We start from the raw sequence: 57,671 nt of genomic DNA, 5'->3' as shown, positions 1-57,671 counted from the left end.
AAAAACGCTCTGTCCGACTTGCGAAGGTTTGCGTCTGCGCGAAGAAACCAAATGGGTGAAAATCGACGGGCATAATATACAATCGGTGATTGAGTTGCCTTTGGATGAATTCTTACCTTTAATAAAATCCTTAAAACTCAATAAACACGATGCTGAAATTGCCAAACGTTTGTTGTACGAAATTACCACGCGTTTAGAATTTTTGGATAAAGTTGGTTTGGGCTATCTGACCATTAACAGAACTTCGAATACACTTTCCGGTGGCGAAAGTCAGCGGATTAATCTGGCGACTTCGCTCGGAAGTTCTTTGGTGGGATCGATTTATATTTTAGATGAACCGTCGATTGGATTACATTCCCGGGATACCGAAAATTTAATTGAAGTCTTAAAAAGTCTTCGTGATTTGGGAAATACCGTAATCGTCGTAGAACATGACGAAGATGTAATGAAAGCCGCGGATTACATCATCGATATTGGTCCGGAAGCCGGATATTTGGGAGGTGAACTGGTTTTCGCCGGCCACTTTGATGATCTGGAAAATGCGGATACTTTAACTTCTAAATACCTGACCGGAAGATTAGAAATAAAAGTTCCCGAAACCCGCAGAAAACCAAAAGAATGGATTCACATCAAAGGAGCCCGCCAGAATAATTTGAAAAATATCGACGTGGATATTCCATTAGAATGTCTGGTTGTGATTTCGGGAGTTTCGGGAAGTGGAAAATCTACTTTAATGAAAGAAATTCTGACCAATGATATTCAGATTCAATTGGGAATGGGCGGCAAAAAAGGCGATTACGATTCTGTAGATTTCCCGGCAAAACTGATTAAAAATATTGAACTCATCGATCAAAATCCGATTGGTAAATCTTCGCGTTCAAATCCTGTTACGTATTTAAAAGCCTACGACGATATTCGGGATTTGTTCTCAAAACAGAAATTAGCGAAAATGCAGGGTTTAATGCCGAAACACTTCTCCTTTAATGTAGATGGCGGACGATGTGACGATTGCAAAGGTGAAGGCGTAATTACCGTCTCCATGCAGTTTATGGCCGATATTGAACTGGAATGTGAAACCTGCCACGGCGCGCGTTTTAAAAATGAAATCCTCGAAATTAAATATGACGAGAAAAACATTTCAGACATTCTTCACATGACGGTGGATGAAGCTTTGGAATTCTTTCAAGATAACGAACAGCCTAAAATCGTGACCAAGTTAAAACCTTTGCAGGAAGTTGGTTTAGGCTATCTGCAGTTGGGACAGAGCTCCTCTACCCTTTCCGGCGGCGAAGCGCAAAGAGTGAAGTTAGCATCGTTTTTAGTAAAAGGAGCAACGACCGATAAATCGCTGTTTATTTTTGATGAACCTTCAACAGGTTTGCACTTTCACGATATCAATAAATTGCTGAAATCGCTTCAGGCTTTAATAGAATTAGGACATTCGGTGATTGTCATTGAACATCAACCCGACATTATTAAAACCGCAGATTATATTATCGACATCGGTCCGGAAGCCGGAAAATACGGGGGCGAAGTTGTTTTCGCCGGAACGCCCGAAGAGTTGGTGAAGAATAAAAAATCACATACCGGGAAATATTTGAAGGAGAAATTGACGTAATTTGATGTAATTTAAAAAAGCAAAAGCCAACTTTCCGGAGTTGGCTTTTTGGTGAGCGCCGTTAGAACTTCGAGCTCTAACAGCGCTTTGCAATAAATTTATAAACAGGCGATATTCTAAAGAAGAAATCCTAAATTTGAATTCATTTTCAGCTTCATAGTTCAACGGATAGAACAAAAGTTTCCTAAACTTTAGATCCGGGTTCGATTCCCGGTGAAGCTACTTTTTTGAATGAGTAATGAATAATTCACTTAATACTTTGTGCCTTATATTTACTTCTTATCCACCACAATCCTGTCCTTTCTGTTCGCCAGTTCCCACGCCGTCGCGAATACCAGCTGCGTACGTTTTTTCAAAGCAACATAATCAATTTTATCAGGTGTATCGGTGGGTTTGTGATAATCTTCGTGGATTCCGTCAAAGTAGAAAGCCACCGGAATTCCGTTTTTGGCAAAATTGTAATGATCCGAACGGTAGTACAACCGGTCTTTATCATTAGGATCATCATATTTGTAATTCAGTTCTAAATTGACGGTTTCCTTATTTGCTGCTTCGTTGATTTTCTTTAATTCGGTGCTGAGCATTTCAGACCCGATCACATACACATAATCTTTGCCGCAATTACCCGGATCACATCTTCCAATCATATCGATATTCAAATCTACAACGGTATTTGCCAGAGGAAAAACCGGATGATCTGCATAATATTTTGAACCCAAAAGCCCATGTTCTTCGCCGGTCACATGCAAAAACAAAATCGACCGTTTAGGACCTTTTCCAGATTTTTTTGCCTTTTGAAAAGCTTCGGCAATTTCCAGAAGTGCCACAGTTCCGCTGCCGTCATCATCAGCACCGTTATAAATTTCCCCTTTCGACATTCCGACATGATCGTAATGCGCCGAAATCACAATAACTTCTTCGGGCTTTTCTGTTCCTTCGATAAAAGCCAATATATTTTCAGATTCAGGCAAATTTCCTCTTCTTCCATTTAAGGCTTCTTTCGGAATAACCTGATAATAAGAAGACATCGATTTCGGATGAAAAACACCCATTTTCTGATATTGTTCGATCAAATAGCGACCCGCTTTTTTCTGACCTTCACTTCCCGTATCGCGGCCTTCCATTTCATCGGAAGCAACGATATACAGGTGTGTTTTCAGTTCATCAGAAGTAATAGATTCATAAGATTTCTTAAAAGGCGACCCCGAATAAGAAAGATTGGCGGCACAACTTTGCAACAGCACAAAAGCCAACGGAAGTAGTAAATACTTGGTTTTTTTCATGTTTAATTTTTTGGAAAGTTAAATATAAGTTTAATTTTTAAATCAACCGTTTTCTTTACTGAAAAGGAATTTGAAAAAGTAAATACACAAATCATATTTTGATTATTGTTTTTAGAGCCTGTTTAAAAATTAAATAAAGAAAAAAATTTTGGCATATATTGAAAAACAACTCATAATAGACTGACCACTGTATCCAATGTACATGATAGCAAAGCTACATAATTATTAATGAGAACTTTGGCTTATTTTTTAACTCCAATAAAGGTGATCCTTGCAGACGAAGGCTACAGAAGAGAAGTTATAGAACAAGTGAAAAACTGCTTTGGTTATCTGATTAATGTTATGATGAAAAGTGATGAAAAGAAAACTGGATTTCAGCCAATCTCCAGAAGATGTATTATTGAACATCCATTTTCATGGTTTGATAATGACAGAAGATTGTGAATAAAATTTAAACACGGATTATGCAAATAATAATAATAATAATAATAATAAGCCTTTTGTGTGCAAGACAAGAAATCGAAGATTTACCGAAGGTAAATGAAAGCCGGTTGAATGGAAGTTCCGGTAATTTCTCCAATGTTGGTTCTTTCATGGAGTTGCCGTTTAAAATTAAGGCAGTTTTTCAGAGGAATTCTTTTCTTGCAGCGTTTGGTAGCGAATCTCGGATATAATTTTCAGTGGCTTTAGGACTTGTTCAGGATGGAAATATTTTACGAACTTTGTTAAGTAAAACATTTTTGCAAACTTAAAAAAGAGTGGAAATGGTGTGTTTATAAATAAAACATTTGCAAACCTTTACGCTAAAAAAAATTAGACTATGATTAAAAAAACGAACTCCATTAAACAAATTTAATAAAACAGCGAATGAGCAAAAGCTTCCGGAAGTTAAGTTCAGCAGCAGTTTTGCAACGGTGCGAAGAAATGGCAAGTTTAATAAGAGATCGTCGGTATTTTAAAACTGCGCCATCCACAAACTGATATCCTTACCAGTCGTCGCGGGACGAGTCCAGCTGTCAACTAAAAGATGCGTAAAAAACACAATATGAGAAAAGTAATTGCAGCAATCAATATGACCATTGACGGGATTTGCGACCACACAGCAGGTATCCCCGATGAAGATTTGCATCAACATTATACTAAACTTTTAGACAATTCCGGAGTGATCCTGTATGGACGGATCACTTATCAGCTTATGCAGTTCTGGCAAACGCTGATAATGAACCCCTCAGGTCAAAAATCACTGGACGGCTTTGCGGTGGCCATTGACAAAATACCAAAAATTATATTTTCACATTCCTTAAAAAATACCGAATGGGAAAGTGCTACACTTGCAACTAAGGATATTGAAAAGGAAGTTTTTGAACTCAAACAACAATCCGGCAAAGATATTTTAGTTGGCAGCCGGAGTCTAATAATCCAGCTCATTAACCTTAATTTGATTGATGAATTTCAGATTTGTATTCATCCAATGATCGAAGGAAAAGGTTTGCCGTTGTTTGACAAAATAAAAGACCGGACAGTTTTCCGGCTTTTAAAAACAAAAACATTCGGTTCAGGAGCAATTGTACTTTATTACGAGCCAATACGGTCATAACAATAAAAGGGATGACGTCACAGCATCACCACTGCGGATAACTCAAAACTTACAAAAACAAACAAAACTAAAACCACCAATCATGGCAAAAAGTACATTAATCGAAATGCATAATGTTGGGATCGTTGTAGAATCTCTGGATAATGCTGTTGCTTTTTTTACGGAAATCGGGTTGGTCTTAGAAGGACGAATGATGGTTGAAGGCGAATGGGCCGGGCATGTAACCGGACTTGGCAATCAGTCTGTTGAGGTTGCGATGATGGTTACTCCCGACGGGCATTCCCGACTTGAACTTTCACAATTTTTTGCACCACCAATCATCGCGGATCACAGAAATAATCCCGTAAACTCACTGGGATATCTGCGGGTAATGTTCAGGGTTGACCATCTCGACGAACTTTTAATCCGACTTGAAAAATTTGGCGCTAAAGTAGTAGATGAAGTTGTTCAGTTTGGAGAAACATATCGGCTCTGTTATATACGCGGCGTAGAAGGACTGCTCATCGGTCTAGCAGAACAGCTTGGCAGCGAAACCGCAACAGATATTTTGGAAAATAAATAATAAAGCAAGGAAAAAGCTAAGAGCCTGTTTAAAAATTAATAAAGAAAAAGTTTATGGGCATATTCGTTTAGAAGAATAACCAATAAAAAACTGATCGTCAGTTTTTTATATTGATTATTTTTCATGGTTTTCTGGTTGCGTCCATGTACACGATAGCAAGCTGTAGAATTATTAATGAGAACTTTGGATTATTTTTTAACTCCGATAAAGGTGATCCTTGCAGACGGAGGCCACAGGGGAGAAGTTATAGAACAGGTAAAAAACCGCTTTGGCTACCTGATCAATGCTGTAATGAGAAGTGATGAGAAGAAAACCGGTTTTCAGCCCATCTCAAAAAGATGGATTATGGAACGTACATTTTCAAGGTTTAATAATGACAGAAGATGATGTAGAAATTATGAACTCATTATGGAAACCTTTGAAAATAGGATTAAATTATCCGCCATAAAATTTTTATTGAACAGATTTTAGACAGGCTCCGGTTGTCCCCTTTATTTTTTACTGTTACTTTCGAAAAATCACCGCGGTGAAAATCATAAATCACCGCGGTGAAATTTGGAAAAGACCGCGGTGTTTCTTAATTTTAGGTTTTAAAAAATAAATGGATATGCCTGCAAAATTTATTACCACCAAGAAGACGGTTCCTTTCGGACCGGAAATGAAGGAACTGTATTGTGCCACCCTGGTGAAAAACCGTGAAGTAGATCTGCACGAAATCGCCGAGGCCCTGTCCGAAAGCAGCACCCTGAACCCGGTGGACTGCTACGGGGTGATGGTAGGCATGGCCGCGCAGATCGCAAAACACCTGCAGGAGGGAAATGTCGTGAACATTGAATTTCTCGGTACTTTCAGGATCAGGGCCAAATCCACCGCGGTGGAATCTCCGGAACTGGTCACCGAAAAAACGATTGGTAAACCCTCGGTCAACTTCCGGCCCTCTGTCCTGATGAAACAGCGGATTTCCAAAACACAGTTCGTCCCTAAAAAATAGATTATTTCCCAATAACTGTCTGTTTGATATTCCCCAGTTTTACAGGAAAAGAGAAATGCTGCCGCTAATTCCGTTAAAAAGTTTTGCAGCGGGCTGACGCATTGTACAAAAGAAGTGGCAGCCGCAAAAACAGACATTAAATGAACTCATCATGGAAACCTCTGAAAATAGGGTCCAATTATCCGTCATAAAATTTTTATTGAATAAAATTTAGAGCGTGTTTAAAATTCATCAAAATTAATTCCCCTAATCCCTAAATTATGAATTTTTTAGAAATTTTCCACCTTTTAGGGTAGGGGGAAAAAGAAAATTTCTTTTTTTAAGCAAATTTAAACAGGCTCTAAGGAAAGTGTAGTTCATCAAGATATATCTACAACAGGCTATGAAATCTTATTGATGATTTTTGCTAACTACCAAATTCCTGCAAGTAAAAATTTTCTAGAACGCTATAATCAAAATTTATATTTCCTGAAAAGCGCCGGCTAAGAATACGTGATATTGAATTTTTCTAAAAAGCATCTTCTTCAAAATGCTTTTCTCCAAAATAGGTTTCGATGGTGGAATGTTTAATCTGAAGATGCTCCAACTCGTGTTTCACGGTTGCTTTCAGATTTTCAATTTCGGGAATACTTAGGTTTTCAGAAATCTGAAGGTGAGCTGTTAAGGCATTTTCAGTGGTACTTAAAGCCCAAATATGAACGTGCTGAAAATCGATCACTCCCTCTATTTTGAGAATTTCTTGTTTTACTTTTTCTGGATTTATATTTTCGGGAACGCCATCTAAGGACAATTTTAAACTTTGAGTCAGCAAACTCCAGGTGCCGGCCAAAATTACGATGCCGATTAAAATACTCAACAGCGCATCCAGCCAAAACCAATTGGTGTAGATAATGATAATTCCGCCAATGACCACTGCCAGGGAAACCAAAGCATCAGCAACCATGTGCAGATAAGCGCCTTTCACATTGAGGTCTTTTTCTTTATCTTTCAGAAAGAGCCACGCCGTAATTCCATTCACAAAAATCCCGACAAATGCGACGACAGAAACTACTCCACCTTCCAGTGGCTGAGGATTCATGAATCGGCCAACCGCTTCGTAAATGATAAATCCGACCGCAAAGATGAGTAAAACAGCATTGATCAACGAGGCTAAAATCGTGGCCCGGCGAAAACCATAAGTATAGGTTGACGTAGGTTTTCTTTTTACTAATTCAAAAGCAATTAAAGATAAAACCAGGCTCATTACATCGCTTAAATTGTGCCCTGCATCAGAAAGCAGAGAAAGCGAATTGTACATCCAACCATAACCTGCTTCCACGATCACAAAAACCAAATTCAATCCAATGCCGATATAGAAAGCACGGTTTAAATTGGTTACATTCATCTGGTGCGAATGGTCATGGGAATGATTGTGAGCCATAAATCCTCTGATTATCTGTTGTTGTTTTTGGGTTTTCTGAAATTAAAGAAACAAATGCTACATATCATCTTCGGAGATTTCATCATTTTCCTGAAGGACTTTTTCTGCGGCCTCAAAGTCTCTTTCGCTCACCAATAAATAATAATTTTGGGAAATAGGAAACACCGCAATATTATTTACAAATTCATTTTTTATATAACTTGGAATATCCCGGGAAGCGAGTTTTGTTTTGGCAACTTCAATTTCGTACAGGTAAGAAGATTGAAAAACAGGCACTAATTCTGACATATTTTCTTTTTCGAAAGTTACTTATTTTTTTCGGAAATGATAAGAATGTGCTGAAATTTTAAGCAGGCCTTTTCTCTTTTAATCACTAAAGTCAGAACAGTTTTTAAAGTGGTTCGTAAAGTGTAAATAAGTTTTTATCAGCTCCTGTTCAAACAATACCTGCGCTTATGATTATTTCTTCATAACAGTTCTTCCATTTTCAATAAACTTATCCGTGCTGAACTTTCGTAAAGAAACCTGAAATACGTTTTTAGCCCCGATCGCAGCGGCATCCTCTGGCTTTTTGGCAAAAAAGCCAGAGATATAGCGGAGAGCGGGACTGAATTTGTAAGAAGTAAAAATCTTGTTGCTCCTGAAAATGAATTGACCTAAAGATTACTAATTTGATTTTCTCCTGTTGATGAACCAATACACGGGAACTCCGATTAATATAAGGATGAATCCCGGCCAGGTATATTGTGGTTTGAAGATGATTAAAAGGACGCAAAATGCGCTTCCTATCAGTAAATAAATAATAGGCGTGATTGGGTAAAGCCAGGTTTTATAGGGTCTGTCGATATTTGGCTGTTTAATCCTCATCCAGATTACGCCGAAAACGGTGACCATATAAAACAGTACAATGATGAATGAAATCATATCGAGCAAATCACCGTATTGTCCGGAAAGTGCGAGTAAACATGCCCAACTTCCCTGCATCCAAAGGGATTTACCGGGAACCTCGTTTTGATTATTTTCTGCAGCTGATTTGAAAAACAAACCATCTTTTGCCATGGTCTGAAAAACTCTGGCACCGGCTAAAACCAATCCGTTAATACATCCGAAAGTGGAAACCATGACTAAAAGCGCCATAATGACGGTACCTGTGCTTCCGAAAATAACTTCGGAGGCCGCCACCGCAGGGCGATTATTATCTGCAAATGCGATCCCGTTTCGATCGAGCGCATGCAGGTAAACAAAGTTTACAAAAAGGTACAAAACCATTACAACAGAGGTCCCGAGGACCATGGCTTTCACCACGTTTTTCTTTGGATTTTCGATTTCGCCCGACATAAACGTCACGTTTTCCCAGGCCACTGAACTAAATACGGAACCAACCATTGCCGCGGCAATTCCGCCTAAAAGGGTGATTCCTCCGATTGATTTCCAAGTCGTAGGTTCCAATGTATTACCTGTATCTGTACCAAAATCCTGGAAAGCATTCCAGCCGAAACTCATGTTTTCTGCCCATTGGGAATTTTTCACCAAAATAACTCCGAAAATAATAATCCCTAAAAGCGCTATAATTTTCGATGAGGTAAAAACATCCTGCAAAATTTTTCCGTTTTTTAAACCTCTTGAATTAATATAGGTGAGCAGTAAAATAATCCCGATGGCGAGAATTTGAATCCAGGTAATTTTGAATCCTCCACTTTGAAAAATAGGTTGGGAATTAAGTGCCGGGACGAGATAGGCGGTAAATTTCCCGAAAGCCATTGCTACCGCTGCGATCGTTCCGGTTTGGATAACGGTGAATAACCCCCAGCCATAAAGAAACCCGGGCATTTTCCCAAATATTTCGGTAATGTAAGTATACTGTCCGCCAGCTTTTGGAAACATTGCCGAGAGTTCGCCATATGAAATAGCGGCGGCAATAGTCATGATTCCGGTAATCATCCAGACGGCAATCAGCCAGTATCCGGAGCCTAGATTCCGCATCATGTCTGAACTGACGATAAAAATTCCGCTTCCAATCATAGAGCCCATTACGAGCATGGTTGCATCCCAAAGTTTAAGTTTTTTATTCATAGATGATCGAGATTAAAGAGAAAACTGGATTTATTTCTCTCTGCTAAAATTATATTAATTATTATTTCAATGTAAATTTTTCGTTAAATAAAAAAGCGGTCTTATTTCGAATTCAATTTTGAAAGGGATAAATATATAAATTTTATATAAGGAATTTAACATTTTGATTGCAAGTATATTGGAAATATCACAAATAGCTGATTCTTAAATAATTCTGATTAAAAAATATTTTATACTTTTGTAAAAATTAAATCAATGAAAAAGTTTGTTCTTTTATTATCCCTGATGCTTTCCACCATTGCTTTTGCACAGGGAACGGAAGCAAAAAAAGCCGGTCCACCCAAAGGTAAAGCCTTGGTGGGAGACGTGTACGGGGCGGGTGTTTCTGCAAAAGCAGAAAAATCTGCGTTAACAACTAAGAAATTAGATCAGAAATTAAAAAAATATGCAAAAGTAGAAAACGTAGCAGTTAAAGGAAAAGTAACGAAAGTTTGCGATAAAAAAGGATGCTGGTTAACGGTTGAAACCGATAATAACGAGAAATTTTTCGTAAAGATGAAAGATTACGGCTTCTTCGTTCCGACTGCTTTGGAAGGAAAAACCGTTGTATTGGAAGGAAACGCAGAGATGAAAGTTACTTCTGTGGCCGAACAAAAGCATTATGCAGAAGATGCAAAAAAACCACAGTCAGAAATTGATGCGATCACGAAACCTGAAGAAGAAATCAGATTTATGGCGAGCGGAATCAAAGTCGTCAATTAAATCTTATCAATAATTCAACATAAAAGCGAAGTCTGCAGACTTCGCTTTTTTTTGTTATACTATTTTGAAATCGACTTCTTCATCTAATTTCGGGAATTTCCTGTCGGAAACAAAGGTTTTCCCTGTGCAGTCAATTTCTTTCCAGCCTTTCTTTTTGCCGATATCACCGACTTCGACAACGATGGGAATGAAATAAATTTCGTCAGCGCCGGGTTTTATTTCTTCCTTATACTGAACGGCGACATCTAAAATACATTCAAAATCGGTATTCAGTTTTACATTTCTGTAAATCAGATCATAATGAGATTCTTTATTTTCCGGAATCTCCTGATAGATTTCCCAACCATCTGTGGCACCGTTTAATTCAGAAGTTGCCACCAGCGCTTCATATAAAGCAAGTGTGTAATATTTACGGGTTCCCGTTCTTTTATAATCATTTTGAAAATGACCGCCTTCAAACAATATGGTTGGAATCCCGAATTTTGTAAAATTATCTCCCGTAGAAGTCGGATAAAATTCATCTGAATACCTCGCGATCTGATGCGGAATCTGAGTCTTCAGTTTTTGGTAAATTTTAGAAATTACTGCCATTGCTTTTTTCCTCGTTTCAGAAACGGTTCTTTCATGATCCTGAGAAGGCGCTAAAAAAGACAGGGTTGCGGGATGAATTCCATCTGTACTGAAGATCGTTCTTTGTTCATGGAGGTTCAGGGCATACTTATAAGATCCATTCTGAGCCAGTTCTTTGAGCATAGGAAACTCTTTGCTGGAAAGTTTCAGAAAATCTCTGTTAAGATCGATATCGAGTCCATTTCTTCTGGACCATTTTTCTGAACCGTCAGGATTAAGCATGAAAATAAAATCAAGTGAAATCTTTGAGAACAATTCCTCGCCTATTTCCGGCTGATGTTTAAATATTTCCAATAAATCAAGCATTGCATGGGTGGCATTCGATTCATTTCCATGCATTTGGGACCATGCGAGGATTTTAACTGTACCAGTTCCCAGACTCATTTTAAAGATAGGTTTCTCTAAATAAGAATAACCGATCTCTTTAATTTGATCGCTGTAATTCGCCTGCAGGAAATTAAATAATTTTTCCGGGGAAATATAACGGTTTGGGAAATCAGGGTTTTGCAGGTATTTTAAGTTTGACATGATCTGTTTCAATTTTACAATTTCCAAATTTAGATTTTTCTTTTCTAAAAATAAAATTAACTTTTGTAAATTAATTAAACAGTTCAAAATGTCACAATGTCTGTTGATAAAATTGTGGATTACATTAATTTTAATTTAAATATGTAAATTACTTAAATTCAATTATTTATAAGCTTCACTTAAATTAAATATTCATATTTGCTTTAAGTACAAAACAGTGTGGAAAACCCTATTTGACGGTAACTAACATAAACAGGATTTTTATTGTATTCCGATCTATCACACCATGGTTTACATTTGTAACAGAGTCGAAAATTCTTTAATTTGACTATATTTGTTCTTTATAATTATATGACAAACGAGAGTATTTTCCTATTAGGTTTTATTGCCTTTATCTTAATTATTCTGGCCCTCGATTTAGGGTTGCTGAATAAGAAATCAGATACCGTTTCTATGAAACAAGCCGGCTTGATGAGTTTTTTCGTAGTAGCACTTTCAATGTGTTTTTATTTTGTTCTTACACACTACGGTCACCTACTCCATGGCATCGACAGTATCGAAAAACTGCAGGAGGTCATTTCCAGGCATCATCATCCCGTTAAAATCATTCCCGGGGATCTGGGAAGCAGTATCTATTTATACAATCAAAATCTCGGTCTCGAATATTTAACCGGTTATGTAGTAGAATACGCCCTTTCCGTAGATAATATCTTCGTAATAGTTCTGGTATTCACGGCTTTTGGCGTGGCTCCAAGGAATTACCACCGGGTGCTTTTCTGGGGAATTCTGGGGGCTATTGTGATGAGATTTCTCTTTATCTTTTTAGGTGCGGCACTTATCCACAAGTTCGAATGGATCATGTATGTATTCGGCGCTTTCCTGGTATTTACCGGCATCAAGATGTTTTTTGATAAAGACAATGATGACAAGATCGATACCCAAAAACACCCTGTCGTTAAGTTTGCCAACAGGTATTTTAAGGTTCATAATCACTTTGTCGGAAATAAGTTTTTTGTAAAAATTAATGGTATTACAAAAATGACCCCGTTGTTCCTGGTTCTTATCATCATAGAATTTACCGATCTGATCTTTGCCGTTGACAGTATTCCCGCTATATTCTCGGTCACCAAAGATCCTTATATCGTTTTCTTCTCAAATATTTTCGCGATTATCGGACTGCGTTCTATGTTCTTTTTATTAGCCGGAGTCATCGATAAATTCAGATTCCTTAAAATAGGATTAGCTCTCTTATTAACTTTCATCGGTTTGAAAATGTTATTCCATGAATATCTTGACCGTTTAGGTTTTTCAACCACTGATTCTTTATTTATTATTGTAGGAATATTAGGTGGAAGCATCTTCCTTTCGCTTGTTTTACCGGAACATAAAAAGGCGCGAAAACTGAAATATAATCCTAAAAATGATGATCATCTGCGCAAATAATTTAATATTGTAAATAGGTATATATAATGTAAATCAACTGTTTATATCTTTGATTTACATTTGTAATGTGCATCATTTTTTATTGATTAACATTTGTAATTTATTATTGTAAAATAATTTTTACATTTGTAATATGGATTTAAAGGAAAGAATTTCAAAAGTTATCGCGTATTCTGAATTTTCACTGTCAGAATTCGCGGATGAAATCGAAGTACAGCGCTCGAGTATTTCTCATATCACTTCCGGACGAAATAAACCCTCACTGGATTTTCTGATGAAGATTAAAAACCGTTTTCCTGAATTAGAATGGGAATGGCTGATTGAAGGTGCAGGTGAAATGGTGAAGAAACCCGACACCGCTTCTGAAATTAAGTCAACTGCCGAAAAGCAAAAGCCGACTTCTCTCCCCGATTTGTTTTCTTTAATTAATGATGAAGCTTTTGGTATCACAGAATCCGACGACCGCATCGAAACTGAAGTTCCACGAGAATCGAAAATTCGCGTACCAATAATCGAAAAGGAAAAAATATCCGATTCTCAGCGATTAGAGATTCCAAAATCAGAATCCTCAACTGAATTAACTGTTAATCAAGAAGTTAAAATCAAAAAGATTGTTTTCTTTTATGAAAATGGAAAATTCGAAACTTTTGAACCCTAATTTCCGATTCGGGTTTAATTTCTAAAAGAAATTCTACAATTTAATTTGTACATTTGATTGTACTCTTAAAAATGTGATATGAAATTGGCTGCACTTGCAAAAGAACTTAAAATCCCTACCGAAAGTTTTATCAAATTTATTCAGGATTTTGATCTGGAACTTTCAGAATGTATAACTACCAACTTTGAAGTCAAAGACGATTTTGTAAAATTCGCACGGGAAAATATTATTTTCCTAAGGAAGTATTCCGAAGACTTAAACCAAAACAAATCCATCGAAGATATTGCAGAGAATATCAATAAACCGACCGAAAAAATTGCGGAAATCATCAAGAAAGATCAACCGAGATTATTTGACAATGGTAAATATAAATCATCGGTTTCAAGTTTCGGAATTGATCATAAATTGGGAGGCCATTACGAATTCGTTTACAATTATTTTGGAAAAGCTACCCGATTAGCCGAAAGAGATTTCATAGGTTATCGAGATCTGTTTTTCTTTATTTCCCAAAACTTAGAACCTTATTTAAGTAATCTTTCAGTGGAAGACTGGGGAATTCATAAACCTGCGGGAATTGTTCTTTATGGTCCGCCGGGAAGCGGGAAAATATTTTGGGCAAAGAAAATCGCAGAGATTATCGAGTACGAATTTAAAGAAATCAAAAAACATTTCCTGGGAACTTCTTTTGTGGATAACCAGAAAATAACCTTTAATGATTTTCTGATTCAGGCGATGAAATCGGAAAAAGTGCTTCTTTTCTTAGAAGATTTTGATCAGTTGATGGTTGAACGAAGTGAAGAACAACCTGTAAAAAGTTGTGATGAAGAAACCAAAGAAATTATTCTGCACTACATCAGTCATTTTGAACAGGAGAAAATTCTAATGGTTGGCGCAGCAAATTCCCTTGAGAAAATTGATAAAGAACTTCTTGCTCCAGGTAGGTTTGATATGTTCATTCCCATATTTCCACCTAACACAAAAGAGCGTTCAGAAATGCTTTTTTATCACATAACACACGGTCTTGGTGAGAATGCTTTGCTGATGAAAATTTTAGAATACAACAAAGCACATCAACTTCCATTTTGGTTAGAAATCGCCAAAAAAATGCAGGTATTTTCAAATACCATGTTGATTGATTTTACCCAGAGTCTGAAAAAACGGATAAGAAACATCTACTTAAAAGACCATTCAACAACGATTGAAATTACCCAAAAAATGCTGAATGCTTCTTTGCGGGACGCTTCTTCAAAATTAACCGGAGATTATCTGAATCAGATTCAACAATTTATTTTTGATGTTACTCAGAATAATTACGAAGATTTTACCCAAAGAATCGAAGCATTAAAAAAAGAATTAGAACACTATAAAGTCATTGATGAACCTAAAAAACCAATAGGTTTCAACCATAATGATTAGGAACATGACATACTGTAAATCAGGTCTTATTTAAAAGCAATTATCAAATTCATTGTTTATATATAACAGTAAAATTACGCGTTATTTCTTCTTTTTGGCTACTTTTAATCCGGCTTCTTTTGCTTCAGAGATTCCAATTGCAACGGCTTGTTTTCTGTCTGTTACTTTGTCACCGGAGGATGATTTCAGTTTTCCTTCTTTAAATTCGTGCATCACTTCACCAATTTTTTCCTGTGCTTTTTTAGAATATTTTTTGGTCGCCATTTTTCTATAAATTTAAGCTTCAATTGTTTTTAGAACTCCTATTTCATAAACGTGGGCATGCTTTAAATATTTCGAACGTTCTCTGGAAGTTACCGATTCGAATTCACCATTTTTTAGAACAATAATAGGGTCTTCTGAAATTTCTATTTCTGCATTTGCGATATATTTCTCTTCGGGACTTTCTTCATCCAGATGTGATTTTCTTTCCTGAAGCCGTTCAGCAAAATCCCTGAATTCTGGATCTGACGAATGAATAAACCGATATTCCGGTCCGGCTTCTACAACATAATGAAGTTTTCTATCGACCAGTTCTGCCTCATTTGTTAATTGGGGATTATCATTCCCGTCTTTAAAACCGACTTCTACTAAAGTGCCTTTATTTTGAGCGGCGTAGTTCTCAGCATCCTCATAGGTAGCAAATCCGACTACAATTTCCTGATCATTTATTTGATATTTTACTAATTTTTCTGAGTGATAGGTTTCCATAATGATTATTTTTTATTAATTATGTAAATAATATCAATTATATTGCCATAAAAAGTGATTACCAGAAAGTTTAACGGTATTTTAAGAAATTTGCTATCTTTGAAAATCTTACTAAATTTATTATGAAAAAAATCCTCTTCTCAATTTCTATTTTAACATCTGTTGCCTATTTCTCTCAGGAGATTACCTTGGATAAAATCTACTCTGGCTATTACAGAGGCAAAGGAATCTCCGGAATCTCATCACTCAAAAACGGTGAAAATTACGCGGTAATCGAACCGGGCGGAATTGCAAAATACTCCTATAAAACAACAAAAAAAGAAGGAAACATCGTCGATGGAAAATTCCAGTCTTATATTTTCAACGATGAAGAATCAAAAATCCTTCTACTAAAAGAAAGTGAACCGATTTACAGACATTCTTTCTTAGGTAAATTCGATGTTAAAGATTTAAAATCCGGAAAAATTCTCCCTCTTAATAATGGTAATTTTGTGCAGGAACCTACTTTTTCGCCAGACGGAACCAAAGTGGCTTTTATTGCTGACAATAATTTATTTTATCAGGATTTAGATTCCGGCAAGATTACCCAGATTACGACGGATGGAAAGAAAAACTCTGTCATCAACGGACTTGCAGACTGGGTGTACGAAGAAGAATTTGGACATGCGAAACTGTATGAATGGACCAAAAATTCTGACGCCATTATTTTTGTTAAATCGAACGAATCGGAAGTGCCGGAAATGTCTATAACCATTTATGGCAAGCAACTCTACCCTTCTGAAATGAAATTTAAATATCCAAAAGCCGGAGCGAATAATTCGGTGGTATCTGCGCAGCTTTACCGTTTGGATTCTGCAAAAATCATGGCTTTGGATCTCAGCAATTTCAAAAACTATTATATTCCGGATGTTTACAGAACGGCAAAAGCCGATGAGATTATTTTGATAACCTCGGAGAGACTGCAGAATGCCTCAGATATTTTAAAAGTAAACACCAAAACCGGCGCTATCACCAAATTGTTTACCGAATCTGATAAAAGATGGATTGATACAGATAATGTAACCCTGGAATTTCTGGATGACAATTCTTTCATCTGGGGAGCCGAACGGGATGGGAACAGACATCTTTACTGGTACGATCAAAACGGAAAATTAAAAAAACAGATCACAAAAGGAAACTGGGAAGTAACTAATTACTACGGATTTAATCCTAAAAGCAAAGAAGTTTTCATTCAGACCACGCAGGAAGGGAGCATTAATAAAGTCGTTTCCAAAGTAAATATCGAAACAGGAAAAACAACGCTCCTTTCGAATGCAAGCGGAACAAACAGTGCGAACTTCAGCCATAATTATAAGTATTTCATCGAAACTTCTTCATCTGCGGCAAAACCTTATACTTATGTTTTAAAAGATGGAAACGGAAAAACATTAAAAGAGTTACAGAATAATGAAGAGCAGCTGAAAAAACTTCAGGCAGATAATATGGTGACCAAAGAATTTTTCACCATTCCAAATGAAGCGGGTGACCAGATGAACGCGTGGATTATGAAACCAAAGGACTTCGATCCTAATAAAAAATATCCGTTATTTATGTTCCAGTATTCCGGTCCGGGTTCCCAGCAGGTGAGTAATTCCTGGGATCAGGGAAATGGATTGTGGTTCAATCATCTGGTTCAGAAAGGATATATCGTTGCCTGTGTTGATGGCCGTGGAACCGGTTACAAAGGAACTGAATACAAAAAGACAACCTATTTAAACTTAGGAAAATACGAAATCGAAGACCAAATCGCAGCTGCTAAATGGTTCGGAACACAATCTTACATCAATAAAGACAGAATAGGAATTTTCGGCTGGAGTTTCGGTGGTTATATGGCTAGTTTGGCCTTAACCAAAGGAGCGGATGTTTTCAAAGCGGGAATTGCGGTGGCACCGGTAACCAACTGGAGATATTACGACTCCATTTACACTGAAAGATTCATGAGAACACCTCAGGAAAACCCTGGCGGATATGACGATAATTCCCCAACAACGTACGCCAATTTATTAAAAGGAAAGTACCTGTTGATCCACGGAACAGCTGACGATAACGTTCATTTTCAGAATGCTATGGAATTTTCTGAAGCTTTAATTCAAAACAATAAACAATTTGAATTCATGGCTTATCCTGATAAAAACCACGGTATTTATGGTGGACAAACCCGCCCGCAACTCTATCAGAAAATGACGAATTTTCTTTTAGAAAATCTTTAAAAAAAATGTTTTAAACAAACTAAGAAAGCTCTCATAAGAGGGCTTTTTTTATTTAAACTTAATTAATATATATTTGCTAAAATTTAATTTGAAAATGGAACAAAAAACAACCAGCAAACACCCTAAAGGTTTACCCTATCTGTTTTTTACGGAAATGTGGGAACGCTTCGGATACTATTTAATCTTAGGAATCTTCGTTCTTTACATGATCGACAGTGAAAAAGGAGGTCTCGCTTTCAATGATAAAAGTGCAGATGATATCTTCGGGACTTTTATCGCATTAACTTATCTTACTCCCTTTTTAGGCGGTTTTTTAGCCGACAAAGTGTTGGGATATATCAAAGCTATTTATATTGGTGGTGCTTTGATGGGACTTGGATATCTGGGAATTGGTTTATTCAAGGAACTCCCTCTTTTTTATGCTTCCCTGGGACTTGTGATCTTAGGAAACGGATTTTTTAAACCGAGCATTTCTACCCTTTTAGGCAACCTTTATAACGAGGAACCCTACAAGAATAATAAAGACGCAGGGTATAATATTTTCTACATGGGAATCAATATCGGTGCATTTATCTGCAATATTATTGCGGCCTTTATGAGAAATAAATACGGATGGGGACCAGCTTTTATGACCGCAGGAGTTGGAATGTTTATCGGCTTATTTGTCTTCACGTTAGGAAGAAAACATATTTTACAGGCTAATATTTTGAAACCTTCTCAGGACGGAGATACCAAAATTTCAGATGTTTTGTTGAAGGTTTTCCTGCCGGCCATCATTGCAGGATTTATCGGATGGATGATCCCTAATAATATCTTTGGCAGCGATTCTACAGACGCATTTATATTTGCCTGTATTCCGGTCATCTACTTCTATATCATGCTTTATGTAAAAGCAAATTCGGAGGATAAAAGACCTATCGGCGCTTTGCTTGCTATTTTTGCAGTAAGTGTAATGTTTTGGGCTGTATTTAAACAAAATGGCACAGCCTTAACCCGTTGGGCAAATAACTATACGGACCGGTCGATTCCCGCACCTTTAGTTGAACCATTGCGTGCGATCAATTTAATTGACGGTAAAGATGGTGTTAAAGGAAAAAACTTTGAAAAAAAGGAAGTTTCAGTTTATGATGATCAATACAGAACGGTAAAAGATGCTGACGGAAATCCCGTAAAGGAGATGAACCAGGATATCTATTTCCGAAATATTTCTGAAAATGAACGCGCAAAACTGGAAGCCAATCCCAGCCAGGAAGTTGCCCTTTATAACACCGAATTATTCCAGTCGATCAATCCGGCTTGGGTCATTCTTTTAACACCGGTCGTCGTTGGATTCTTTATGTTGCTCCGAAGAAAGGGTAAGGAACCCACTACTCCTTCAAAAATTGTTCTGGGTTTATTTATCTCCGCTTTATCCTGTTTGGTAATGGTTGGCGCTGTGTATGCCGGAAACAACGGATTGGTAAAAGTTTCTGCAATATGGCTGATCGCTTCCTACGGAGTTATTACTTTGGGAGAATTATGCCTCTCGCCAATGGGATTATCTTTGGTTTCAAAACTTTCTCCACCGAGAATTACCGCATTAATGATGGGAGGATTCTTCCTGTCAACATCTATTGGAAATAAACTCTCTGGAGTTTTAGCAAGTTTCTGGTATGAATATGATAATAAAGCGTATTTCTTTATTGTGAACTTTGGTCTTTTATTAATTGCCACCTTATTGGGGCTGTCTATTTTGAAGAGACTTAATAAAATTATGAAAGAAAAGGGCGTTAACTAATCGCTTTAATAATAAAAGAAGAGAAAAGTGCTGTATAATTCAGCACTTTTCTCATTTAATTACCATTCATACTTCTTCACAAATAGAAAAAAAACTATATTTGCTAATCTTAACAAAATTTAACGCTAAAAATATGGATGAGCTGGAAGCTGTAAACTCAAGTAACGAACTTATAAATGAACCAAAATCAAAACATCCGAAAGGGTTGTGGGTACTTTTTGGCACAGAAATGTGGGAGCGTTTCAACTTTTATGGAATGCGCGCCTTGCTGACGCTTTTTATGGTAAACTCCCTGCTGATGAAAGAAGGCGAAGTTACCATCATATATGGTGGGTTTCTGGCCCTTTGTTATCTTACCCCAATGCTTGGTGGTTTTATTGCAGACCGGTTTTTGGGAAACAGATATTGTATTATTGTCGGAGGATCTTTGATGGCAATTGGCCAATTTCTAATGTTTATGAGCGCCTCCACATTCGATACCAATTTGAGTTCGGCGCAAATGCTGATGTGGATCGCTTTAGGGGTTATTATTTTCGGAAATGGTTTCTTTAAACCAAATATTTCGTCAATGGTCGGAAGTCTTTACCCAAAACAGGAAAAATCGAAACTGGATTCAGCTTTTACCATTTTCTATATGGGAATTAACTTAGGAGCATTTTTAGGTCAGTTTATTTGTCCTTTTTTAGGAGATGTGAAAGATGCAGGCGGGATTAGAGATATTCATGCTTTCAAGTGGGGCTTTCTAGCTGCTTCCGGTGCGATGGTACTTGGAACACTTACTTTCGTTTTACTAAAAAATAAATATGTTGTAACACCGGAAGGAAGACCAATTGGCGGGTTACCAAGTCAGAATACTTCAGATGATTTTGAAGAAGGTGAATCGCAAAAGGCTAATTTTTCCGGAAAATCAATGGGTATTGCAGTTGCAATTTTTGTATTAACATTCTTTGGATTTCAATATTTATTTGTAGATAAGATTGGTTTTGGTTCTGTGGGAATGGGCGAATTCGTGAAAGCCGTTATTTATCCGTTCATTTATTCTATGGGACTTGCTTTGGCTTATTTAATCATGTCTGCAACCGAAAGCAAAGTAGAAAGAGATAGAATTTGGGTAATTTATATTGTATCCTTTTTCATTATTTTCTTCTGGGCAGCTTTTGAGCAGGCCGGTTCATCATTAACATTCATTGCAGACAACCAAACCGACAGACATATTTTTGGCTGGAATATGCCTCCATCGATGGTGCAGATTTTTAATGGCTTATTTATCGTGATTTTAGCCGTTCCATTCAGTATGCTTTGGGACAAATTAAGAGCCAATAAGAAAGAACCGGTTTCGCCTTTAAAACAAGCAATAGGCCTTGGTTTAATCGCTTTAAGTTATTTAATTATTGCTTACAATGTAAAAGATTTAGGGAATTCAGGACTTTTAGCCGTAAAATGGTTAATCTTACTTTATCTGATCCAAACAATGGGCGAACTTTGCTTATCCCCAATCGGTTTATCGCTGGTAGGAAAATTGGCACCGAAAAGATTTGCATCACTTCTGTTTGGCGTATTTTTCATCGCAAATGCAGCAGGTTATGCTTTATCAGGAACTCTAGGCTCCATATTACCTGCAACAGGAGATAAGTACCAAAAGGCTACAGAGCTAGGATTTAATCTTCAGGACGTCTTAGATAAAAAAGTTACTTTGAGTGCAGACCAGTTGGCGCTTCTTAATAAAGAACAAATTCCAACAGTCTACAACAGTTTTGTTGGATTTGAAATTCATAATTTATTTGAGTTTTTCATGGTATTCGTAATTCTTTGTGGAATTGCAGGTGCAATTTTAGCATTGATTTCTCCTATTTTGAAAAGGATGATGCACGGTGTGAACTAAACATTTTTGAAAAGAAAATATAAACCTCCGATTTATCGGAGGTTTTTTTATAAATTCGTGTGGCGGAAGTTGAAGAGCTTCCTTACAATTTATTAATTACTACTCTACTTATGAACCTAACCCTCGATCAAATCCAAGATTTTAAAGGCAAATACCCGAAACAAATCTGGTCACTTTTCTTTTCGGAAATGTGGGAACGCTTTTGTTTCTATGGAATGCGCGGAATGCTCGTCTTTTTTATGATTTCCCAGCTGAACCTGGGTGAAAAAGAAGCTAATCTGCAATACGGCGCGACTCAAGCTTTTGTGTACGCCTTTACGTTCGTAGGAGGTTTGTTCGCTGATAAAATTTTAGGTTTCAGGAAATCGTTGTTTTGGGGCGGAATTTTAATGATTATCGGCAGTTTGATTTTAGCCCTGGATCCGCACCAGTTTTTCTTTTTAGGAATTTCATTTACTGTAGTTGGAACAGGATTTTTCAAACCGAACATCTCCACCATGGTAGGAAAACTATACAAGAAAGGTGATAACCGTACAGATGCGGGGTTTTCACTTTTTTATGCCGGAATTAATTTAGGAGCTTTGCTAGGTGGTTATTTATGTATCGCCATTGGAAAAGGTGAATTGCTTTCCCATTTAATTCCTGAAGGATTGCACTGGAATGTGGCTTTCGGTTTAGCAGCGGTTGTAATGGTGATCAGCTTAGTCAATTTTATTTTTACACAGAGAAGATTGGGACCCATCGGACTTCAACCTTTAAAAGTACTTAAAAACGGAGAGCTGGTTTCCATGGAAAAATGGAAAGAATATGGAGTTTATGCCCTGTCTTTACTTTTCATTCCGATGATTATGGTGATGGTGGCGAAAACTCAGTACACCGATTATTTCATGTACGCTGTAGGTCCACTGACATTACTTTATTTATTCTATGAAATGTCGAAAGTCTCTAAATCAGAACGCAGTAAGCTTATGGCTGCTCTCATTTTCATTCTGTTCTCCATCATATTTTGGGGTATTTATGAGCAAAGTGGCGGTTCTCTAAGTATTTTTGCTGCCCATAATCTGAATAACGATTTACTCGGTTTAGATCCAAACGGCGTGAACAATTCTGGCGGCGCATTCTTCATTTTGTTAGTTGCAATCCCAATTGGTTTACTTTGGATTTGGCTCAGCAAAAAGAAATTAGAACCCAACACCATTATTAAATTTGGTTTAGGATTTATATTTTTAGGTTTAGGATTTTATGCAATTTTCGCTACTCAATTTTTTGCAAATGCCGCGGGAGTTACTTCTTTAAGCTTATTTACCATTGCTTTGTTTATTATTACTTTGGGTGAAATGTGCCTCTCGCCGATTGGTCTGTCGATTATGACGAAACTTTCTACACAAAAACTACAGGGAATGATGATGGGAATGTGGTTTTTAGCTTCAGCTTACGGACAGTACGTTGCGGGACTTATCGGAGCAAATATGGCAACAGCACGCGAGGACGCGTCCAATATTGAAAAGCTGCATGCCTACACCTCAGGCTATAAAGAATTAGGTTTATATGCCGTAATTGCGGGCGTTATTTTAATATTAATTTCGCCACTGGTCAAAAAATTGATGCAGGAAGTAAGATAAAAGCCCAATTTGGTACGACTTTAGCCATTAAATTAAAATGAAAAAAACGGTCCTCTTACTTTCGATATTGATAACGTTCTTCGCCTCTTCCCAAGTCAGATGGATGACTTTGGAAGAAGCGGTCAACGCTCAGAAAACAGTTCCCAAGAAAATACTGATTAATTTCTATACCGATTGGTGTGCTCCGTGCAAAATCATGGAGAAAAACACTTACAATCAACCGGTGATCGCAAATTATTTAAATGAGAATTATTATCCCGTGAAGTTTGATGCCGAAGGAAAAGAACATATAGAAGTATTTGGCAGAACTTTTACCAATACTGAATTTGATAGCGGAAATAAAAAAAATGCGATGCATGATTTCACCAAATACATGAATGTCAATGCAATACCATCGACGGTTTTTCTGGATGAAACCGGAAATCCCATCACCATTTTACAGGGAGCCTTAACTGCCAAAGAATTAGAGCCCTATATTCCATTTATCGCAAACAATGAATATAAAAAGATAAACACCCGCGCACAATGGGAAAATTATCAGAAAAAATTCAAATCAAGTATCAAAGATTAGCGGTGATTCTTAAATAACAGTAAAGAAGACTTTCAAATATTTTTTGGAAGTCTTTCTTATTTTAACGAAATTCGCTCCTTGACTTTCAACACGCTTTTATTTCAATCTTGACTTTAGAAACTCCTATAGAATTTTTAAAGGGAATCGGTCCCGAACGCGCCAAATTCATTAAAAATGTTTTGGGATTTACGACCGTGGAAGATTTTCTAACTTTTTATCCTTTAAGATATATCGATAAAAGCAAGGTTCATAAAATAGGTGATTTAAGAACAGAACCCGATGCTGAAATTCAGTTTAAAGGAAAGATTACCGATATTCAGGAAGTGGCATACGGCAAAGGTCAGAAGAGATTAACGGCTAAATTCCGTGATGGTTCGGGAACGCTGGATCTCGTGTGGTTTCGGTATTCAAAATGGATGAAAGAACAAATTCCCCTCAATCAGGAAATTTTCGTGTTTGGTAAAATCAATGAATTCAACGGGATTTTCTCAATGCCCCATCCCGAAATTGAAGCCGATGAAAAGAAAGCCCTTTCAGGAACGCTCCTGCCGATTTATCCCGGCAGTGAAAAACTCTCGAAGCGTGGATTAAATAACAAGTTCTTTCAAACGGTAATCGCTGACATTGTTAAAAACCTGCCCAATTTAGTTTCTGAAAACCTACCCGGTTCTTTAATGAAAAGTTTGAACTTAATTGGCAGAATTCCGGCTTTATACCATATTCATTTCCCGAAAGATCTCGTTCACTTTCGACATGCTGAAAACAGGGTCAAGTTTGAAGAGGCCTTTTTCTTTCAGTTAGGTTATGGTTTAAAAAAGCAACATCATAAAGCGTCCGTAGCTGGAAATCCTTTCCCGAAAATCGGCGAAAATTTCAATCAGTTTTATAACGAATTCATTCCTTTTGAACTGACCAATGCCCAAAAAAGAGTTTTAAAGGAAATCCGCACCGACATGAAAAAACCGATTCAGATGAACCGGCTTCTTCAGGGTGACGTAGGCTCCGGAAAAACAATGGTAGCACTTCTTACGATGTTGATTGCTTTGGATAACGGTTTTCAGAGTTGCATGATGGCTCCGACAGAAATTCTGGCACAACAGCATTTTAATTCCATTCAGGAACTTTTAGAAAAAACAGATCTTAAAGTCCGGTTATTAACAGGCTCTACCAAAACTGCGGATCGAAAAGTCATTCATGAGGAACTTCTTTCCGGTGAACTTTCTATTCTGATCGGAACACATGCGGTTCTTGAAGACATCGTACAGTTCAAAAATTTAGGACTCGCCATTATTGACGAGCAACATCGGTTCGGTGTGGCGCAAAGAGCGAAATTATGGGCGAAAAATAAAATCGCTCCGCACATTCTCGTCATGACTGCAACGCCGATTCCACGGACTTTAGCGATGAGTTTTTACAGCGATTTAGATGTATCGGTCATCGATGAACTGCCTGTCGGAAGAAAAGCCATTATTACTGCACACCGCCGCGAAAAAGACCGATTATCGATTTTCCGGTTTGCCAAAGAGGAGATTGAAAAAGGCCGCCAGATCTATTTCGTTTATCCTTTAATTGAAGAATCCGAAACATTGGATTATAAAAATTTATTAGAAAACCTGGAACATATCATCGAGTTTTACGAAGGATTTAATGTCACTATGCTTCACGGCAGAATGAAACCTGCTGAAAAAGAAGCAGCAATGCAGTATTTCGCTTCAGGTAAAGCGCATATCATGGTTGCAACCACGGTCATCGAAGTCGGTGTAAATGTTCCCAATGCGTCGGTAATGATTATTGAAAGTGCCGAAAGATTTGGCCTGTCCCAACTCCATCAACTTCGCGGAAGAGTGGGTCGCGGTGCGGAACAGAGTTACTGTATTTTGGTCACTTCCGATAAACTTTCCAGTGACAGCCGCACCCGAATGAAAACAATGGTCGAAACGAATGACGGTTTTAAGATTTCAGAAGTGGACATGAAACTGCGCGGTCCCGGCGATATTCTCGGAACCCAGCAAAGTGGTGTTGTCGATTTTAAAAAACTCGATTTAGTGGCAGACGGCAAAATCATCAAAGTTGCTAAATCGACCGTTGAGACATTACTTAAAAATGATCCTCATTTAGAACATCCTGAAAATTTCGAATTACGAACTTATTATGCGAAACAATACAAAGGAAAAAATAAATGGGGACGGATTTCCTAATAGTTAAAGTTTAAGAGTCTTAACACCTAATGTGCATTGAATTTTAATTTTTTTGAATACTTTTGTTTTCTATGAAAAAACACAGTGCAATTTTCTTTTTATTTATCGGTCTTTTCTTTTTCGGACAATCTAAAATTACGGTTTTAAAAACGGGAGAAAGAACACCGATTTCCAATGCTTCCATTTTTTGTAAAGGCAAACTTTTAGGTAAAACCAATACTGAAGGCACTTTAACTTTTAAAACAAAATGTGAAAAAGTAGAAGTAAAAGCTCCGGGCTTTTATGAAGACGACGCCGTGGTCGATAAAATGATGGAAATTTCTCTTTCTAAAACCGATCCTAAACTGCAGTCGATTGAAGGAGTCATCATTTCTGATAAAAGTGATCCGCGCGCGTTGAGAATTTTACAGAAAGTAAATGATCATTTCAAAAATAATTCACCGCAAAGTTTAGAATCCTACTCCTTTAAATCTTATGAGAAAATTTCTTTCGATTTCGATGAAGACAGCATTAAGCAGTACAATCAATATCTGAATCACCGTCTTGATTCACTGAAAACAGTTCCTGCAGCTATGCAGTCTGCCGAAAAAAAGAAAGATTCATTAGAAAAGCTGAATGTAATGAAACTGATGGCTGGGAGTAAATTGTTCCTTTGGGAAAGAGCTTCTGAGTTTTTATATTCCAAAAAATATGGCGAAAAAATCAATATACTGGACAACCGTGTGGCCGGTTTAAAACAACCGGTTTACGAAATGCTGGCGCTGCGCTCTAACAGAAATAAAATACCCAAAGAAATCCAGGAGGAAAACCGGACACTCTACCGCTACTTTCTGACCGACAGTATCGAGATTGAAGGCAGAAAAAATTATGTGATCCGTTTTCGGCAGGCCGATTATAAAAACCCGGTGCAGAAACGAAAATTCAACGGTTATATCTACGTCGATGCTGAAACTTATGGCCTCAAAAAAATAGAAAGCAACAGCAGAAAAAAAAGTGAGGGATCAATAACCAGCATCTGGAAACCCATTGACAACAAATGGTTTTTGCTCAAAGAAAATTTTAAAATAAAAATGGGATCCACTGTTTTTGATGTCAACAAAACAGACAAAAAGAAAAACGGTGATTCTGAAGAAAAATTGAAAAAGCAATTCGGAAACTATGTTTTTGTGAGGGCTGATTATTTCGATTTCAAAACTTCAGTTGATGAGAATAAAAAAGATTTTTCGGGATATTCAATGTCCGTGAAAAATACCGGCGGAGATATTCTGGAGAAATACAGAACGGATTCTTTGACAATACGCGAAAAAATGACCTATTCTAAAATCGACAGCGTTGGAAAAAAATATAATCTCGACCAGAAGATGAATGTTTTTACCGGTTTTCTCAAAGGAAAAATCAGAGTCGGAAATGTCGATTTTGATGCACTTCAACTGCTGAAATACAATCAATACGAAGGTTTCCGTTTGGGCGCAGGCATTAAAATGAATGAGAAATTCAATAAATATATTTCACCGGATGCTTATATCGCCTATGGATTCAAAGATTCTTCCTGGAAATATGGTGCCGGAATCGATATCAAAACCACGTTAGACAAAACTTCTTTTTTCCGGGGCGAATATTATAACGACGTCGATGCGGCGGGACGTTTCAATGAAAATCTCTGGAACTTTAAAATGAAAATCAATAATTCCGGTGTGGACTTAAACAATGACAGATTCTACCATTTCGAAGGTTTTAAAGTGTCCTATGAAAATGATCTGTCTAATTCGCTGACTCTGAGAGTTTCTGCGAAGAGAGATCGCGAGGAAGCAAAATTCGATTACAGTTATAACAATCTCGGAAATCGTTTTGAAAATGTCGCAACGCAACTTACCCTGAAATATTCACCGAATTCCAAAAGCATGATGACGCCGTCAGGAAAGTTAACGTATGAACAGAACTATCCGGAGTTTTATTTCAATTACGAACAAGGTATAAAAACTTTAGGCGGAGATTTCGGTTTCAGCAGATTTGACTTTCTGGTTCAACACAGTTTCAAAACCAAAATCGGTGTTACGGGTGCTCGTTTGTATACTGGTCTGAGTATCGGAAATGCGCCTATTTGGCATCAGTACGCGGTTAACGGTTTAGGAAATGGCGAAAGTTCTTTGAATTTCAACCTTACTTCTTACCTCGGTTTTGCCACAATGGAAGGAGGAAAATATTATAATGACAAGTTCGTAGGATATTATTTAACCCACAGAATCCCCTATTATTTTAGCACTTTTGGAAAGAAAATTTCCAGTTTCGATATGGTGTACCGGGGAATTACGGGCGATATGAAAAATCCGGAAATTCATCAGTTTGAATTCCAGAAACTCGACCATTTTTATCAGGAAATCGGTTTAGAAGCCAACAATTTTTTGGGGAGTCCTTTCAATTTAGGATTCTTCTACCGCGTCGGATATTACGCCACTCCAACCTTTAAAGAAAATTTCGCCATACAGTTAAAACTCAATTTTTTAGGATTTTAGAAATGAAAAACATACAGATTAAAGCAAGTTCTTTTTTTGAATTATTAAAGATGAAAGATACCTCGATGTGGGAGATTTTCGCCCAAATGACCGATGGCGAAGAAAAAGAAATCGTCTTTTTAGATGATGAAGAAAAGATTCTGTTCAGTTACCTGCTGCCCGATAATTTGGAAAAACTGGAAGAAGACCGGAAACAGTTTGCGGACGAATATTCTGAAAAACTGTCTGGATTGAATTAGAAAACTTAGCGCCTGTTTAAATTTGTTTTAAAAACCACAAAGAAACAATAGCATTGACCTTTTTAAAGTTTTTCAAAAGGAGAAATAAGGAAACTGCTTTAAAAAGTTACTTTTTTACGCTTTCGGAAGTTCTTATTTTCAGATTTTTTTGTCAGATTTGTGGTTTAAAAATAAAGTTTGATGCCTTTTATTCCATTACTTTTTCAAAAACAAATCAATTGTCTTTTTAGTTTCCAAAACATCGTGAACACGCAGAATTTTAGCTCCTTTCTGCAGAATTTTCAAGTGTATTTTCTGCGTTTCTTCCTGGATCTCTAAAGGCGATTTCCCTAAAGGTTTATAAATAAAAGATTTTCGGGAAATACCGATCAGCAAAGGATATTCACCAAATCCAATCATCTCCGTTTCATCAATCATCTGATGTTGCTGCTCCACAGTTTTCCCAAATCCAAAACCGGGATCGAGAATAATATCTTTAATTCCTAAATTTCTTAATTTTTGAATCTTTTCAGAAAAATAATAGTTGATATGAAGGATAATATCGTCATGAATCAGTTTTTCATGCATCGATTCATAGGTCGGGTTAATGTGCATTAAAATATACGGAAGTCCTGTTTCTGCAACTGTTTCAAACATTTTGTCATCGAACATTCCACCTGAAATATCATTGACCAAATCGATTCCTTCATCAAAACCAAACTTTACCGTTTCAGAATAAAACGTATCCAGTGAAATTAAAATTGGTGGAAATTCTTTTTTAATGATAGAGATCAAATTTCCTATTCTTGAAATTTCTTCTTTTGAACTTAAAAATTCGGCATTTGGTCTGGTCGACTGTGCGCCGATATCGATGATAGAAGCTCCGTCAGAAATCATTTTTTCGGCATGTAAAAGCGCTGCCTTTCCGGTATTGAATTTTCCTCCATCGGAAAACGAATCCGGCGTGATATTGAGGATTCCCATAATTTTGGGTTTCGACAAACCGACGACATGTCCACGGCAATTGAGCGTTGAAAAATCGGAAGATTTAAGTTTCGGAATTTCAGTATTCATTTGACAAAAATACAATTTCTGACCAAGCCAGCCGACAACTCTCAAACGAAATTCTTATCTTTGAAAAGTTTAGAAATCTTATGCAAAAAACATCACAACAGTTCGACGAAGTCATCAGCGTCTGCCGCGAATTATTCAGTAATAAACTGTCGGATTACGGCGCATCATTTCGGGTTTTACGAACTTCATCATTAACAGATCAGATTTTCATTAAAGTTAAAAGTTTAAGAAATTTTCAAACGACGGGAATTTCTAAAGTCGGCGAATCCGAAGAAGAAAATTTTATCGCTATTGTGAATTACTCTATTATCGGATTAATCCAGTTAGAGAAAGGCTTTGCAGATGATTTCAAACAGGATCGGAATGAAATCATGAAAATGTATGACCAGTTTGCGAGTGAAGCCAAAGAATTAATGCTCAGAAAAAATCACGATTACGGAGAAGCCTGGCGCGAAATGCGGATTTCATCAATCACCGATTTGATTTACCAAAAAGTATTGAGAACCAAACAGATAGAAGACAACGCCGGCGAAACTTTGGTTTCCGAAGGAATTGACGCCAATTATTTTGACATGCTGAATTATGCGGTTTTCTGTCTGATAAAATTCTCTGAAGAAAAAAAAATTTCCAAACCTCTATAATTGAATTGATATGTTGAAAAATATACTAAGGATTGCAATTGCATTAGTTTTTATTGCATCAGGTTTTGTAAAAGCCGTAGACGCAGTAGGATTTTCATTTAAATTGGAAGAATATTTTTCACCTGCCGTCTTCAACATTCCATTTATGGAAAGACAGGCGCTCGTAATTGCAGTGCTCGTTGTTGTTCTGGAAATGGTTTTCGGATTTTTACTGTTAATAAAAAGTCAATTGAAATTCACGCTTTCCACCTTGATTGCTTTGTGCGTTTTCTTTGCTTTTCTTACTTTTTATTCAGCCTATTTTAATGTGGTAACCGATTGTGGTTGTTTTGGTGATGCCCTGAAAATGCAACCCTGGCAAAGTTTCTGGAAAGATATTATACTGTTGATAGGACTGCTCGTTTTATATTTTCTTTATCGGAATGATTTTAATGAAACTGAACAAAAATCAAACCTTAAGAAATACCTTTCTGCTTTTGCATTTCTGGCCATGATTTTTGTAATCAGCTGGGGAATTACCCACGAACCTATTATTGATTTCAGAGATTATAAAATTGGCACCGACCTCAATATCGAGAAACAAAATATTGCTGAAAATCCGTCCCAATTTAAAACCTATTATTCTCTAAAAAACAAAAAAACAGGAGACATTTTAGAAGTCAATCAGGATGATTATGTCAATGAAAAGAAATATTGGGAAGAAGGTTCTCCCTGGATGATTCAGGACGATAAGACAACTTCTAAGCTGGTAAAACAAGGTTATGAATCGGAGATTTCTAAATTCAAACCGGAAACCGCAGACGGCATCGATTTGACCGGCGAAATGCTGAAAGCCCCAAAAGCGATTCTTATTTTTTCGTACAATCCGAAACAGGCCGATACCGAAGTTTTAGCGCAGGCCGAAGCCAAATTGAGCCAACAAAAAGACGCTCTGGTTATGGGTATTTCTACCAATCCCAATACCTTTAAAACCATTAATAATACAATGATGGATGGCACGGCAATTAAAACAATAGCCAGAAGCAACCCCTTTGTCCTTACTTTAAAGAAAGGAAAAATTGTAGATAAAATGTCTGCCGAAGATTATATTAAACAAAAAAATTAAACGATAATGAATCAAAAAAAATCAAATAAATCGATTGCCGGTTATCACCTGTTAATGATTCTTTCCTCTGTTGATGGCGAATTTGCTCCGCAAGAAGGAATGATGATTCAGCAATATCTAGCCGATGAATTTCCATTTAAAATGGACTTGGATGACGAATTAGAAGTTATTGCTCTTTTAAAACCCGAAGAATGGAAGCCGCATTTTGAATTTCACGCGCAGTGTTTTCTGGATGATTCCACAGAGAAAGAAAGAATATCTTTCAGACAATTTGCAAAAACGCTGATAAAAGCAGATGAGCAGGTTTCTGACACCGAACACGATTTCTATCAGATCCTTAAAGACATTTGGCAACTTAATTAAATAAATATTTGACCATGAGAAAAAACATCGTTGCAGGAAACTGGAAAATGAATAAAAATGTGATTGAAGCACAGCAATTAATGTTTCAATTATTAGATTACAAAAAACACAACGCAACTCATTGTGAAGTCTGGATTGCGCCACCATCACTGTATTTAATGATGGCAAAAGATGTTTTTGCCCACAATGAAATCGGCGTTTTCGCACAGGACATCAGCGCACACGAAAGCGGCGCTTACACGGGGGAAATTTCGGCAGATATGTTGGCATCTATTCATGCGGCCGGTGCAATTATCGGTCATTCTGAAAGAAGATTATACCATGGTGAAACCGATGCTCTTTGTAATGTAAAAGTAAAATTGGCTTTGGACAAAGGCTTGACGCCGATTTACTGTAATGGTGAAACTTTGGAGCAAAGAAAAGCCGGCCAACATTTAGAAGTGGTAAAAAACCAAACTGAAGAGGCTCTTTTCACTTTAACTGCTGACGAAATTAAAAAAGTCGTAATCGCTTACGAACCGGTTTGGGCAATCGGCACCGGAGAAACAGCTTCGCCTGAGCAAGCACAGGAAATTCACGCCCATATCCGAAATTTAATTGCCGGTAAATACGGACAAGATGTTGCTGACGAAATTTCAATTCTCTACGGCGGATCTGTGAAACCTGACAACGCCAAAGAAATCTTCTCCCAACCTGATATTGACGGTGGTTTAATCGGTGGAGCTGCTTTGAAAGTGGACGATTTTGCTAAAATTATCGAAGGGTTTAACGCCTGATTTATTTAATTTAATTATGAAAAAAATAATTATTGTTGGTACCTTTTTACTTGGTGGGTTTTTATTTTCTCAAGTTAAAATTCCACAAAAATCATCAAAAGGAGTGATCAATACTTCCACTGATTTAAAAATAAATTACACCCATTTAATTTATCAAAAAGGAAAAGTCACCTTTATAAATACAGAAACTGGAAAAGAAGAGTTTCTGTATGATAACTCTGTCAAAAGTATTGTATTTGATTCTGAACCGGTTAACGGAAATTTAACTGAAAGTGAGTCTCCAACAACCGAAGCAATGGCAGAAAATGTGAATCACCTTCATTCGAAACAACCGGCAACAACCGTTTTGAAAATCAACAATTTCATCAATAATGCCGATTATATTAAGGCGAAAAAACTGAGTCAGCTTGGTACTGGTTTTCTGGTGGGAGGCGGCGCCTGTTTTTTGGTAGGTGGAATTCTAAATCTATCTTCATCTTCTGAAACAGTAAGTTCACCAAATCAAAATATTGAATCAAAAGGAAGTCCTGTTCCACTGATTATTGGATTGGCAGGAATGGGAGCCGGACTTATCATGAAAATTTCAGGCAGTTCTCAAATGAAAAGAATAAAAACTGAAACCGCTTCAAATTTAAAACCGGTAAAAGAATATTATCTTGTCACAAACAACAACGGATTGGGCATGAAAATAAATTTTTAAGATTATTTCAAGTTCACCATTTGTTGTAACATTTGAAAATAATTATAAAAAGAGAGAACATTCCTTTGGGACGTTCTCTCTTTTTTATAACAAATCTTGAGATTTATTTCTCTGTTTTTCTTTGAAGAACTTCATCAACCATTCCAAAATCTTTGGCTTCCCCGGAAGTCATCCAATAATCTCTGTCAGAGGCTTTCTCCACCCACTCGTAGGTTTGTCCTGAATGTTCAGAAATGATGTCGTAGAGTTCTTTTTTCAGTTTCAGCATTTCGCGCAAATTGATTTCCATGTCGGATGCAACACCCTGTGCTCCACCACTCGGCTGGTGAATCATCACTCTTGAATGTTTTAATGCAGAACGTTTTCCTTTTGCACCGGCAACCAAAAGAACTGCGCCCATTGAGGCAGCCATTCCGGTACAGATTGTCGCAACGTCGGGCTTAATAATCTGCATGGTGTCGTAAATTCCCAAACCTGCATATACGCTTCCACCGGGAGAGTTGATGTAAATCTGAATGTCTTTTGAGGCATCAGAACTTTCCAGGAAAAGCAACTGCGCTGTGACGATATTCGCCACCTGGTCATCAATTCCTGTTCCCAGGAAAATAATACGGTCCATCATTAATCGGGAAAAAACGTCCATTTGAGCAACGTTCAAGCGTCTTTCTTCCATGATATACGGCGTCAGACTGGTTGGGTTAAACATTCCCATATATTGATCAGTCGCCAGTCCGCTGTTTCCTAAATGTTTTACAGAGAAATCTCTGAAATCTTTTTTAATATCCATTACTTATTTTTTTTTGCATTATGTAGTTTACAATTTTTGTTCCCTAAAAAAACTATGCCCTTTTGTCAGTTGGCGGTTCAGTTTTTTATTGATTTCGCTCAGAAGACTTTTTAGTATCATTATTTTTTTCACGAATTCATAGTACTCTTCCGGATTTTCATCCCTTACTGAATCCAATTTCTTTACAATATCGTAAATCATCTTTTCAATAAAATGACTTTTATGAATGAGAATATCATCTTCAATTTCCGCTTCTAATTTATCACCCGGTTTAGGCGGAAAAATATTGCTTTTTTCCCAGTTGCTTAATTCGTCATCTCCGAGAATGGCACCTGAAACTTTGGAAACAATAGTTTCATCCATTAAAGTTAAGAAAAAATTACTTTGAATAATCTCATTATTGGCTAATCCGTTTTTTAATTCTTCAATTATTTTCCGGTTAACCGGGGATTGCGGTTCATAATTATCTTCATTAAAGTGACTGATTATTTCTTCAATCACCGTAATTTTAAACGGTTGGTTATCGGCATCTGACTTTTCTAAAATCCGGTCTCCAAAGTTGAGCATGTGTTTCACCAACTTTTCCTCTAATTCCAACAAAGGATTTACCGAAATTATCGTTGGAGGAACAATTTCCATTTTCGGCCTTTCTTGCGGCTCTGCTCTCTGTTGCGGGGAAAAGTTCTGATTCTGAATCTGTTTCTGAACATTCAGTTCATTAAAAAGTGATTGCTCTGAAATTCCAAATTTGGTGGCAACCTCTTTCAGGTAAACTTCCTGTTTCAGGGCATTTTTTACGAAAGCAACCGACTTTACGATATTTCGGATGGCTTCTGCTTTTTTTATCGGATCATCGCCGGCTTCTTTTAATAAAATCTCAGCTTTGAAATCGATAAAATCGTTCGCTTTGGTTTTAATGAAATTTTCGACATATTCCTGCGGATGTTTTCTCGAGAAAGAATCGGGATCATCACCATCAGGAAACAGTAAAATCCGGATGTTCATTTCCTCGGCCAACAATAAATCGATGCTTCTGAAACTGGCTTTAATTCCGGCAGGATCACCATCAAAAAGGATCGTTACATTTTCGGTTAAACGCTTGATCAGTTTGATTTGATCCACGGTCAAAGCTGTTCCTGAGCTGGCTACGACATTTTCAATTCCGCTTTGATGAAGAGCGATTACATCCATATAACCTTCTACCAGAAGGCAAAGGTTATTTTTTGAAATCGACTGTTTTCCCTGGCTCAATCCGTAAAGAACGCTGGATTTATGATAAATTTCGGTTTCGGGAGAATTGAGATATTTGGCCGTTTTTACATTATTCTTGAGAATTCTGGCACCAAAACCTAAAACTCTGCCCGAGAAACTGTGAATCGGAAACAAAACCCTTTCCCGAAAACGGTCGATGCCGTTCGGTGCATTTTCCGGGAAAATAGAAAGTCCCGATTTCTCCAGAATTTCTTTGGAATATCCTTTATTTAAAGCAAATTCTGTAAACGCATTTCTTTGTTCCGGCGAATATCCCAACTGGAATTTTTTGATAATATCATCCCGAAGTTCGCGCTCTTTAAAATAAGAATAAGCGATGGTCGTTCCTTCTTCCGTTTCAAAAAGTTGATGCTGAAAGAAATCGTTTGCAATCTCATGAATTTTATAAAGCAGCTCCTTATCGGTTTGCGCCTGTTTTTGCTCTTCCGTGAGTTCGCGTTTATCCTCTTCAATTTCGATTCCGTATTTTTTCGCAGCATGTTTCAGCGCTTCGGGATACGTGAAATTCTCAATCTCCATTAAAAAAGAAATTGCAGTTCCGCCTTTTCCGCTGGAGAAATCTTTCCAAATCTGTTTGCTCGGCGACACTACGAAACTCGGCGATTTCTCATCATGAAAAGGACTTAATCCTTTAAAGTTAGAGCCTGCCCGCTTGAGTTGTACATATTCGCCGATGATTTCCTCTACCCGAACAGCAGAAAATATTTTATCGATTGTTTGCTTAGAAATCATTCGGTAAAAATAGGAATAAAGTTTTTGTTTTCCTTATCATTGTAACCGTTTCGATGCCCAAAACTTATCAACAACCTCTTGCTGAAATTAATATTGAACAGGATAGTTTTTCGGGGATACAAAGGTTTACTATTGATGAATAAAGGCTAATGAGCAATGAGTCAAAGAAATTGAGAACCGCTTTTTCACTGATGAAGAAAAAAAACAATAAATTTGACAAATAATTCGATTGACAATGAAAAAACTCCTACTCGCTTCCATCGTTACTTTTTCACTGATGATGACGGCACAAAAAAAATACGTCCTCGTCATTCATGGCGGCGCCGGAACAATTCTCAAATCCAGCATGACTGCAGAAAAGGAAAATGCTTATAAAGCCAAACTTTCAGAAGCCTTGAAAGCAGGATATGCTGAGATTCAAAAAGGAAATTCGTCGATAGATGCAGTCGCTGCTTCGATCACCGTCATGGAAGATTCGCCGTTATTTAATGCCGGAAAAGGAGCTGTTTTCACCGCAGACGGAAAAAATGAACTCGATGCTTCCATCATGTATGGAAAGGACAAATCTGCCGGAGCAATAGCGGGCGTTCACACCATTAAAAATCCAATAAAAACGGCAATTGCTGTAATGCAAAAATCTGAACACGTGATGTTATCAGGCGTTGGCGCAGAACAATTTGCGAAAGACCAAAACTTAGAAATTGTAGATCCGGCCTATTTCTGGACGAAAGAGCGTTGGGATGGATTGCAAAAACTGAAACAGAAAGAATCATTAAATACAAAGAAAAAAATCTCTCAGAACACCTTGCCGGAATCTTACGAAATCGACCAAAAATTCGGAACTGTTGGCGCAGTTGCTTTAGATAAAGACGGAAATATCACCGCCGGAACTTCAACAGGCGGAATGACCAACAAAAAATATGGCAGAATTGGCGATGCCCCTATTATTGGTGCCGGAACTTATGCCAATTCTCAAGTTGGAATTTCAGCAACCGGTTGGGGCGAATATTTCATCCGGGCAACGGCTGCCAGAACAATTGCCGCAAAAATGGAATATCAAAATAAAGACATTAAAACAGCCACCCAGGAAACCATCGACGAGATCGGAAAAATGGGCGGTGACGGCGGTTTAATCGCTTTAGATAAAGACGGAAATATAGCAATGCCTTTTAATACTGCAGGAATGTACCGTGGTGCCATTACTGAAGATGGTGAAATCTTCATTGAAATTTATAAATAAACATGGAATTTAAAATTAATAAAATTGAAGACTGGCAAAAGGTAACCGATCAAATTCTGCCAGAATTTAAGCATAATATTCTTTTATTGAAGGGAAATCTGGGCGCAGGAAAAACAACATTTACCCAATTCCTTCTGAAAAATTTAGGAAGCCAGGATGAAGTCTCCTCTCCTACTTATGCGATTGTAAACGAATATGACACCCCGAAGGGAAACGTTTTTCACTTTGATCTGTACCGCATGAAATCCACCGATGAAGTTGAAGACATCGGCATCCACGAATATCTGGACAATTCTTTTTTATGCATTATCGAATGGCCAGAAGTGTATGAAGCCGAACTCGCCCATTTCCCCCATCACGAAATGAGCATTGAAAATGATGGAGAATACCGCATCATTAACTTCCGGTAGAATTTGCCCAATTAATAATCAAATCATTGTATCTTTGCATACTGATTTTTTTGAATCAGCTTCCTTATCAAAACTTATAAAATGAGTCATACCCATATTTTTACCCCATTTTCGGAACAGGATTTACTCCCTCAAGAGGAGAAATTGGAAATCGTTAAAAAGGAAAAACAATTCAGCATAGGAATTCCAAGAGAAACTTGTCTTAACGAACGAAGGACCTGCATAACCCCCGACGCCGTGCAGGTATTAGTAGCAAACGGACATCACATCGTTGTAGAATCCGGAGCAGGTGAAGGTTCTTTTTTTACGGATTTGCAATATTCTGAATCTGGAGCGCTCATCACTCACAGTCCGCGGGAAGCCTTTGAACAGGAGCTGGTGCTAAAAATAAATCCTCCGACTACAGAAGAGATTGATATGCTGAAAATGAACTCCTATTTGGTTTCAGCTTTACAGATCAATCTTCGCGACAAAGAGTATTTTAAAAAATTGGCCGAGAAAAAAATCAATGCCATCGCTTTCGAATTCATTGCTGATGAGTACAAGCAATTGACTTTGGTACGACTGATTGGCGAAATTGCAGGAAGTATTTCTATTCTTTACGCAGCAGAATTATTAGCCCTTTCAAATGGATTAATGTTGGGTGGGATTACCGGCGTACGTCCAACAGAGGTCGTCGTTATCGGGGCTGGGATTGTAGGTGAATTCGCAACCAAAGCAGCTTTAGGTCTGGGAGCGAGCGTAAAAGTTTTTGACAATTCCCTGTCGAAACTTCGCCGTCTGCACATGATGGTTGATGGGCGTGTTCCTACTTCTATCATCGATCCCAAAGAATTAGCAAAGAGTTTAAAAAGGGCTGATGTAGTAATCGGAGCACTTGCAAAATTAAGTGCAGTTCCTATTGTTACCGAAGAAATGGTTATAGGAATGAAAAAAGGAAGTGTCATTATCGATGTAACCATCGATAACCGAAAAATGATTGAGACTTCGGAACTGACCGACATGGAAAATCCGTATATTATCAAGCATGGCGTTATTCATTGTGGTTTACCCAACTTAACCTCAAAAATGCCCAGAACCACTACGAAAGCAGTTTCTAATTTCTTCCTTTCTTATCTTTTGAATTATGATGAAGAGGGCGGTTTCGAAAACGTGCTTATCCACAAAAATGAAATGAAGCAATCGCTTTATATGTATAAAGGTCGCCATACGAAGAAGATGATCTGCGACCGTTTTGATCTGACTTATCATGACATCAATCTTTTAATTTTTTAAATGAGAAAAGCCAAATTTTTTTTACTGGGATTAATTCCCGGCCTTATCATTGTATTTTTTATTCTGAACAAAAAAGGGGCAAGTTGCAGCGGGTACCTTCCTAATTCCAGGGTGATTGCAGAAACATTATCAAAAGAATTCACCTATTCCGAAAGCTTTAAAGCGGAAATGGAATTCCTGAAAATCGATGAGAAATTTCTGAAAGACAGTATTATTACCAAAGGAAATGTTGATTTTGAAAAAAGTGATGCGCAGAAAAAACCATGTCCCAGTTATATTTTGACTTATCCCAAGAAAAATCCCCGATACGAAATCGGATTTGAAAAATGTACAGAACAATCGAATTTCCAAAGTCTAAAAAAATTACGCTAATCTCTGTATTGGCAAATCAACTGTTATGAAATTAACCATCATCGGTGTCGGTTTAATTGGTGGGTCAATTGCCTTAAAATTACGGGAAAAACATTTTGCAGATTACGTTTACGGCGTCGATCAAAATGAACAACATCTGGTTGAAGCAAAAGAACTGGGCATTATCGATGAAAGTTTGTCATTGGAAAAAGCAATCCAAAATTCTGATCTCGTTATTTTGGCCATTCCTGTGGATTCAGCCAGAAAATTACTGCCGGCAATTTTAGATTTGGTCACCGACAAACAAACCGTAATGGATGTTGGTTCTACGAAAGCTGGAATTGTAAAAGGAGTAGAGAATCATAAAAACAGAAGCCGTTTTGTGGCTTTTCACCCGATGTGGGGAACAGAAAATTCGGGTCCAAAGTCAGCAGTATCAGACAGTTTTTCCGGAAGAGCCGGTGTAATTTGTGATCAGGAAGATTCAGCGCCAGACGCGTTGAAAATGGCCAGACAAGTTGCAGAATATCTGGAAATGAATCTTCTTTATATGGAATCCGAAAGTCATGATATTCACACGGCATATATCTCTCATATTTCCCATATCACTTCTTATGCTTTGGCAAATACCGTTTTGGAAAAAGAACGCGAGGAAGATACTATTTTTCAGTTGGCAAGTTCCGGTTTTTCCAGCACAGTTCGTTTGGCAAAATCCCATCCTGAAATGTGGGTTCCGATTTTCAGACAGAATAGAGAAAATGTGTTGGATGTTTTGAATGAGCACATTACGCAGCTGCGTAAATTTAAATCGGCGCTGGAAAAAGAGAACTACGATTATTTGGAAGAACTGATCCGGAATGCGAATAAGATTCGGGGGATTTTGAGATAAGCAGCGATACAAGGCTCAAGTTTAGATCTATTGTAGCAATTTTTATAGATTAGTGAAGTTTAACCTACATTGTTTTACTTTTTAAAAAACGATTCCATATTAATCCGATTATTGAATCAATCATTAGATATAAAAAACAGCTTAAAAAACACGAGATTAAAAAAAACAACTCAGGATTAATTAAATAAAATTTAGCGGTTTTTTTTTGGAATTGCATCATTTATAGTGTTCATTTCTGAATGTTAAATTTTTGGTTTACCTCAAAAAAATACCTTCAAAAAAAATTTGCGTCCTAACTTTTTTCTAACTTTACTACTTGTAATCTCATTTACAAGGCATTAAAATGGAAAATCGAGTAAAAGTAAGCGGTAACTTGATTCTTTTCGTATTGCTATTTTGCGGTACAGTTACCAGTGCTCAGGAGATCCCAATTGCTAGTCCTCCTGCCAAAATTCCAAAAGTACATCATATTGAGCCTCTGTATATCGATTTAGTAAGGGATTTGGGGGCCAGGAAAGGAGAGAAAGAAATTAATCTTGCAGGTGATTTTAAAAACACAGCGGATTATAGTGAATATGCGGTATTAGCAGAATATGAATTTGCTCCTATCGACCGATTAGGCCTCGAAATAGAAACAGATTTTGCATTCTTTAAAAAGATAAGCAACGCCCAAGATATTCCTAAAAACAGATTTGATAATTTACGACTGTCTGCGCAATATTCCTTTTACGTTTCGACCAAATACAATACAACACTTGCTGTTGGTTACACCCAAGTTATAGGTTTTACCGCTTTTGAAGATTTAGATGATAAGCCATTGATAAAGGGATTAGAATACTGTCCGTTTTTTATTGCGGCAAAACGCTGGGGCGCTAATTTTCACACTTTAATTTTTGCAGGTCCTATTTTTAAACATCGGTTTAATACAGATTACACCAATGTGGATTGGCAGATTAACACTTCAGTTGATTATGCGATCCCAAATTCTTCACATTTTGTTGGCATTGAATTCAACAAAGAGATTGTAGACGGAAAGTTTGAAATGATAATGCGTCCTCAGGGGAAAATTCAAATCAATAAAGCATTGGCAATTGGTCTTGTTGCAGGTTTTCCGATTACAAAAAGTAAAGAAAAATTCAGTTCTTTTTTCAGGGTGATTTATGAATTGTAATGATGGATTTTGATAAAGCAAAATCTCCATTGGCAGCGAAATAAAGTTTATTAATTGAAGGAAACACATAAAACACTCTGAATGAATGCATTACGCAACTTCTGAAGTTTAAATCTGCCTTAGAAAAGAGAATTGTGAATTATTAGAAAAGTTGATTGGAAATGAATGATTTAGGGTAATTATTAGGTAAAAGCTCCTAAATAAGAGATCGCATATATTTTAGAAATGTTTGATCTTCTTTATTTCTTCTTAAATATCATTGTCAAAATTCTTGGAATGGTATTTCTGTCGCTTCCGTCAAAGTATTCCTTTAGATCTACCAACTGAAAATTATGTTTAATCGCTGAACTTACAAAGTCTGAAATATGGTGATTAAAACAGGTTAGTACTTGAAGTCCGTCTGCAGTTTCATACCTTGCTTTTGAACCGCTGTATTGCTTAAAAGGGTGAAGTTCACCAATATAGATCATTCCATTTAAATTGATGACTTCGCTTAGTTTTTGAAAGATGATATCCAGATTTTCGATATGTTCTAAAATGAGACTGAAAGTGACTAAATCATATTTGGTATTCTCCGTAAAATTCCATTCTTTATTAATGTCGGCCTGAATAAATTTCACATTATCCGCCTTTATTTTCTGTTTCGCCTTTGTCAGCATTTCATCTGAAAAGTCTACCGCTACAACATAATCTGAAAAAGTCGCCAGCCATTCGGTATTTTTTCCTGTTCCACAACCTATTTCAAGGCAATTACCAAAATGATGTCCCTTTAAATTTTCCCGCAGTGAAACTGCTTCCAGATCTCTGGTTTTATTCTCATTGGTATCATATTGTTCAGACCAAATATTGTAGGCTTGCTGTATGTTCATTTTTTTTGACTATTCTGTTTACAGTTCGTTTTTGACATTAATCCATAACAGTTTATATTTCTGCATCTTAGGTAAAAACAGGACTACTTTATACCTGCAGAAAATCTCATTGATTGCAAAAATTATCGATGAAAATTTTAAATTGCTTTTTAAAATAATGTGTTATCTATACTCTTTTTTCATTTCTAATCCCAAGTATAACACTCACTATTAATTAATAAGGGTATTTAAAAATGAAATCCAATTCCCATCTGACTTTCTCTAATTTCTTTTGCTTTTTGCAGTAATTCAGGTTTTACATTTTGCTCCTGAAAATTAAAGAGAAAAATCTAACATTCAGCGACGTTCACGGCGATGGCGAGGCCACCTTCTGAGGTTTCTTTGAAGCGGTCATTCATGCTCTGAGCGGTTTCCCACATGGATTGAATGACTTCGTCTAAAGTGACGCGCGCTTTGGTAGGATCAGATTCTAAGGCGATATTCGCCGCGGTAATCGCTTTGATGGCGCCCATAGAATTGCGCTCGATACACGGAATCTGTACCAAACCGCCGATCGGATCACAAGTCATGCCGAGGTGATGTTCCATCGCAATTTCAGCAGCCATCTGAACCTGACCGGGCGTGCCACCCATAATTTCGGTAAGACCGGCAGCGGCCATAGCGGACGAAACTCCGATTTCCGCTTGGCAACCTCCCATCGCGGCAGAAATGGTGGCGTTCTTTTTAAAAAGCGTTCCGATCTCGCCGGCTACCAAAAGAAACCTGATGATATTATCGTCACTTTTGAAATCGGTAAAAACCTGGGAATACATCAGTACAGCAGGAATTACGCCACTCGCGCCATTGGTTGGTGCGGTAATAATCCGGCCGAAACTTGCATTTTCTTCGTTCACGGCCAAGGCAAAACAGGAAACCCATTTGTTGATATTGGTAAAACTTACATCAGCATTGATGAGTAACTGATACCACTCATGAATATTTTTATAAATTTTGTCACCGAGTAATTTTCTGTTCAAACCTGCGGCACGACGGGTAACATTTAAACCGCCGGGAAGAATCCCTTCTTTGTTGACGCCTTTGTAAATACATTCTTTAATCTGTTGCCAGATATAAAGGGCTTCTTTTTCAGTTTCCTCTCTGCTTCGCCAGGATTCTTCGTTAAGGAAAATAAGATCTGAAATTTTATCTAAACCTAGTTTTGCCATATTCTTATCAATATCTTTTCCGTTATGGCAAGGATAAAGGGTTCTGGTACAATGGTTTTCGTAAGAATTGGCTTCCTGGGTCGCGATAAATCCGCCTCCGATAGAATAGTAATCCTGAATTAATTCTTCGCCATTTTCAAATATGGCTTTGAAAATCATTCCGTTTGGATGAAAATCGAGTGATTTCTGTTTGTTTAAAATCAAATGATGTCCATAAATAAATGGAATTACTTTTTCACCATTCAGATTTACAGTATCTGAAGATTTGATAGCTGCTACTTTCTCATCAATTTTCGAAGTATCGATCTCTTTGAAATTTTCACCAGAAAGGCCGAGCATTCCGGCGATATCGGTCCCGTGGCCGATTCCGGTTTTAGCGAGTGAGCCGAAAAATTCCACAAAAACTTCTTTTACTTCCTGAACCTGGTGATCGGTTTTTATTTTTCTGATAAAACTTTCCGCCGCGTTCCACGGTCCCATGGTATGAGAACTTGAGGGTCCGATTCCTACTTTTATAATTTCAAAAACACTGATTGATTCCATTATATATAATATGCGATGAGCATTAAACTAAAATTGAGTGGATGACAAAGATAATTCTATTTTTGATATTTTTTGAAGCAAATTTTAGATGAAAATACTTTTTAAATTTCGGTAAATATTAATTGGAAATTGGATGGAAAACTCCGGTATATTTAGCGGATTTTCTTCGCATACATATCACAGATTTCTACAGATAAATACGCTCATTTATTTTAATTAAAAAGTAATTTTACACATAAAACAATCTTTAGATCTCTAAAAGAATCAGTGAAAATCAGTATAATTTATGCTTGAAAAGCCAGTAGAAACAGGATGTAAATTCCCGCAGATTTGAAAGTTTTTTCTAGATGAAAATTTATTGATTATTTGAAAATTTCTGCTAAGATCTTAGAAACCTGCTTTGGCTGGGTTACCGGAAAAAGATGCGTTCCGTTTTGCACGATATAATCCGGCTTAGAATATTTCACTGGAAATACAATGTCTTTGCTCCCCAGAATCTGGATGACTTTTGGATTTTCATCAAATTTCCAATTGGACACCTGCTCGACTCCCCATTTTAAATAATAAGGATCGGTGACTTTCAGATACTGTAACATTTTAGGATTTTTCGGATCGACTATTTTTCTCATAAAGGAATAAATGGCAGCAGATTTTACATTGAACATTTTTTCGGGTAAAATTTTAGCAATCCTGGTAATTTCTCCGAATTTAATGAACCTCGATTTTTCTTTATCCGATTTGATGCTCCCCAGAATAACGATTTTTTCAGCGGGTTTAATTTTATCGATTTCCTGTACGAGAATCCCACCGAAGGAATAGCCTAGCAGGGCAAAAGGTTCGGACGCGTCAACTCTGTCCGCCATTCTTTTTACATAATGTTGAAAATCTTCATGGTTTGACGGAATGAGCCAGTCCAGAAAGACGACTTCTAAATTTTGTGGAAAAGTTATTTTTTCCAGTACTTTAAAATCGGCTCCAAGTCCGCTGACCACGTATAATTTCATCCCTCAAAAATAGAAAAAAGAGCAGACAATGCTGCTCTTTCTATACTAATATTTTGTTAAAGTTATTTCGCAGTAACATTGATGATCATATCGATTTCATCTTTCACAATTACATCTTTTGCCGCTGAAGCATAAGCGATATCAAATTTCTGACGGTCGAAACTGAACTTGTCTGAAACAATATTCAAAACTCCGTTTTTTAAAGAAATTTTCGCGGGGAAAGCCACAGGATTTGTCTTATTTTTTGCGGTAAGATTACCGTAAATCATATAAGGAAATGCTTTGTTACTGTTCTTTTTTACGGACGTAATTTTGTAAGTCGCCACCGGGAACTTGTCGGTTTCGAAAAAGTCTCCGGTTTTTAAATGGTTGTTTAATTTGGTTTGGTATTCGCCGGATAAATCGGTCGCATTAATGCTGTTCATATCCAAAGAGAAAGTACCTCCAACGATATTGTTTCCTTTCATCACAACATCTCCTGATTTCAAATTAACGACTCCGTTGTGCGATGAAGCTTCTGTTTTCGCTAATTTATATCCCCACCATTCAATATTTGAATCAGTTACTTTTTTGGTTTGCCCAAACATCATTCCTCCAGCTAATAGTGCTGCTAATACTAAATTTTTCATTCTTATTATTTAAATTTGAACTGCAAAAGTATTTAAAATTTCAGTAACAAAGTATTGATGTAGGATAAGAAAACTTTATTGAGCCTTAACAGTAACATTTATCTCGACCTCATTGCTGATCAGCATGTCCTCGAAAATATTGTATTTTAATCCGTAATTTTTTCTGTTAAAGGTAAATTGAGCAGAAGTCAAAGTATAAACAGCATTGCTTTGAAAAACCTTTACCGGAAAAGAAATATTTTTAGAAATTCCTTTGATCGTCAATGGTCCCGCCACCTGATAATTGTATCCATTGCTGTTAATTTTCTTTACAGATTTGATCTGAAAGGACGCTGTTGGAAATTTATTCGTGTCGAAAAAATCATCGCTTTTCAAATGATTCTCCAGCATTTTTTTCATTTTGGGATCTTCATTCATATCTGCGGCATCGATGGTTTTCATATCCATCACAAAACTGCCTCCCGCCAAATCATTCCCTTTAAAAATCAGATTTCCCTCTTTTAAGTTGACTGTTCCAAAATGAGAAAGCGATTCTGTTTTTAAGGTTTTGTACGCTTTCCAGCGAATCTCAGATGATAGAATTGTTTTGGATTGAGAAAATACCATCAGTGAAAACAAACCGAATATGAAAGGTGCTAACTTCCTCATTAACATAGTATTCATCTTAATCAAAATTATTTTAAAAATTAAAAAACTTCGCTTTTCGGCGAAGTTTTAAGGATGCTATAAGAATTAAGATTTTTCAGAGAAAGCGGCGTATAATGCTGCTCCATTGATAATTGTTTTTTCATCTTTTACTAAATAAATCGGAATATCTTTTAGGATATTTTCCATTTTATCACTGATGATGAAATTTTTATAAAACTTCTTATTATTAAGGAATTGTTCCAGCATTACGGGAATCTCTCCACTCAGGAATAATCCACCGGTTGCTTTCATTTTGAGAACCAAACTGTTGGCTTCACGGGCGAGAAACACCAAAAATGTTTCTATCGTCATGGTACAGATCCGGTCTTTTTTCTCAATCGCTCCATGAATAATGGCTTGAGTGAAATTACCGGCCTCGATTTCCTTGCTCAGCCAGTCGGGCTGCACCTGCCGCTTAACGTCTCTCAGGAAACGATAAACATTAAATAAACCTCCTGTGGAAAGCACAGATTCCCAACTTACGATACCGTATATTTTTTGTAAAAAAGAGTAAAACTCTACTTCGTCATTCGTTCTGGGTGAGAATTCGCAGTGGCCGCCTTCGGTCGCAAATGGCCTTAGAAATTGGCCGTCCCAAAACAGAGCTGCCTCACCTAAACCATCACCGGGCGCCAACAGCACCGCATTGCCCGGCGTAAAATTTGCCGTATCATGGATTTTAACGAAATCCTCTTCTGCTACATGTTCTAACCCGTAAGCGGAGGCTTCTAAATCATTGATCAAATAAACTTCACTGATGGCTGTGTTTTTTTTAATTTCGGCGGCATCTAATTTCCAGGGTAACCTTTGCGGCTGGCTTTTACCGCCAATGACCGGACCGGGTACTGCAACTGCAATTTTTGCAATATTTTCCAAAGAATTTTCATTGATAAATCCCATCACCATTTCCGAAAAAGAACTGAATTCTTTTGTAGAATACGATTTTTCCATTTTCAGAAATATGCGTCTGTTTTCAGTGGCATAAAGGCCGATAACCGTTTTTTGATCTCTGAGATCAACTGCGATCAAAGAGATATTATCGTTCGTTTCTGAAGAAATTCCGGGTAAAAAAAGATTGAATTTATTTTTAGTTTCCATGTTATAATGTTATTAACCAAAGATAATAATTGTTTTTAAAACAGCACTTAAAAAATAAAAAAACCTCCTTTGTTGCCAAAGAAGGTCTAAAAATTTATACGGTGATTATTTACCCAACGGGATGTTATAACCCACTCCTACACCGATTGCACCAGCGTTGTATTTCTGATCTCCGATTTCTCCTTTACTTCCGGTAAATGTTTTTTGATACTGAAGAGAGAAGTTCCAGTCCTGATTATGGTAACCGATTTCTGGTTTGATGTAGAAGCCACCATCTGGTCGATCGGGCGATCCTACATTAGAAGCAACTTTGTCATCACCAACGATGAAGCCGTAACCAAGATCAGTTCCAAGATAGAAACCCATTTGTTTTGGATAGAATCTGATCAAAGCTGCAACAGGAATTACCCCGAAGTCATTGTTATCAATATCAACACCATTTACGGTATTATTTCTACCAAAGAAGTGGCTGTACCCCGTCGCGATACCTAAACCGAAGCCAGGAGTTATCAGATTCTGGTAAGAAACATCTACACCTACAGTTCCGCCAGCATTTTCTGCAGGAACAGCTATACCACCGTTGATCCCTACTTTCAGCATGTTTGTCATATCAGCACTTTGTGCACTCATTAATCCCGCTGTCATTAATCCTAATGCAAAGATTGATTTCTTCATTGATTTCATAATTTTAAATTTTAAATTCTACAAAGATAGACTTGTCAAAATCATGCCAAAATTGATAATATTGTGTTAAAATTGAAATCCAAAAATGCCAGCCAACTGACTATCAACACCATAATTTTGTTTTAAATTCAAACAGCCATTTAGATTTATTAACGACTATTTGTATTTTAAGTGGCACATTACAAAATGGCACAAAAAAAAGAGCTGATTCACCATCAACTCCTCTTTTATAAAGCAATTATTTTTTACAGATTTTCTAAAGCCTGCTGCATATCAGCGTAACCGCCGCCATTGTAGACCTCCGGTACATTCTGAGACTTAAAAAACTCCATCGCTTTGCCGCTTCTGTTTCCGCTTCTGCAGAAAAAAATTTTCGGACCGTTTAACTGTTCTATTTCATCTTTCCGATCCTGGATTTCTCCTAAAGGAATATTCAGGGCAGACTCTATTTCGCCATCCATTTCCAATTCCATTGGTTCGCGAACATCTATTAAATGGTAAGTTCCTGCTTTTAAAATTTCTTCTATTGACATATTTTGTTTTTTACTGGTTATAAAGATTTAAGACACAAATTTATAAAATATTGTTAGTTTTGCAAGGAAATCTATGTTACAAAGTCCAGAAAATTACTCGAACCTCGTCAAAACCAAAGCAAAAAAGTTTGGTTTTCAAAATTGTGGAATTTCACGCGCTGATTTTTTAGAAGAAGATGCAAAACCCTTTGAAAGTTGGCTGAACAAAAACTACCATGGACAAATGTCTTACATGGAAAATTATTTCGACAAAAGACTGGATCCGCGGTTGCTGGTTGAAGGTTCAAAATCGGTAATTTCTCTATCTTACAATTACTTTCCGGAAGAAGATCTGTTTGGAATTAATCGGTTGAAGATTTCTAAGTATGCTTATGGTGAAGATTATCATGAGATTATCAAAGAAATTCTACGCGAAATGGTTGCTGAACTTCAAGATGAAATCGGTGATTTTCAATGCCGGGTTTTTACGGATTCTGCACCGATTTTAGAAAGAAGCTGGGCGAGAAAATCCGGAATTGGCTGGGTGGGGAAAAATGCCAACCTCATCACCAAACAGACGGGTTCTTTTTATTTTTTAGCGGAAATCATTTGCGATCTGGAACTTCAGGAAGATTTTGCGACGAAAGATCACTGCGGTTCCTGTAGAAAGTGCATCGATGCCTGCCCAACAGATGCGATCGTTTCTGATAAAGTGATCGACGGAAGCAAATGCATTTCATACGCAACCATCGAACTGAAAAACGAAATCCCCGAAAGTTTTAAAAATAAAATGGAAGACTGGATGTTTGGTTGCGACATCTGCCAGGACGTTTGCCCATGGAACCGATTTTCAAAACCTCATCAGCAGGAAAAGTTTAAGCCTAATCCTTTGCTTGCCACTTTAGAGAAAACGGAATGGCAGGAACTCTCTCAAGAATTATTTTCAGAACTATTTCGAAAATCACCCGTAAAAAGAACGAAATTTGCTGGGCTAAAAAGAAATATAGAATTTCTGACTGCTTCTGAGATTCCTGATTTTCAAAAAAAATAATATTCACTTTTATATAAATAAAATCTACATTGAAAAAAACGCTCCAAATTATCCTCAAATGTTTAGCCGGAATTGTTGGTTTAGTCCTCATCTACGTTATTCTTGCCTTAACAATTCCTCTGATTCCGGTTCAGAAAAAAGCGACGGCCGGAAAGGCAGAAATCCCTGTTTATCTTTACACCAACGGCGTTCATACTGACATCGTGCTTCCCATTAAAAACGAGCAGATTGACTGGAGCAAAAAAATATTATTTGAAAATACGGCTTCTAAAATCACCGATTTTAATTATGTGGGAATTGGCTGGGGCGATAAGGGCTTCTATCTGGACACGCCCACCTGGGCAGAACTGAAAGTTTCTACGGCCTTTCATGCGGCTTTTTGGTTGGGCGATTCGGCGATGCACTGCACCTTTTATAAAACGATGAAAGAAGGTAATGACTGTAAAAAAATAATGCTTACTGAATCTGAATATGCAGATTTAATTCGTTTTGTAGATTCTAAATTTGATAAAAATGCGGCGGGACAGAATATTTTAATTCCGACAAAAGCAGTTTATGGAAATAATGATTCATTTTATGAAGCCAAAGGAAGCTACAGTTTCCTCTACACCTGTAATACCTGGACCAATGATGCTTTAAAAGCAGCCGGACAAAAAGCGGCACTTTGGACACCGACAGATTTCGGGATTTTTCAGCACTACAAATAGCCTTGATTCCCACCTTAAATACTCTATAAAGACGTCAACAGAAGTTTGGTGAAACTGGCCGAATCTCAGAAAAGAGAGGAAATCTCCGGAGAACACCTGAGTAAACAGCAATAAAAAAGTTCCCGGTTAAAGGAACTTTAAAAAAAGAAAATCAATTAAATTTAATCTTTTGTTTCTAAACTGAAGACGAGATCCAGCTCATCTTTCACATAGACCATACCGCCCATTTTCTTTGGTGGCACAATCTTAAAGTCCGAAAATCTCAATCTTTTATTTCCAACTAAACTGTTATTGTAGAGCGAAAATTCTATTGAATATTTTCTTGCAACGGTCATCATTTTCACTTCTACAACTGCTTCAAATTTATTGGAATTTGATTTTTTGAATTCTAAAAATCTGATGTTCAGATTTGGATAGTGATCTGACTGCAAGACTTTTCTAAAATCATTCGTCATCATTTTGTTTCGACAATCAAAATCATCTACTGATACGCTGATATTCGGGAGCTGATTTCCGGTAAAAGAATACACAGAACCGGAGTTTTTGAACCGGGGATGGCTGCATTTAAAAGTATTGACATTCGTCCAGCCATTGATTTCCAGTCCATTTTTCTGTGCAAAAGCATTTGCCGAAAAAAGGAGGATTGCGAATATGATGATTTTATTTTTCATGATTTTAGATAGAAAAAGGGGTTCATAATCACCCCTTTTTCCTGAATATTTAATAATTAGAAACCTATGGTCGCTTCAAACATAATCCCATTAAACTTACCGCCTCTCAGAGCACTTGTTGCTCCCCAAACTGCGTCATCGTTATATTTCTGATTTACATACTCTACTTTTGCAAGTACATTTTTAGTCATAAACCAGCCACCGCCTAAGTTAAACCGGTCGATTTTTCTTTCTGCAGAAACCTCATCGTCTTTCCCACTGACAGAGTTGTATCTTCCACCGAAATAGAATTGCTCAGCTCCTCCAAATCTGTAAAGTAATTCGGCACCCAGTTGAGTATAAGCGCCGTCTGTAGCTCTTTCCGTCAATCCACTTGCTTTATTACCTGAAACATATTCATAAACTCCGAAGAATTCTAAACCTTGATATTTGATGAATGGATTCACCTGAACCGCTTGTACTTTTTTGAATCCAGGATTGAATCTTCCAGTTGACTGGTTATTCATTCCCATTAAATCATTTTGAGTTAGAAGTACGTAATAATATCGACTTCCTGCTCTATCTGCACTGTATAAATTGCCACCAGTAGTTAAACCGTTCGTCTGGATGAATGATCCTGTCAATCTTACTCTCAAATCCTGGCTGATCTGTTTATCATAACCGATTTTCGCATAAACAGAAGGTGAATTCCAGCTGGTTCCTTTAACAGGAGTTTGGTTTAATTTTCCGTTGGAAACACCTACCATTCCTATGAAATTTTTATAAAACCCGTATGCTTCCCCAAAAGCCTCTGTTGTGAAACTATCCATAATATAATTTCCTACAAATGGATTATTGATTGCTTTTGCATTATCCGTTCTTCTGAAGTGAGTATCCCCGTAGTTAATCTCATCCATACCAACTTTCACTCTCGCATATTTCATAATATCGGCAGCGAAACCTTCTTTAATGAAATCCAGATTATCAACTTGAATATATCCTCCTTTCACCCAAGCTTCGTTATGATGCCTTGCAGAAAGATAAGTTCTTAAATGCATTTTCAGACCTTTTGCTAAATAAGCATTCACATCTAAGTTAGCGGTAGGAAGGTTAAAATCTTTCCCCATTACCTGTAATGTATTCGGCGTAGTCGTTCCGGTTACAACTCCTAAAGACGGAGCTTTTGTAGAATGATCCAGCCCTTGAAACTGTAATGCGAAATCACCACCAACTGAAACTTTTATACCATCAAAAGCGGGAGACTCCCCTTTTGGGTCTTCAAACACATTACGTGATGATTTTTCCGGAGCCAAATAGTCTCTCATTGAAGTGGAAACTTCTTGTGCACTGACAAAACTGATTCCTGTAACTAATGCTGCGAGCATCGAAGCTCTGATTACCATAGTTTTCATATTCTTAATTTTTAATTGTTATTGTTTGTTTGTTGATTTTTAGTTGGCAACAGCATTAACTGTTATTGTGATTTCATTTCCTGTTTTCACAGTATTCATCATAAATGCCGGCGGAGTAATTCCGTAATCAGTCATTTTGATACTTGTCTGGCCCCAAACGGTGTAAGAATTACCATTTTTTGTAACATTTACGGGTAAAGTAATTGTTTTGGTGACGTTAGTTACGGTTAGCTTACCAGTCATTGTTCCTTTTCCCATATTTACTGAAGCCGCCGTAAAAGTGATGTTCGGATATTTATCTGTCTGAATCGCTTTATAAGCGTTAGCATCCATCGGTCCTTTACCACTTTTCAAGGTTTTAGAACCCATTTTATAAGTAATATCCTGAATAGCATTTCCGGAAACATTTCCAGAAAAAGAACCACTGGTTGAAGTCATGCTCCATTCATGTAAAGTAGACGTTCCAGAAACTGTAGTTTTTACGTTGCTGCTGTTAATTTTTTGGGCAGCTACTAATCCTGAAAACATTCCGAATGCGAGGACCAGTGTTTTAAAGTTTACTAAATTTTTCATTGTATCTAATTTTAAATATTTATCAGTTGGGTTTACCATCATTTTGTAGTACAAAGATATCCCAATAATTATTAGATTCATAAAAAATAGCGTTTAATATAAATGACATATATCTTATTATATTAAATAAATATCAAAACATCAATAAAAACAAATTATAATTACCTATATCACAAAATATAACCTCCTTATCTTGAAATTAAATAAAAAAAAACCGATAGTGTTAAATATTGTTAATAACCCAAATATGACGTCAGCGAAAAACTTGATAGAAATCATAATAAAATTGACGATTTATTTTAAAAAATGACTTATTTTAAGATAATCTTAAATAGAATAAAGAAAAATAGTGAGGATCATTCACCGCATTAAATCAGTTTTTTTTTAAGGTCTAAACTTGGAAAGAAAGCTAGAAATATTTAATTTTGAAGAAGTTTAAATAGTATTGAAGTTCTTATACATCTGCGGAGCTCTAAGTACATGCCAGATCTTCAGTGCGGCCGAAAAACAATTTTACAAACGTGACACTGCGGGAGGAGTCGGCATACAGTCAGCATAAGGTCAGCATACAGTAGGGGATGCTATGGAGATGGGTGCAGTTTGGTTGCCTTAGAGCGTAAGTCAAAACTGGAGATTTTTTTTGCCTAGTCCCCAAGTTTTGAAACTGATCCGATTTTTTTGTGTCCAGAGTAAAAAAACATAAAAAAAGCCTCTGCGAATCAATGATTGCAGAGGCTTTTGGTACCCGGTGCCGGAATCGAACCGGCACATCTTGCGATACTAGAGTTTGAGTCTAGCGCGTCTACCAATTCCGCCAACCGGGCTCTTTTTAAATTGGTGTGCAAATATAGAATTATTTTTTATTTAAGGAAAATTATTTGCGCATTTTTTTAAAATTATCGCATAAAATTTAACCCACAATAATTAACTGCCTGATTATCATAACAGCAGTTCCAGTCCGTCATAAGCAAGATGCACATTCTCCGGAAGCTCCAACTCCATATCATCATGTAAACCCAGGTGATGAGAGATGTGGGTGAGAAACATCTTCTTCGGTTTTAACTCCTCAAAGAGTTCTAAAACCTGCGGCAATATAAAATGTGCAGGATGTAAACCTGTTTTACGAATGCAGTTCAAGATCAGATAATCCAGGTTTTTTAATTTTTCTTTTTCCCTGTCCGATATAAAACTTGCATCTGTTATGTAAACCAGATTTTTTAATTTATACCCAAAAATAGAAATCTTACCGTGCGACACTTCCACAGGAATGACCTCAGTATCTAAAAGCGTAAAAGGTTTTTCAATTTCATGAAGGTTAAAAGCTGGAGCACTGGGATATCTGACATCGGCAAACGCATAGGGAAATCTTAATTTTATCTCATCACCTACCCTTTTCTGACAATAGAGGTCGATATTTTTTCCATTGCGAAAAATCAAGGGACGCAAATCATCTAATCCGATTACATGGTCATTGTGTTCGTGGGTCAGCAGCACTGCATCGATTTGCTCTTCTTTATTTGTAAGCATTTGCATGCGGAAATCGGGTCCGCAGTCGATGAGGATTTTCTTACCGGTCTCGGTTGTTACCAAAGCCGATGAACGAAAACGTTTGTCCTTTCGATTTGCTGAGTCGCAAACCTCACAATGGCATCCAATGACCGGAACTCCCTGCGAAGTCCCGGTTCCGAAAAATTTCAACTTCATATTTTTTGATGTTGGTTTAATTTTGGTAAATTTACAAAAAATAAGAATTGACAGTGATTCAACCGAAATTAACACCGAAACAGAAAGCATTAGCGATTAATCTGGATCAAACTATTTATGGCACTTTCGCCGAGATTGGCGCCGGCCAGGAAACAGTCCGCCATTTTTTCAGAGCAGGCGGCGCTTCCCAAACCATTGCAAAGGCAATGTCAGCTTACGACAAAGACTTCAGTGACGCTATCTATGGCAAAGAGGCCAAGAACAGATATGTTACCCAAAACCGACTCCGTAAAATGCTGCGGTATGAAGTTTCTTTAATTGAAGAGCGCGTATCCCGTGCAACCTGTCCGGGTAGAAAATTTTTCTCCTATGCCAATACCGTAACGACCATTAATTTCGATAAGACCATGAAAGGTCATGGTTGGGTCGGATTGCGTTTTCAGTGTCATGAAGCTGATGATTATAATGAAATCGTCCTTCACGTAAAGTTTAATGAAAATGATGCGACTTTACAGCAGGAAACTTTAGGAAGCTTAGGGGTGAACCTTATTTATGGCGCTTTCAATTATGCTGATAATCCGCGCAGAATGATCAACTCGCTTCTGGACGACATCTCCAAAGATAATATAGAAATCGACATGATCGATTTTAGTGGACCCGCTTTCAGCTATGTTGACAACCGACTGATGAGTTTGCAGCTGGTAAAGAATGGGATGACCGATGCGGTGATTTTCAATTCAGAGGGAAACAATATGTTGCCTGCCGATATTCTTTATAAGAAAAACATTTTTGCGGTTCGTGGGAGTTTCCGTCCGGTCACTTTGGTTAATATTGATATGTTTGAAAAAGGTCTGGAAATGTTCAAAAAAGATTGGGGCTGCAGTCAGGAAGAAACCGAAGTCTTGTTTGAAATTACCATTGCCAATTTAAGAGCTGCCGGAGATATCGACGAAAGGGATTTTCTGGACAGAGTTGATGTTTTAGGAAAACTGGGATATACCGTTATCATTTCTAACTTCTCAGAATACTACCGACTGATCGACTATTTTGCTCCTTATACCAATGGAAAAATCGGCGTAGCAATGGGAGTGAATAATATGTTAGATGTTTTTGATGAAAATTATTATGAAAATCTTTCTGGAGGCATTTTGGAAGCCTTCGGTAAATTTTTCAGAAAAGGAATGCGCGTTTATCTCTACCCTTACAAAGATCCCGAAACCCAACAGTTATTGACCGCTAATAATTTAAAGGTTAATGACAGTTTGAAAGAGCTTTACAAATATTTTAAACACAACAAAAGGATTGTTGACATACAAAATTTCAACCCAGATTATTCCGAAATATATTCCCGGATCATTCTTGATAAAATTGCAAACCACATCCCGGGATGGGAAAAAGAAGTCCCGGAAGGCGTGGCAGATTTAATTAAAGAACGCGGAATGTTCGGTTATAAAGAAGAACTAAAACTCAAAGAATTCTCTTAAAAATAAAACAATTATGTCAGAAATAAAAAAACGTCTTTCTTCAATAATAGAAAGTCCCGCGCACAACACGGAAGTTAAATTACAGAAAATCTGTCAGTTACTGGATCAGGAAATCTCCTATTTCAACTGGACCGGATTTTACTTTAAAAACGGAGACAAAGAGGAACTTATTTTAGGGCCTTACGTCGGCGCTCCCACAGATCACACCATTATTCCTTACGGAAAAGGAATTTGCGGTCAGGTTGCTCTTTCCAATGAAACCTTCGTGGTGCCGGATGTTCATGAGCAGGACAACTATTTAAGCTGCTCCATCGACACGAAAGCTGAAATCGTAGTTCCCATTATGAAAGACGGCGTGAATATCGGACAGATCGATATCGATTCCCACAAGATAAATCCTTTCACAGATGAAGACAGGGAAATGCTGGAATGGCTGTGTGATGAGGTTGCAAAGATTATGTAATCAAATTTGATTTAAAACAAAAAAAAGTGTGGATTTATAGTAAGTCCACACTTTTTGTTTTTACTGAAGATTTTTTTATTCCGCCAAATCTGCGATTCCTTTTTTGTCTAAACGGTAAACGGTCCATTCATCCATCGGTTTTGCCTGCAGCGATTTGTAGAAATCAATGGCGGGCGTATTCCAGTTCAGCACCGACCACTCCATTCTGCCGCAGTTTTCTGCTTTGGCGATTTTGGCAAGTTCGATAAAGAGTTTTTTGCCATATCCTTTTCCACGGTATTCCGGTTCTACGAAAAGATCTTCCAAATACAAACCCGGTTTGCCAACAAAGGTGGAGAAATTGTAAAAATACAAAGCAAATCCAACCGGCTTATCATTTTCTTCAGCAATGATAACTTTTGAGAATTGGTGGGTAAAAATATTCTGCTTTAATTCTTCTGCGGAAGTGATGACTTCATCTTCCATTTTCTCGTAAACGGCTAGTTTTTTAATTAAATCAAAAATAATCGGAGTATCTGCTTCCGTGGCTTTTCTAATCTGGAACATTTGCTTTTATATTTTATAAAGCCAAAGTTAAGGTTTTTGAGAGAATTTTAGAGGCCACGAATGCACGAATTTTCTTCTTAAAAAAACATCTTTGTATCAGACTTCAGAATAAATTAACTGTTTTTATTAAAATTATAAGAATCCAATTATAACACATAAAATAGAAATTCGTGCATTCGTGGCTAAAAAAATATTGAAACAATTAGAAGCCACGAATGCACGAATTTTCTTCTTAAAAAAACATCTTTGTATCAGACTTCAGAATAAATTAACTGTTTTTATTAAAATTATAAGAATCCAATT

The 57,671-nt window shown here is 37.1% G+C and carries 56 protein-coding genes and 2 tRNA genes (1 of these 58 running past the window's edge); 34 read left to right on the top strand and 24 right to left on the bottom strand.

The features are described 5' to 3' along the window. Window positions 1-1,618, top strand: the 3' portion of a protein-coding gene (gene uvrA, locus QF004_RS00290) for an excinuclease ABC subunit UvrA (protein ID WP_307421723.1). It extends 1,169 nt beyond the left edge of the window; only the last 1,618 of its 2,787 coding nucleotides appear in the window; its start codon lies beyond the left edge, outside the window; its stop codon occupies window positions 1,616-1,618. 150 nt (window positions 1,619-1,768) lie between these two features. After that, window positions 1,769-1,840: transfer RNA gene (locus QF004_RS00285), tRNA-Arg, on the top strand. Window positions 1,841-1,890: 50 nt separating this feature from the next. On the opposite strand, the gene QF004_RS00280 is transcribed toward QF004_RS00285, so the two are convergent. Then, on the bottom strand, window positions 1,891-2,901 hold the full coding sequence (locus tag QF004_RS00280) for a M28 family metallopeptidase (protein ID WP_307421722.1): 1,011 nt from the start codon (window positions 2,899-2,901) through the stop codon (window positions 1,891-1,893). A 228-nt stretch (window positions 2,902-3,129) separates the two neighbouring features. Between QF004_RS00280 and QF004_RS00275 the strand changes: the two genes are divergently transcribed. From QF004_RS00275 to QF004_RS00255, 5 genes are all read left to right on the top strand, one after another. Beyond that, window positions 3,130-3,345 (top strand): hypothetical protein, encoded by a 216-nt coding sequence (locus tag QF004_RS00275; protein WP_133440352.1) that lies wholly within the window; start codon window positions 3,130-3,132, stop codon window positions 3,343-3,345. 601 nt (window positions 3,346-3,946) lie between these two features. Beyond that, entirely contained in the window at window positions 3,947-4,498 is a 552-nt protein-coding gene (locus tag QF004_RS00270) for a dihydrofolate reductase family protein (protein WP_133440351.1), read from the top strand. Between the two features lie 82 nt (window positions 4,499-4,580). Continuing rightward, window positions 4,581-5,060, top strand: coding sequence for a VOC family protein (locus tag QF004_RS00265; RefSeq protein ID WP_133440350.1), 480 nt, complete (start codon window positions 4,581-4,583; stop codon window positions 5,058-5,060). A gap of 301 nt (window positions 5,061-5,361) precedes the next feature. Beyond that, a complete protein-coding gene (locus tag QF004_RS00260; protein WP_165983215.1) occupies window positions 5,362-5,508 on the top strand; it encodes a hypothetical protein in 147 nt (48 codons plus the stop codon). A gap of 159 nt (window positions 5,509-5,667) precedes the next feature. After that, a complete protein-coding gene (locus QF004_RS00255; protein ID WP_307421717.1) occupies window positions 5,668-6,051 on the top strand; it encodes an HU family DNA-binding protein in 384 nt (127 codons plus the stop codon). A 508-nt stretch (window positions 6,052-6,559) separates the two neighbouring features. Here QF004_RS00255 and QF004_RS00250 read toward each other — a convergent pair. The 3 genes from QF004_RS00250 to QF004_RS00240 all read right to left on the bottom strand — a co-directional run bounded on the left by QF004_RS00250 (window position 6,560) and on the right by QF004_RS00240 (window position 9,544). After that, a complete protein-coding gene (locus tag QF004_RS00250) occupies window positions 6,560-7,471 on the bottom strand; it encodes a cation diffusion facilitator family transporter (RefSeq protein WP_307421715.1) in 912 nt (303 codons plus the stop codon). Between the two features lie 57 nt (window positions 7,472-7,528). Further along, complete coding sequence (locus QF004_RS00245; RefSeq protein WP_133440347.1) at window positions 7,529-7,759, bottom strand: putative signal transducing protein; 231 nt, start codon at window positions 7,757-7,759, stop codon at window positions 7,529-7,531. Window positions 7,760-8,137: 378 nt separating this feature from the next. Further along, entirely contained in the window at window positions 8,138-9,544 is a 1,407-nt protein-coding gene (locus tag QF004_RS00240) for an APC family permease (protein WP_307421712.1), read from the bottom strand. Between the two features lie 255 nt (window positions 9,545-9,799). On the opposite strand from QF004_RS00240, the gene QF004_RS00235 reads away from it, so the two are divergent. Beyond that, window positions 9,800-10,306, top strand: coding sequence for a DUF4920 domain-containing protein (locus tag QF004_RS00235; RefSeq protein WP_307421710.1), 507 nt, complete (start codon window positions 9,800-9,802; stop codon window positions 10,304-10,306). A 54-nt stretch (window positions 10,307-10,360) separates the two neighbouring features. Here QF004_RS00235 and QF004_RS00230 read toward each other — a convergent pair whose 3' ends face one another. Then, window positions 10,361-11,464, bottom strand: a complete 1,104-nt coding sequence (locus QF004_RS00230) for a M14 family zinc carboxypeptidase (protein ID WP_133440344.1) — start codon at window positions 11,462-11,464, stop codon at window positions 10,361-10,363. 351 nt (window positions 11,465-11,815) lie between these two features. On the opposite strand from QF004_RS00230, the gene QF004_RS00225 reads away from it, so the two are divergent. The 3 genes from QF004_RS00225 to QF004_RS00215 all read left to right on the top strand — a co-directional run bounded on the left by QF004_RS00225 (window position 11,816) and on the right by QF004_RS00215 (window position 14,981). Continuing rightward, the gene (locus QF004_RS00225) at window positions 11,816-12,907 is read left to right on the top strand and encodes a TerC/Alx family metal homeostasis membrane protein (RefSeq protein WP_133440343.1); all 1,092 of its coding nucleotides are present in this window, start codon (window positions 11,816-11,818) and stop codon (window positions 12,905-12,907) included. A 133-nt stretch (window positions 12,908-13,040) separates the two neighbouring features. After that, on the top strand, window positions 13,041-13,565 hold the full coding sequence (locus tag QF004_RS00220) for a helix-turn-helix domain-containing protein (RefSeq protein WP_307421706.1): 525 nt from the start codon (window positions 13,041-13,043) through the stop codon (window positions 13,563-13,565). A gap of 78 nt (window positions 13,566-13,643) precedes the next feature. Next, window positions 13,644-14,981 carry an AAA family ATPase gene (locus tag QF004_RS00215; protein WP_307421704.1) on the top strand — a complete coding sequence of 446 codons (1,338 nt, stop codon included), beginning with the start codon at window positions 13,644-13,646 and terminating at the stop codon, window positions 14,979-14,981. 81 nt (window positions 14,982-15,062) lie between these two features. Here the strand turns inward: QF004_RS00215 and QF004_RS00210 are convergent, their stop codons facing one another. Together QF004_RS00210 and QF004_RS00205 are read right to left on the bottom strand one after the other, a co-directional pair. Beyond that, window positions 15,063-15,245: a DUF6496 domain-containing protein gene (locus QF004_RS00210; RefSeq protein ID WP_307421702.1), complete on the bottom strand. Its 183-nt coding sequence runs from the start codon at window positions 15,243-15,245 to the stop codon at window positions 15,063-15,065. 12 nt (window positions 15,246-15,257) lie between these two features. After that, complete coding sequence (locus tag QF004_RS00205; protein WP_307421700.1) at window positions 15,258-15,731, bottom strand: hypothetical protein; 474 nt, start codon at window positions 15,729-15,731, stop codon at window positions 15,258-15,260. A 122-nt stretch (window positions 15,732-15,853) separates the two neighbouring features. On the opposite strand from QF004_RS00205, the gene QF004_RS00200 reads away from it, so the two are divergent. From QF004_RS00200 to QF004_RS00165, 8 genes are all read left to right on the top strand, one after another. Continuing rightward, a complete protein-coding gene (locus QF004_RS00200; RefSeq protein WP_307421699.1) occupies window positions 15,854-17,980 on the top strand; it encodes a S9 family peptidase in 2,127 nt (708 codons plus the stop codon). A 94-nt stretch (window positions 17,981-18,074) separates the two neighbouring features. After that, window positions 18,075-19,757 carry a peptide MFS transporter gene (locus QF004_RS00195; protein ID WP_133440337.1) on the top strand — a complete coding sequence of 561 codons (1,683 nt, stop codon included), beginning with the start codon at window positions 18,075-18,077 and terminating at the stop codon, window positions 19,755-19,757. Window positions 19,758-19,890: 133 nt separating this feature from the next. Further along, entirely contained in the window at window positions 19,891-21,639 is a 1,749-nt protein-coding gene (locus tag QF004_RS00190; protein WP_307422162.1) for a peptide MFS transporter, read from the top strand. 110 nt (window positions 21,640-21,749) lie between these two features. Further along, window positions 21,750-23,261 carry a peptide MFS transporter gene (locus QF004_RS00185; protein WP_133440335.1) on the top strand — a complete coding sequence of 504 codons (1,512 nt, stop codon included), beginning with the start codon at window positions 21,750-21,752 and terminating at the stop codon, window positions 23,259-23,261. A gap of 37 nt (window positions 23,262-23,298) precedes the next feature. Further along, complete coding sequence (locus QF004_RS00180) at window positions 23,299-23,832, top strand: thioredoxin fold domain-containing protein (RefSeq protein ID WP_133440334.1); 534 nt, start codon at window positions 23,299-23,301, stop codon at window positions 23,830-23,832. 107 nt (window positions 23,833-23,939) lie between these two features. Beyond that, the gene (gene recG / locus QF004_RS00175) at window positions 23,940-26,030 is read left to right on the top strand and encodes an ATP-dependent DNA helicase RecG (RefSeq protein WP_307421695.1); all 2,091 of its coding nucleotides are present in this window, start codon (window positions 23,940-23,942) and stop codon (window positions 26,028-26,030) included. A gap of 71 nt (window positions 26,031-26,101) precedes the next feature. After that, window positions 26,102-28,543: a DUF5686 family protein gene (locus QF004_RS00170; protein ID WP_307421693.1), complete on the top strand. Its 2,442-nt coding sequence runs from the start codon at window positions 26,102-26,104 to the stop codon at window positions 28,541-28,543. A gap of 2 nt (window positions 28,544-28,545) precedes the next feature. Beyond that, window positions 28,546-28,782, top strand: coding sequence for a hypothetical protein (locus tag QF004_RS00165; protein ID WP_133440331.1), 237 nt, complete (start codon window positions 28,546-28,548; stop codon window positions 28,780-28,782). Between the two features lie 195 nt (window positions 28,783-28,977). Here the strand turns inward: QF004_RS00165 and folP are convergent, their stop codons facing one another. Then, window positions 28,978-29,835, bottom strand: coding sequence for a dihydropteroate synthase (folP, locus tag QF004_RS00160; protein WP_307421691.1), 858 nt, complete (start codon window positions 29,833-29,835; stop codon window positions 28,978-28,980). An 80-nt stretch (window positions 29,836-29,915) separates the two neighbouring features. On the opposite strand from folP, the gene QF004_RS00155 reads away from it, so the two are divergent. Genes QF004_RS00155 through QF004_RS00135 form a run of 5 tightly spaced genes read left to right on the top strand, consistent with a single transcriptional unit; the run spans window position 29,916 to window position 33,420 of the window. Beyond that, entirely contained in the window at window positions 29,916-30,476 is a 561-nt protein-coding gene (locus tag QF004_RS00155) for a DUF1599 domain-containing protein (protein WP_307421689.1), read from the top strand. Between the two features lie 10 nt (window positions 30,477-30,486). After that, window positions 30,487-31,581, top strand: coding sequence for a BT_3928 family protein (locus QF004_RS00150; RefSeq protein ID WP_307421688.1), 1,095 nt, complete (start codon window positions 30,487-30,489; stop codon window positions 31,579-31,581). 6 nt (window positions 31,582-31,587) lie between these two features. Further along, the gene (locus tag QF004_RS00145) at window positions 31,588-31,944 is read left to right on the top strand and encodes a TerB family tellurite resistance protein (RefSeq protein WP_307421686.1); all 357 of its coding nucleotides are present in this window, start codon (window positions 31,588-31,590) and stop codon (window positions 31,942-31,944) included. A gap of 14 nt (window positions 31,945-31,958) precedes the next feature. Continuing rightward, a complete protein-coding gene (gene tpiA / locus QF004_RS00140; protein ID WP_307421684.1) occupies window positions 31,959-32,720 on the top strand; it encodes a triose-phosphate isomerase in 762 nt (253 codons plus the stop codon). Between the two features lie 16 nt (window positions 32,721-32,736). Continuing rightward, window positions 32,737-33,420: a hypothetical protein gene (locus QF004_RS00135; RefSeq protein WP_307421683.1), complete on the top strand. Its 684-nt coding sequence runs from the start codon at window positions 32,737-32,739 to the stop codon at window positions 33,418-33,420. A 103-nt stretch (window positions 33,421-33,523) separates the two neighbouring features. Here QF004_RS00135 and clpP read toward each other — a convergent pair whose 3' ends face one another. After that, window positions 33,524-34,207: an ATP-dependent Clp endopeptidase proteolytic subunit ClpP gene (clpP, locus tag QF004_RS00130; RefSeq protein ID WP_133440325.1), complete on the bottom strand. Its 684-nt coding sequence runs from the start codon at window positions 34,205-34,207 to the stop codon at window positions 33,524-33,526. Between the two features lie 27 nt (window positions 34,208-34,234). Continuing rightward, a complete protein-coding gene (gene dnaG, locus QF004_RS00125) occupies window positions 34,235-36,211 on the bottom strand; it encodes a DNA primase (protein ID WP_307421681.1) in 1,977 nt (658 codons plus the stop codon). A 235-nt stretch (window positions 36,212-36,446) separates the two neighbouring features. Here dnaG and QF004_RS00120 point away from each other — a divergent pair, with 235 nt between their 5' ends. The 6 genes from QF004_RS00120 to QF004_RS00095 all read left to right on the top strand — a co-directional run bounded on the left by QF004_RS00120 (window position 36,447) and on the right by QF004_RS00095 (window position 41,547). Further along, window positions 36,447-37,451, top strand: a complete 1,005-nt coding sequence (locus tag QF004_RS00120) for an isoaspartyl peptidase/L-asparaginase family protein (RefSeq protein ID WP_133440323.1) — start codon at window positions 36,447-36,449, stop codon at window positions 37,449-37,451. 2 nt (window positions 37,452-37,453) lie between these two features. After that, the gene (tsaE, locus tag QF004_RS00115; RefSeq protein ID WP_133440322.1) at window positions 37,454-37,861 is read left to right on the top strand and encodes a tRNA (adenosine(37)-N6)-threonylcarbamoyltransferase complex ATPase subunit type 1 TsaE; all 408 of its coding nucleotides are present in this window, start codon (window positions 37,454-37,456) and stop codon (window positions 37,859-37,861) included. A gap of 81 nt (window positions 37,862-37,942) precedes the next feature. Next, window positions 37,943-39,136, top strand: coding sequence for an alanine dehydrogenase (locus QF004_RS00110; RefSeq protein WP_307421677.1), 1,194 nt, complete (start codon window positions 37,943-37,945; stop codon window positions 39,134-39,136). Continuing rightward, window positions 39,137-39,508 carry a hypothetical protein gene (locus QF004_RS00105; protein WP_133440320.1) on the top strand — a complete coding sequence of 124 codons (372 nt, stop codon included), beginning with the start codon at window positions 39,137-39,139 and terminating at the stop codon, window positions 39,506-39,508. It begins immediately after the preceding gene. A gap of 25 nt (window positions 39,509-39,533) precedes the next feature. Continuing rightward, complete coding sequence (locus QF004_RS00100; protein ID WP_307421675.1) at window positions 39,534-40,376, top strand: prephenate dehydrogenase; 843 nt, start codon at window positions 39,534-39,536, stop codon at window positions 40,374-40,376. 343 nt (window positions 40,377-40,719) lie between these two features. Continuing rightward, window positions 40,720-41,547, top strand: a complete 828-nt coding sequence (locus tag QF004_RS00095; RefSeq protein WP_307421673.1) for an HAEPLYID family protein — start codon at window positions 40,720-40,722, stop codon at window positions 41,545-41,547. A 239-nt stretch (window positions 41,548-41,786) separates the two neighbouring features. Here QF004_RS00095 and QF004_RS00090 read toward each other — a convergent pair whose 3' ends face one another. The 8 genes from QF004_RS00090 to QF004_RS00055 form a co-directional block, all read right to left on the bottom strand. After that, window positions 41,787-42,416, bottom strand: a complete 630-nt coding sequence (locus QF004_RS00090) for a bifunctional 2-polyprenyl-6-hydroxyphenol methylase/3-demethylubiquinol 3-O-methyltransferase UbiG (RefSeq protein ID WP_307421671.1) — start codon at window positions 42,414-42,416, stop codon at window positions 41,787-41,789. Window positions 42,417-42,745: 329 nt separating this feature from the next. After that, window positions 42,746-44,164: an L-serine ammonia-lyase gene (locus QF004_RS00085; protein WP_307421670.1), complete on the bottom strand. Its 1,419-nt coding sequence runs from the start codon at window positions 44,162-44,164 to the stop codon at window positions 42,746-42,748. Window positions 44,165-44,526: 362 nt separating this feature from the next. Continuing rightward, a complete protein-coding gene (locus QF004_RS00080) occupies window positions 44,527-45,168 on the bottom strand; it encodes an alpha/beta hydrolase (RefSeq protein ID WP_307421668.1) in 642 nt (213 codons plus the stop codon). A gap of 62 nt (window positions 45,169-45,230) precedes the next feature. Then, complete coding sequence (locus tag QF004_RS00075) at window positions 45,231-45,797, bottom strand: YceI family protein (RefSeq protein WP_133440314.1); 567 nt, start codon at window positions 45,795-45,797, stop codon at window positions 45,231-45,233. Between the two features lie 75 nt (window positions 45,798-45,872). Beyond that, on the bottom strand, window positions 45,873-46,445 hold the full coding sequence (locus QF004_RS00070) for a YceI family protein (protein WP_307421666.1): 573 nt from the start codon (window positions 46,443-46,445) through the stop codon (window positions 45,873-45,875). Window positions 46,446-46,529: 84 nt separating this feature from the next. After that, the gene (locus QF004_RS00065; RefSeq protein ID WP_133440312.1) at window positions 46,530-47,582 is read right to left on the bottom strand and encodes a glucokinase; all 1,053 of its coding nucleotides are present in this window, start codon (window positions 47,580-47,582) and stop codon (window positions 46,530-46,532) included. Between the two features lie 105 nt (window positions 47,583-47,687). Beyond that, entirely contained in the window at window positions 47,688-48,266 is a 579-nt protein-coding gene (locus QF004_RS00060) for an outer membrane beta-barrel protein (protein ID WP_133440311.1), read from the bottom strand. Between the two features lie 245 nt (window positions 48,267-48,511). After that, entirely contained in the window at window positions 48,512-48,799 is a 288-nt protein-coding gene (locus tag QF004_RS00055) for a rhodanese-like domain-containing protein (protein WP_307421665.1), read from the bottom strand. Between the two features lie 73 nt (window positions 48,800-48,872). Between QF004_RS00055 and queG the strand changes: the two genes are divergently transcribed. Together queG and QF004_RS00045 are read left to right on the top strand one after the other, a co-directional pair. Further along, window positions 48,873-49,829, top strand: a complete 957-nt coding sequence (gene queG / locus QF004_RS00050; RefSeq protein WP_307421663.1) for a tRNA epoxyqueuosine(34) reductase QueG — start codon at window positions 48,873-48,875, stop codon at window positions 49,827-49,829. A 29-nt stretch (window positions 49,830-49,858) separates the two neighbouring features. Then, a complete protein-coding gene (locus QF004_RS00045) occupies window positions 49,859-50,536 on the top strand; it encodes a TIGR02117 family protein (RefSeq protein WP_307421661.1) in 678 nt (225 codons plus the stop codon). 161 nt (window positions 50,537-50,697) lie between these two features. Here the strand turns inward: QF004_RS00045 and QF004_RS00040 are convergent, their stop codons facing one another. From QF004_RS00040 to QF004_RS00020, 5 genes are all read right to left on the bottom strand, one after another. Beyond that, a complete protein-coding gene (locus QF004_RS00040) occupies window positions 50,698-51,207 on the bottom strand; it encodes a hypothetical protein (RefSeq protein WP_133440307.1) in 510 nt (169 codons plus the stop codon). Window positions 51,208-51,263: 56 nt separating this feature from the next. After that, window positions 51,264-52,598: a hypothetical protein gene (locus QF004_RS00035; RefSeq protein ID WP_307421659.1), complete on the bottom strand. Its 1,335-nt coding sequence runs from the start codon at window positions 52,596-52,598 to the stop codon at window positions 51,264-51,266. 39 nt (window positions 52,599-52,637) lie between these two features. Further along, entirely contained in the window at window positions 52,638-53,171 is a 534-nt protein-coding gene (locus QF004_RS00030) for a YceI family protein (RefSeq protein ID WP_307421657.1), read from the bottom strand. A gap of 739 nt (window positions 53,172-53,910) precedes the next feature. Beyond that, window positions 53,911-53,995: transfer RNA gene (locus QF004_RS00025), tRNA-Leu, on the bottom strand. Window positions 53,996-54,110: 115 nt separating this feature from the next. Further along, a complete protein-coding gene (locus QF004_RS00020) occupies window positions 54,111-54,875 on the bottom strand; it encodes an MBL fold metallo-hydrolase (RefSeq protein WP_307421655.1) in 765 nt (254 codons plus the stop codon). Window positions 54,876-54,931: 56 nt separating this feature from the next. Here QF004_RS00020 and QF004_RS00015 point away from each other — a divergent pair, with 56 nt between their 5' ends. Together QF004_RS00015 and QF004_RS00010 are read left to right on the top strand one after the other, a co-directional pair. Then, window positions 54,932-56,359 carry a TonB-dependent receptor gene (locus tag QF004_RS00015; RefSeq protein ID WP_133441106.1) on the top strand — a complete coding sequence of 476 codons (1,428 nt, stop codon included), beginning with the start codon at window positions 54,932-54,934 and terminating at the stop codon, window positions 56,357-56,359. A 13-nt stretch (window positions 56,360-56,372) separates the two neighbouring features. Further along, window positions 56,373-56,822: a GAF domain-containing protein gene (locus QF004_RS00010; protein ID WP_133440303.1), complete on the top strand. Its 450-nt coding sequence runs from the start codon at window positions 56,373-56,375 to the stop codon at window positions 56,820-56,822. Window positions 56,823-56,897: 75 nt separating this feature from the next. Here QF004_RS00010 and QF004_RS00005 read toward each other — a convergent pair whose 3' ends face one another. Then, a complete protein-coding gene (locus QF004_RS00005; protein ID WP_133440302.1) occupies window positions 56,898-57,368 on the bottom strand; it encodes a GNAT family N-acetyltransferase in 471 nt (156 codons plus the stop codon). Window positions 57,369-57,671: the final 303 nt, after the last annotated feature.

Origin of the sequence: Chryseobacterium sp. MDT2-18 (genome assembly GCF_030815285.1) — a bacterium.
GTDB classification, from domain to species: domain Bacteria; phylum Bacteroidota; class Bacteroidia; order Flavobacteriales; family Weeksellaceae; genus Kaistella; species Kaistella salivictor.
This window is presented reverse-complemented; position numbering and strand designations above follow the sequence as displayed.

Bases quoted from the DNA above. Each gene is read 5' to 3' on its own strand.
- QF004_RS00280 (WP_307421722.1), bottom strand. From the start codon at position 2,901: ATGAAAAAAACCAAGTATTTACTACTTCCGTTGGCTTTTGTGCTGTTG.
- QF004_RS00275 (WP_133440352.1), top strand. From the start codon at position 3,130: ATGAGAACTTTGGCTTATTTTTTAACTCCAATAAAGGTGATCCTTGCA.
- QF004_RS00270 (WP_133440351.1), top strand. From the start codon at position 3,947: ATGAGAAAAGTAATTGCAGCAATCAATATGACCATTGACGGGATTTGC.
- QF004_RS00265 (WP_133440350.1), top strand. From the start codon at position 4,581: ATGGCAAAAAGTACATTAATCGAAATGCATAATGTTGGGATCGTTGTA.
- QF004_RS00260 (WP_165983215.1), top strand. From the start codon at position 5,362: ATGAGAAGAAAACCGGTTTTCAGCCCATCTCAAAAAGATGGATTATGG.
- QF004_RS00255 (WP_307421717.1), top strand. From the start codon at position 5,668: ATGCCTGCAAAATTTATTACCACCAAGAAGACGGTTCCTTTCGGACCG.
- QF004_RS00250 (WP_307421715.1), bottom strand. From the start codon at position 7,471: ATGGCTCACAATCATTCCCATGACCATTCGCACCAGATGAATGTAACC.
- QF004_RS00245 (WP_133440347.1), bottom strand. From the start codon at position 7,759: ATGTCAGAATTAGTGCCTGTTTTTCAATCTTCTTACCTGTACGAAATT.
- QF004_RS00240 (WP_307421712.1), bottom strand. From the start codon at position 9,544: ATGAATAAAAAACTTAAACTTTGGGATGCAACCATGCTCGTAATGGGC.
- QF004_RS00235 (WP_307421710.1), top strand. From the start codon at position 9,800: ATGAAAAAGTTTGTTCTTTTATTATCCCTGATGCTTTCCACCATTGCT.
- QF004_RS00230 (WP_133440344.1), bottom strand. From the start codon at position 11,464: ATGTCAAACTTAAAATACCTGCAAAACCCTGATTTCCCAAACCGTTAT.
- QF004_RS00225 (WP_133440343.1), top strand. From the start codon at position 11,816: ATGACAAACGAGAGTATTTTCCTATTAGGTTTTATTGCCTTTATCTTA.
- QF004_RS00220 (WP_307421706.1), top strand. From the start codon at position 13,041: ATGGATTTAAAGGAAAGAATTTCAAAAGTTATCGCGTATTCTGAATTT.
- QF004_RS00215 (WP_307421704.1), top strand. From the start codon at position 13,644: ATGAAATTGGCTGCACTTGCAAAAGAACTTAAAATCCCTACCGAAAGT.
- QF004_RS00210 (WP_307421702.1), bottom strand. From the start codon at position 15,245: ATGGCGACCAAAAAATATTCTAAAAAAGCACAGGAAAAAATTGGTGAA.
- QF004_RS00205 (WP_307421700.1), bottom strand. From the start codon at position 15,731: ATGGAAACCTATCACTCAGAAAAATTAGTAAAATATCAAATAAATGAT.
- QF004_RS00200 (WP_307421699.1), top strand. From the start codon at position 15,854: ATGAAAAAAATCCTCTTCTCAATTTCTATTTTAACATCTGTTGCCTAT.
- QF004_RS00195 (WP_133440337.1), top strand. From the start codon at position 18,075: ATGGAACAAAAAACAACCAGCAAACACCCTAAAGGTTTACCCTATCTG.
- QF004_RS00190 (WP_307422162.1), top strand. From the start codon at position 19,891: ATGGATGAGCTGGAAGCTGTAAACTCAAGTAACGAACTTATAAATGAA.
- QF004_RS00185 (WP_133440335.1), top strand. From the start codon at position 21,750: ATGAACCTAACCCTCGATCAAATCCAAGATTTTAAAGGCAAATACCCG.
- QF004_RS00180 (WP_133440334.1), top strand. From the start codon at position 23,299: ATGAAAAAAACGGTCCTCTTACTTTCGATATTGATAACGTTCTTCGCC.
- QF004_RS00170 (WP_307421693.1), top strand. From the start codon at position 26,102: ATGAAAAAACACAGTGCAATTTTCTTTTTATTTATCGGTCTTTTCTTT.
- QF004_RS00165 (WP_133440331.1), top strand. From the start codon at position 28,546: ATGAAAAACATACAGATTAAAGCAAGTTCTTTTTTTGAATTATTAAAG.
- folP (WP_307421691.1), bottom strand. From the start codon at position 29,835: ATGAATACTGAAATTCCGAAACTTAAATCTTCCGATTTTTCAACGCTC.
- QF004_RS00155 (WP_307421689.1), top strand. From the start codon at position 29,916: ATGCAAAAAACATCACAACAGTTCGACGAAGTCATCAGCGTCTGCCGC.
- QF004_RS00150 (WP_307421688.1), top strand. From the start codon at position 30,487: ATGTTGAAAAATATACTAAGGATTGCAATTGCATTAGTTTTTATTGCA.
- QF004_RS00145 (WP_307421686.1), top strand. From the start codon at position 31,588: ATGAATCAAAAAAAATCAAATAAATCGATTGCCGGTTATCACCTGTTA.
- tpiA (WP_307421684.1), top strand. From the start codon at position 31,959: ATGAGAAAAAACATCGTTGCAGGAAACTGGAAAATGAATAAAAATGTG.
- QF004_RS00135 (WP_307421683.1), top strand. From the start codon at position 32,737: ATGAAAAAAATAATTATTGTTGGTACCTTTTTACTTGGTGGGTTTTTA.
- clpP (WP_133440325.1), bottom strand. From the start codon at position 34,207: ATGGATATTAAAAAAGATTTCAGAGATTTCTCTGTAAAACATTTAGGA.
- dnaG (WP_307421681.1), bottom strand. From the start codon at position 36,211: ATGATTTCTAAGCAAACAATCGATAAAATATTTTCTGCTGTTCGGGTA.
- QF004_RS00120 (WP_133440323.1), top strand. From the start codon at position 36,447: ATGAAAAAACTCCTACTCGCTTCCATCGTTACTTTTTCACTGATGATG.
- tsaE (WP_133440322.1), top strand. From the start codon at position 37,454: ATGGAATTTAAAATTAATAAAATTGAAGACTGGCAAAAGGTAACCGAT.
- QF004_RS00110 (WP_307421677.1), top strand. From the start codon at position 37,943: ATGAGTCATACCCATATTTTTACCCCATTTTCGGAACAGGATTTACTC.
- QF004_RS00105 (WP_133440320.1), top strand. From the start codon at position 39,137: ATGAGAAAAGCCAAATTTTTTTTACTGGGATTAATTCCCGGCCTTATC.
- QF004_RS00100 (WP_307421675.1), top strand. From the start codon at position 39,534: ATGAAATTAACCATCATCGGTGTCGGTTTAATTGGTGGGTCAATTGCC.
- QF004_RS00095 (WP_307421673.1), top strand. From the start codon at position 40,720: ATGGAAAATCGAGTAAAAGTAAGCGGTAACTTGATTCTTTTCGTATTG.
- QF004_RS00090 (WP_307421671.1), bottom strand. From the start codon at position 42,416: ATGAACATACAGCAAGCCTACAATATTTGGTCTGAACAATATGATACC.
- QF004_RS00085 (WP_307421670.1), bottom strand. From the start codon at position 44,164: ATGGAATCAATCAGTGTTTTTGAAATTATAAAAGTAGGAATCGGACCC.
- QF004_RS00080 (WP_307421668.1), bottom strand. From the start codon at position 45,168: ATGAAATTATACGTGGTCAGCGGACTTGGAGCCGATTTTAAAGTACTG.
- QF004_RS00075 (WP_133440314.1), bottom strand. From the start codon at position 45,797: ATGAAAAATTTAGTATTAGCAGCACTATTAGCTGGAGGAATGATGTTT.
- QF004_RS00070 (WP_307421666.1), bottom strand. From the start codon at position 46,445: ATGAGGAAGTTAGCACCTTTCATATTCGGTTTGTTTTCACTGATGGTA.
- QF004_RS00065 (WP_133440312.1), bottom strand. From the start codon at position 47,582: ATGGAAACTAAAAATAAATTCAATCTTTTTTTACCCGGAATTTCTTCA.
- QF004_RS00060 (WP_133440311.1), bottom strand. From the start codon at position 48,266: ATGAAATCAATGAAGAAATCAATCTTTGCATTAGGATTAATGACAGCG.
- QF004_RS00055 (WP_307421665.1), bottom strand. From the start codon at position 48,799: ATGTCAATAGAAGAAATTTTAAAAGCAGGAACTTACCATTTAATAGAT.
- queG (WP_307421663.1), top strand. From the start codon at position 48,873: ATGTTACAAAGTCCAGAAAATTACTCGAACCTCGTCAAAACCAAAGCA.
- QF004_RS00040 (WP_133440307.1), bottom strand. From the start codon at position 51,207: ATGAAAAATAAAATCATCATATTCGCAATCCTCCTTTTTTCGGCAAAT.
- QF004_RS00035 (WP_307421659.1), bottom strand. From the start codon at position 52,598: ATGAAAACTATGGTAATCAGAGCTTCGATGCTCGCAGCATTAGTTACA.
- QF004_RS00030 (WP_307421657.1), bottom strand. From the start codon at position 53,171: ATGAAAAATTTAGTAAACTTTAAAACACTGGTCCTCGCATTCGGAATG.
- QF004_RS00020 (WP_307421655.1), bottom strand. From the start codon at position 54,875: ATGAAGTTGAAATTTTTCGGAACCGGGACTTCGCAGGGAGTTCCGGTC.
- QF004_RS00010 (WP_133440303.1), top strand. From the start codon at position 56,373: ATGTCAGAAATAAAAAAACGTCTTTCTTCAATAATAGAAAGTCCCGCG.
- QF004_RS00005 (WP_133440302.1), bottom strand. From the start codon at position 57,368: ATGTTCCAGATTAGAAAAGCCACGGAAGCAGATACTCCGATTATTTTT.